The following is a 56,560-nucleotide window of genomic DNA, read 5'->3' as shown; positions in this document are numbered from 1 at the left end:
GCATCGTCGGCCCCTCCGGCTCCGGCAAGACCACCTTCCTGATGATCGCCGGCCTGCTGGAGCCGCCCTCCACCGGCGTCGTCCACTTCCGCGGCCGGCCCATCGCCGATCCGCAGACCAAGCTCAACAGCCTGCGCGACTTCCGCCGCACCCATGTGGGCTTCATCTTCCAGAAGGCGAACCTCATCCCCTTCCTGACCGCCGTTGAGAACGTGCAGATCGCGCTGGAGATCAATGATGTCAGGCCGAAGCTGGCGCGGGAGCGGGCACGGGAGCTGCTGGACCAGTTCGGCCTCGGCCAGCGCGAGGACAATTACCCCACCCAGCTCTCCGGCGGCGAGCAGCAGCGCGTCTCCATCGCCCGGGCTCTGGCCAACGATCCGGTGCTGCTGCTGGCGGACGAGCCCACGGCGGCGCTGGACGGCACGCGCGGCCGGCAGGTGATGGAGGTATTCCGGGCGCTGGCCGACGAGCGGCAGGTGGCGGTGGGCGTCGTCACCCACGATCCGCGCTGGTCGGACATCTTCGACCGCATCGTGGAGATGAGCGACGGCCGCATGGTGTCGGAGCGGGCCGGGGGCGTGGCGGGGCATCAGTAGGCACGTTGTCATCCCCCGGCTCGTCCGGGGGATCCACCGCGCGGCTGGGCCGGCTCGTGGTGTTCGCGCACCGAGCTGGCGGCCGGGTGGATGCCCCGGACGCGCCGGGGCATGACGGTGCGAGAAAGCGCGGGACGTGTCCGGGGCGCGAGGGCGGCGCGCTCCTCACACCAGCGGCGAGACCTGCTCGCGCGCCGTCTCGATCTTCCCGTCGGGCGCCAGATAGTCGATCAGCTTCAGGGTGCGTTCGCCGGTGCCGGCGAGCTTGGCGATGATGGAGCGCATGGCGCGGAATTCGCTCCCCGAGAGCGGGCCGAACAGGGTGTCGTTGGCCGGCGCCTGCACCCGCGTCAGCTCGGCGAGGCGCTGCTCGGCCTCGGGCGTGACGGAGAGCAGCACCCGGCGGCGGTCGCTGGGATTGACGGCCTTGCTGACGAGGCCCGCGGCGACGAGCTTGTTGATCTCGATGGTGACGAAGGCGCCCGACAGGTGCAGGTGCTCGGCGAGGGTGGCGACGCCCAGTTCCGGCACCTTGCCGGTCAGCCGGGCGATGGACATCAGGATCGTGTACTGCGTGCCCGACAGGCCGATGAGGCCGCCGAGGCGGTTGCGCACCTCCTGGATGGCGGCCGCGAAGGCGAGCATGTCGTGCACCAGCTCACGGAATTCGGTGTCCGAACCATCGATCAGCAAGGCGGCGCGTGACGCTGTCAAAGGCAGCGGCCTCCGGCCCCGCCCGTTCTTCGTCTGAGGCATGAACGCGTGCTCCCGCGCACCGTGGACCCTCCCCCTGCAGAGGGGCGGCACGCCGACATGTTTTTAGCCGGGCAGGGGGCTTGACGTCCATCACCCATTTGATAATAGCTTTATAACAAAGCTATCAAGTGCTGTGGACATTGCCCCATGTCTTCGCCGCCCCCCCTGTCTTCGCCCCGCTCTCCGAGCGTCACCGCCTTCGATCCGCGCGCCTTCCGCCAGACGCTGGGGGCATTCGCGACCGGCATCGCCGTGGTGGCGGCCGAGGCGGCCGACGGAACGCTCATCGGCATGACCATGAGCTCGTTCAATTCGGTCTCGCTGGACCCGCCGCTGGTGCTGTTTTCCGTTGCCCGCTCGGCGCTTTCGCTGCCGGCTCTGCGCACGGCGGCGGCCTACGGCATCTCCGTCCTCGCCCACGACCAGCAGGACCTGTCCGGCCGCTTCGCCCGTGCCCAGGGCGAGAAGTGGTCCGGCGTGGACCACCTGCGCGGCCATGGCGGCGCCCCGCTCCTTGCCGGTGCGGCAGCGCATCTGGAGTGCGTGCCCCACGCCATCCACGACGGCGGCGATCACGAAGTTTTCATCGCCCGCGTCGTCGCCCATCGCTCGGCTGCCGCCGAGCCGCTTATCTTCCATGCCGGACGCTACCGCACGCTTGCGGCCGTCGCCGGCTGAACCGAACTTGAGGACCCTGCCATGATCAAGACCGGTGCCGAGCATATCCAGAGCCTGAAGGACGGCCGCGAGATCTTCATCGACGGCCAAAACCTGTCCGATGCCACCACCCACCACGCCTTCCGCCGGTCCATCGCCTCGGTCGGCAAGATGTTCGACTTCCACAGCGCCCCGGAAAACCGGGAGCTGATGACCTTCGAGACCGACACCGGCACCCGCGCCAACCGCATCTGGCAGCTTCCCACCAGCTATGAGGAGCTGAAGACCCGCCGCCGGGGCCTCGAGGCCTGGACCGAGCTGCATGGCGGCTTCCTCGGCCGCGCGCCGGATCACGTCGCCTCCTGCATCTCCGGCATGTACATGGGCCTCGACCAGTTCGAGCTGTACGACCCGGCCCGCGCCCGCGCGCTGGCGGACTATTACCGCTACGCCCGCGACAACGACCTCTATCTCACCTACGTCATCATCAACCCGCAGGCCGACCGCTCCAAGAATGCGGCCGAGCAGGCCGACCCCTTCCTCTCCGCCGCCGTCGTGGACGAGGACACCTCGGGCATCACCGTGCGCGGCGCCAAGATGCTGGCCACCGGCGGCATCATGGCCAACGAGGTGTTCGTCACCTGCATCCAGCCCCTGCAGAAGGGCGAGGAGCCCTATGCGCTCTCCTTCTGCATCCCGATGAATGCGAAGGGCCTGAAGATCCTCTCCCGCAAGTCCTATGAGGCGGGCGCGCCCAGCGTGTTCGACAACCCGCTGTCGAGCCGCTTCGACGAGAACGACGCGGTGCTCTACTTCGACGACGTGAAGGTGCCGTGGGACCGCATCTTCATCGCCCGCGACATCGCGATGACGAACAAGCAGTTCCACGCGACGCCGGCCCACGTCTACCAGAACTACCAGGCGCAGATCCGCCTCTCGGTGAAGCTGAAGTTCCTGCTCGGCATCGCCCGCCGCATCACCGAGGTGAACGGCACCACCAATTTCCCGCAGGTGCGCGAGACGCTGGGCCAGCTCGCCGCCGAGGCCGGCATGGTGGATGCCTTCGTCGCCGCCATGGAGGCGAAGGGCAGCTATTACGGCCCCTATTTCGTGCCCGACCGGCACACCCTCTATGCCGCGCAGACGCTGGCCCAGCAGCTCTACGGCAAGTTCATCACCACCCTGCGGGAGCTCGCCGGCGGCGGCATGATCATGCTGCCCTCCTCGGTGCACGACTACGAGAATGCCGAGCTGGCCCGCCTCATCGGCAAGACCCAGCAGTCGCCCGCCGCCAGCGCCGAGGAGAAGGTGAAGTTCTACAAGCTCACCTGGGACGCGGTGGGCTCGGAATTCGCCTCGCGCCATGCGCAGTACGAGATGTTCTATGCCGGCGCCTCCTTCGTGGTGAAGGGCCATTCCTTCCGCACCTATGACTGGGCGGGGGCGGAAAAGCTGCTCGCCGACATGCTCTCCTCCTACGCCCTCTCCGACGAGGTGAAGCCCTTCGCCGCCGCCCGCGCGGCCGAGTGATACTTGGTTCACTGGAAGACACAGCCATGGCCATCAACAAGATCCACGACGAGTTCCATACCCTGGACCTGACCACCGGATGGGAAGTGCCCCCCGGCTATCCCTCCGGCATCCAGCAGAAGATCCTCGCTGGCGCCCTCGACGAGGAGAACCGCGCCGGCTCGCGCTCGCGTCTCCTGAAGTTCGAGCCCGGCGTGTTCACCACCAAGCCCTTCGTGCACGAATACTGGGAAGAGGTGTTCCTCGTCTCCGGCGACCTCACGGTCGGCAATGACGACAAGGGCGAGGGCGGCGAGAGCTTCGCGCCCTTCACCTATGCGGTGCGTCCCCCGGGGGCCGTGCATGGGCCGTTCAAGTCGGATAAGGGCTGCATCCTGTTCGAAATCCATTATTTCGATCCGGCCTGATTCTTCCTCTTTGCGGACGCGCGCCCATGCAGCCCACCCTTGCCGCCCTCGCCGATGATCTCGCCTCCGGCCGCACCACGGCGCGGGCGCTGGTGGAGGACTGCATCGCCCGGATCGATGATCCGGACGGAGAGGGCGGGCGGGCCTTCGTGCGGGTGAACCGGGAGGCGGCCCGCGCGGCCGCCGATGCCCAGGACCTGCTGCGCAAGGCGGGGGCCGCGCCCTCGCCCTTCGCCGGCATCCCCATCGGGGTGAAGGACCTGTTCGACGTGGCCGGCGAGGTCACGGCGGCGGGCTCCAAGGTGCTGCTCGATTCTCCCCCGGCGAAGGCGGACGCTCCGGCCGTGGCGCGCCTGCGCCGGGCCGGCTTCGTGGTCGTCGGCCGCAACACCATGACCGAGTTCGCCTATTCCGGCTTGGGCATGAACCCCCACACCGGCAACCCCGCCGCCCCCTTCGAGCGGGCAACGGCTCCGCGCGTCTCCGGCGGCTCCTCCTCCGGCGGCGCGGTGGCGGTGGCGGATGGCATGGCCCATGCGGCGCTCGGCACCGACACGGGCGGCTCCTGCCGCATCCCGGCGGCCTTCTGCGGCCTCGTCGGCTTCAAGCCCACCGCCCGCCGCGTGCCGCGCGAGGGGGCCTTCCCGCTCTCCAGCACGCTGGATTCCATCGGCCCCATCGCCCGCTCGGTGGCCTGCTGCGCGGCGCTCGACACCATCCTTTCGGGCGGTGACGCGCCGCTGCCGGCGCGTCCGGTCGCGGGCCTGCGCCTGCTCGTGCCTACCACGGTCGCCCTCGACGGTCTTGACGCGCCTGTCGCCGCCGCCTTCGAGGCGGCGCTGGAGCGCCTCGCCAGGGCCGGCGCGCACATCGTCTCCGCGCCTTTCCCCGAGTTCGGCGAGATCGCCACCCTCAACGCCAAGGGCGGCTTTGCCGCGGCGGAGAGCTATGCGGTCCACCGCCGCCTGCTGGCCGAGAAGGGCGAGGGCTACGACCCGCGCGTCTCCGTGCGCGTCCGTCGCGGCTCCGAGCAGTCGGCCGCGGATTATGTGGAGCTGGTGGCGGCCCGCGCCGGTCTCGTCGCCCGCGCTGCCGCGCGGCTCGCCGGCTTCGATGCGCTGGCCCTGCCCACCGTCGCCATCGCCCCGCCGCGCATCGCCGACCTTCTGACCGACGACGACGCCTATGGCCGCGCCAATCTCATGGCCCTGCGCAACCCGACTCTCATCAACATGATCGACGGCTGCGCCATCTCCCTCCCCCTCACCGGCGAAGGCGGGCTGCCCGCCGGCCTCATGCTGGCCGGCGCCCCGGGGACGGATGCCGCCCTCTTCGCCGTGGCCGCCGGCGTCGAGGCCGCGCTGAAGGACTGAACGTCCGTCCCGCGAGGGGGCGATCGCCTGATCGCGCCCGCTCGTGATGACCTATGTCAACGCAGCCGTCCTGGAGGTGCCGCTAGCTTTGCAGCGGTTCACCGGGTCTCCGTTCGGAGGCCGAGATCAGGGACGCGATCGCCCAATGTGGCGGCGCGGCGGGCGGGCGCCATGGGCTTGTTTCACTTCGATCGCAATCTCGAGCAGACGCTGGCCCCCATCACCCTGATCCGGGGTGGCAGCAGCCGGGGGTTCTATTTCGAAGGGCGCAACGTCCCCCTGCCGGGCCAGGGGCTTGAAGAATTCCTGCTGGCCGTGCGCGGCTCGCCCGACCCGATGGGCATGGATGGTCTCGGCGGCAACACCATCCTGCAGTCGAAGACCGCCATCGTGCAGCCCTCCACGCGGGAGGGCGCCGATGTGGACTACACCTTCGTGCAGATCTTTCCCGACCAGCCGGCGACCGTCACCTACAAGATGAACTGCGGCAACATCTCGGCCGGGGTGCCGGTGTTCGCCCTGATGAAGAACATGATCCCGGGCGTCCGGGACGGCCGCCTCACCGTGCGCGCCTATTCGACCAACACGCAGAAGATGATGTACATGACCCTCGACGTGGCCAACGGCGAGGCGCTGGTGGATGGCCAGACCGCCATCGGCGGCGTGCCGGGGACGGGCGCGGAAATTCTGGTGGACTTCCGCGACCAAGGCGGCGGCTTCACCGGCCGGACCTTTCCCACCGGCAATCTGGTGGACACCGTCGTGCTGAGCGACGGCAGCAAGATCGATGTCACCATCGTCGACATGGTGAATATCTGCGGCTTCTTCCGGGCCGAGGACTTCGGGCTGGGCTGCACGGGCCTGGAACTGCCCTCGCCCACCGGCGCGGTGCTGACGCCGCCCGGCATGCTCGCCCGCCTCACCGAGCTGCGGCTGAAGATCGCCCAGTTGATCGGCTGGAACCAGTACACGATCGACACCATCGGCAAGGCGACGCTGCCCTTCGCCGTCTCGGTCGCCGCGCCCGCGACCTACACGGACCTCGACGGGCATGAGGTGAAGGCCGAGACGGTGGATGTCGTCGCGCGCTTCTATCTCGAATCGATCATGCATTCGGCGGCGCCGGGGAGCGGGTCCACCTGCCTCGCGGCCGCCGCGGCCATCCCCGGCACCGTGCCCAACCAGGCCCTGCGCGACGGCGCGCTGAAGGCAGGGAAGGGCGGGAGCCTGACGCTCGGCCATCCCAGCGGCACCTTCGCATTGAAGACCAGCCCCATTCTGGGCGCCGACCGGACCGCCGCCACCTTCTCCGAACTCAGCTTTCCGCGCACCGCGCGGATCATCTGCGACGGCACGGTCTACATCAAGGTCAACCGCCCGTCGGAACAGACGGCCTGGACGGTCGCCGACGATCTCGACGCGGCCTCCTACTTCCTGAGAGGCGAGGACATTTCGGTGCAGCGGTGAGCGGGTTCGCCCTGGGCCCGGACCGGTTCAGGGCGTGCCGGCCTGCCCTCCCGGCTTCGGCAGCCGCACGGTGAGGCGGGCGCCGCCGCCGGGGCGGTCGGAGATGGTGACACGGCCGCCGTGCCCCTCGGCGATCTGCCGCACGATGGTGAGGCCCAGCCCGGCGCCGCCGCTGTCGCGGTTGCGCGAGGGCTCCAGCCGGTAGAAGGGCTCGAACACCGTTTCCCGCTCGCCCTCGGGAATGCCCGGCCCGCGATCCTCCACCACGAGGTCCACCGCGTCGCCGCGATCCTGAAGCGTGATGTCCGCGCCCGCGCCATAGGCGATGGCATTCCCGACGAGATTGGCGAGCACGCGGGCGAGCGCGCCGCGATTGCCGGCGACCACCCGCTCCGCGTCGGCGCCATGGAGCGTGACGGCCGCGCCCTGCGCCCGGCGCGTCTCGCACTCGGCCCGCGCCAGCGCGGCGAGGTCCACGGTCTCCCCGGAGGCGGGGGCGAAGGAGGCGCGGGCGAAGGCGAGGGCGTCGTCCACCAGCGCCTGCATGCCGTCGAGGTCGGCGCGGGCCTTCTCCACCTGGTCGCCGGGCGGCATCAGCTCCAGCCGCAGCCGCAGGCGCGTGAGATAGGTGCGCAGATCGTGGCTGATGGCCCCCAGCACCAGCGTGCGCATCCGCACCAGTTCCGAGATGCGGGCCTGCATGGCATTCACCGTGCGGATCACCAGCCGCACGTCCGGCGCGCCGCGCTCCTTCACATGCGAGGGCTGGAGCTGGGCGCCGAACCGCTCCACCGCCGCCGCGAGGTCGGAGAGGGGGCGGGTCTCCCGGCGCACCGCGAGCAGGGCGAGGAGGGCCACGAGGAAGCCGAGGATGCCGCCGATGAGCCCCACCGGCAGGCCGAGGAAGCGCACCGTTACGTCGCCTCCGGCCACGATCTCCAGATAGCCGCCGCCGACGAGTGCAAAGGCCACGGTGAGCTTCGCGCCGCGCAGGTCGCGCAGGCGCTCGACGAGGCCGTGGGGGTGATCGTCGCCGGCGAGCGACAGCGCGATGAAGCGGTCCGGCGGCAGTCCCGTGAGCAGCCGGAGCCGGCGCTCGGCAAAGCCGAGCAGGCGCGGCGTCTGGATGTTCGGCTTCTCGGCCCGAATGGCGACGAGGAAGCCGGGACCTGCGGCCGCGCGCACGGCGAGATCGCGCTCGGCGGGGGGTAGCTGATCCATGAGCTGCGCCAGCGCGGCGATGCGCTGCATCACCATCAGGACGGCCACGGGCGACGAGGATCGCTGGCGCTCCAGCACATAGGCGGCGAGCATCAGCACCTGCACCGCCAAAAGGCCGGCGACGACGATCAGCGCCAGCCGCGTGCCGAGCCCGAACCGGCGGTGACGGCGCATCGCCGGATCAGAGCTGGCGGACATCGACGGTGAACAGATAGCCGCCATTGCGGACGGTCTTGATGAGCAGGGCCGCCTCTTCCGAGACGGCGGAGAGCTTGCGCCTCAGCCGGCTGATGGAGACATCGATGGTGCGGTCGAACGGGTCGGCCGAGCGCCCGCGGGTCCAGTCCAGAAGCTGGTCGCGGGAGAGCACGCGCTTCGGCCGCTCCAGGAAGCAGGCGAGCAGCTCGAACTCCGCCGAGGTGAGGTCGAGGAGGGGGCCCTCGGCCTCGGCGACGCTGCGGGCGTCGAGATCGGCCACGAAGCCGGCGAAGGCGACGCGGCGGTTGCGCGCGGCGGGCTCCGCCAGCGTCCCGTCCGCCCGGCGTAGCACGGCCCGGATGCGGGCGAGCAGCTCGCGCGGGTTGAACGGCTTCGGCAGATAGTCGTCGGCGCCCATCTCCAGCCCGACGATGCGGTCCACGTCGTCGCCCTTGGCGGTGAGCATGAGGATGGGCACGCCGCCCCGCGCCCGGAGGCGGCGGCAGATGGACAGCCCGTCCTCGCCCGGCAGCATGAGGTCGAGGATGACCATGTCCGGCCGCGCGGTCGACAGGATACGGTCCATGGCGACGCCATCCTCGGCCGCCAGCACGCCATAGCCCTCGCGGCCGAGGAAGTCCGCGAGCAGGGCGCGGATCTCGCGGTCGTCCTCGACGATGAGCAGCGTGCGCGGGGCCAAAAGCGGGTCTCCAAGGGGTGGGGGCTCGGCTGGGACGGGGCAAGTTTCGCCGGAGGGGCGCCCGTCATCAATGCGCGGCCGTGTGGAGGATACAAAACGTTACAGCACCTCACCGGTAGGCAAACGCGATGCAACGGCCATCCGTGAAGCTCTCCCCATCGCAACCGGCCATGCCCCCCCCCGGGATGGCGCCTGAGTGAGACCGAGATGCCCAGCCTGATCCCCTTCTCCCGTTCCGCCGCCATCCTCACCGTCGCCGGGTTCACGATGCTCTCGGGCATCGGCGAGGCGGCCGCCTGGACGCGCACCGGCAGCACCACCACGCCGCGCGGCACCTACAACAGCTCGGCTGTCGGCGGCTGCGCGGGCGGCACCTGCAGCCGCGCCTCCACCGTCACCGGCCCCGCCGGCGGCACGGCTTCCCATACCGGCAGCGTCACCCGGACCTCGCCCGGCACCTATTCCTACCAGGGCTCCAGCACCGGCCCGGCCGGCAACAGCGTGAGCCGTTCCGGCACGGTGAGCCGCTACTGACCGGATTTCCAGCTCCGGGCCGTCAAGGCTCGGAAAGCCGGGTCGCGGCCTCCGCCCCAGGTCGCGGCCCGGCTGACCGTTCGGTGTCGGAACGGCGGGGCTGGGGGGCTCCACACGGGACCATCGTCATGTTCGGCCTTCTCGCCAGCGGCACCGCCGTGCCCCATCCGCTCGCCTTCGCGCTCATCGCGCTTGCGCTGATGCTCGTGGAGTTCCTGTTTCACAGGCTCAACCATCACGACAGCTACGATCCCAGGGAGACGGCCGCCTCCCTCGCCATCGCCGTCGGCAACAAGGTGATCGCTGCGCTCACCGCCGGGATCGTCGCGGTGCCGGTGTTCTTCGTCTACGGCCACAGGCTGTTCGACATTCCCATGGGCGGGGCCGTGGCCTGGATCGCGCTCTTCCTCGGGGTGGAGCTGAGCTACTATGTCCACCACTTCGCCATGCACAAGGTGCGCTGGCTGTGGGCGACCCATTCCGTCCATCACTCCGCCACTCGCCTGAACCTCTCGGCGGCGGTTCGCCTCGGCTGGGGCGGGCAACTCACCGGCGGGTTCGTGTTCTACCTGCCGCTGGTGCTGATCGGCTTCCCGCCGATGACGGTGTTCGGCATGCTGGGGGCGAGCCTCGTCTACCAGTTCTTCCTCCACCTCGCCGCCCCGCCCCATCTCGGCCCGCTGGAATGGGTGCTGAACACGCCCCGCCATCATCAGGTGCATCACGCCGCGAACCCCGCCGTCCTCGACCGCAATTTCGGCGGCGTACTGATCATCTTCGACCGGATGTTCGACACATTCACCGAGGCGCCGAAGGGGGAGCCGCTGGTGTTCGGCGTGGCCGGTGCTGAATCGAGCCTGAACCCCATCCGAATCGTCTCGAATACCTGGGTGGACATGTACCGGCAGTGGGGTGTCAGCCGGGGTGTCAGGGCCCGCCTGCACGTCCTTTTCGGGCCTCCGGGATGAGAGGGTACCGAGGTAGGTGGAGATTTGCGTGGAATGCATTTCTGGAATGCGGAAAATACGCGTGCTGCATCGCAGCAAGTCCGCTATGGTGCACCACAGCTAAAGCGCACCGAGATCTTGGCCGCGGGCCGCACGGAGCGCAGCGAGGCTGACATGAAGAACATCCTCCTCGCCGGCGTTGCCGGCCTCCTTTCCGCGACCTCTGTGATCGCGGCCGCCCCTGCCTTTGCCGGCGAGACCCTCCCCGCCGAGCGTCAGGCCATCGTGACCAATCTGGGTGGCAAGGCTTCCGCCGTCACCTATTACGTGCGTGCCGCCAAGGGTTATCAAGTGGTTACGACCCTTGACGCTGCCGGCGAGCCCGGTGCCACGCCGGCTGTGGTCCGCGTTTCCACCGTGCTCCAGCAGCCCGGCGACGAGCAGATCGTCTCCCTCCCCGGCCCGGTCGGCCGCGATGGCACCTCGCTGCGCATCGTGCGCGTCGGCGACGCCATCCAGGTGGAAAAGGTCGGCGCGCTCGCCTACTGACATTTTGCCGCACCGCAGCGAAAAGGCGCCCGTCGGGCGCCTTTTTTGTTGGTCTCGGGGAGGGGCTGATTACCTCTCCCTCAGCTTCACATCGCCATATCCGCCCCCCGTCGGAGTGACGATGATGACCGCCTCGCCTTCCTCCAGCACCTTCTGGTCGCAGCCCTGAAGGACCTCGGTGGAGCCGTCCAGTCGGCGCACAAACCCTTCTCCCAACTGGCCTTTTTCGCCCCCATCGACACCGAACGGGTGGATGCGGCGATGGGAGGAGAGCAGGGCGCAGTCCATCTTCTCAAGGAAGCGGATGCGCCGGTAAGTCCCTGATCCCGCATGCCAACGCCCCCGCCCGCCGGAGCCGGGGCGGATGTGAAAGTCTTCCAGCAGAACGGGAAAACGCGTCTCCAGCACCTCCGGATCGGTGAGGCGGGAATTGGTCATGTGCACATGCACGCCATCCGTCCCGTCAAAGCCGGGGCCGGCGGGGGAGCCGGAGCAGATGGTCTCGTAATACTGGTAGATATCGTTGCCGAAAGTGAGGTTGTTCATGGTGCCCTGGGAGGCGGACATGGCCTTCAGCGCGCCGAACAGGCAGTTGGTAACTGCCTGCGATGTCTCGACATTTCCCGCCACCACGGCGGCCGGATAGACCGGCGACAGCATGCAGCCCTCGGGCACCACGATGCGGATGGGCCGCAGGCACCCCGCATTCATGGGGATCTCGTCCTCCACCATGACGCGGAACACATAGAGCACGGCCGCGCGGGTGACGGGGGCGGGGGCGTTGAAATTGGTGGGCTGCTGGGGCGAGGTGCCGGTGAAATCCACCGTCGCTTCGCGCTTCTCCTTGTCCACCGAGATCTTGACTTTGATGACGGTGCCCTGGTCCATCTCGTAGTGGAAGGAGCAGTCATCAAGACGATCGAGAACGCGGCGGACGCTTTCAGCCGCATTGTCCTGCACATGCCCCATATAGGCCTGCACGACATCCAGCCCGAACGTGTCGATCATCTTCAGGAGTTCGCGCACGCCCTTCTCGTTGGCGGCGATTTGCGCCTTGAGATCTGCGATATTCTGTGCCGGATTGCGGGCCGGATAGCGCGCGGAGGTGAGCAGATGGCGCAGTTCGGCCTCGCGGAAGGTGCCTTCCGCGACCAGCTTGAAGTTGTCGATATAGACGCCTTCCTCCTCGATATGGGTGGCCAGCGGGCTCATGGAGCCGGGGGCGACGCCGCCCACGTCCGCATGGTGTCCGCGGGAGGCGACCCAGAACAGGATGGCCTTTCCGGCGTCGTCGAAAACCGGCGTTACCACTGTAATATCAGGCAGATGCGTCCCGCCGTTGTAGGGGGCGTTGAGGGCGAAGACGTCGCCCGGGCGGATGTTTCCGGCGTTCTCGCGGATGACCGTTTCCACCGAGCGGTCCATGGAGCCGAGGTGGACCGGCATGTGCGGGGCGTTGGCGACGAGATCGCCCTCGGCGGAGAAAACGGCGCAGGAAAAGTCTAGTCTTTCCTTGATGTTGACCGAGTAGGCGGTGTTCTGGAGGGTCACGCCCATTTGCTCGGCGATGGACATGAAGAGATTGTTGAAGACCTCCAGCATCACCGGGTCGGCATGGGTGCCAACGGCTTCTGAACGCAGGAGTTTTTCCGTCCGGGTGAGGATCAGGTGGTTCTTGGCCGAGACCTCCGCCCGCCAGCCCTTCTCCACCACCACCGTCTGGTTCGGCTCAATGACGATGGCCGGGCCCTGCAAGCCCATGCCGGGCCTGAAGTTTTCCCGCTTCACCACGGGCGCGTCATGCCATGCGCCGCGAGCGAAAAAGCGGGTCTGGGAGGTATTCGAAGGGGTGCCGACATCAAGCGGAAGGTCCGGCTCGGCGATGCCGGCGCCGCCGCCCGCCGAAATCACCTCAAGCGCTTCCACTACAACGGTTTTTTCCGGCGAGACGAAGCCGAACTGCGCCCGGTGCTTGGTCTCGAACTCGGCGGTCATCGACGCGATGTCGGCGAGCTGAACGGGGAGTGCAGTATCGGTTCCACCATATCTCAGGTGGGCTTTCGCCTCTGTCAGGATCGAGTCAGTCAGGATGCCCTGTGGGGTCAGTTCCGCCTGGGTGGCGGCGGCCAGTTCGGCCTTCAGCTCAACCAGTCCGGGAATGACGGTTGCGGTCATCTCCTCCCCCACCGCGCGGGTGCGCTGGGCGCGGACGGAGGCGAGGCCCATGCCATAGGCGGAGAGGAGGCCGGAGAAGGGATGCAGCAGCACCTTGGTCATGCCCAGCGCATCGGCGACGAGGCAGGCGTGCTGGCCGCCGGCGCCGCCGAAGCAGTTCAGGGCATAGCGGGTCACGTCATAGCCGCGCTCCACGGAGATCTTCTTGATGGCGTTGGCCATGTTCTCCACCGCGATGGTGACGAAGCCGTCCGCCACCTCCTCGGGGGTGCGGCCGCCGCCGATCTCCTCGGCCAGATCAGAGAACTTCCGGCGCACCACCTCGGCGTCCAGCGGCTGGTCCTGGGCGGGGCCGAAAATCCTGGGGAAGTAATCCGGGATCAGCTTGCCCAGCATCACGTTGGCGTCGGTGACGGCCAGCGGCCCGCCGCGGCGATAGCAGGCGGGGCCGGGATTGGCGCCGGCGGAATCCGGGCCGACGCGGAAGCGCGCGCCGTCAAAATGCAGGATGGAGCCGCCGCCCGCGGCCACCGTGTGGATGCGCATCATGGGCGCGCGAATACGCACGCCCGCGACCTCCGTGTCGAAGGCGGTCTCCAACTCCCCGTCATAGTGGCAGACATCGGTGGAGGTGCCGCCCATGTCGAAGCCGATGATGCGGTCGAAGCCCGCCAGCGCCCCGGTCTCCGCCGCGCCCACCACGCCGCCGGCAGGTCCCGAGAGCAGGGCGTCCTTGCCCTGGAACAGGTCGGCGGCGGTGAGGCCGCCCGAGGACATCATGAACATCAGGCGGATGGCTTCGCCCTCGGCTTCCTTGCCAGCCCCCTCGGCGCCGCCGGACAGCTCCTCCGCCACCTGCCGCACATAGCGGCGCAGAATGGGTGAGAGATAGGCGTCGGCCACCGTGGTGTCGCCGCGCCCCACCAGCTTGATGAGGGGGGAAACCTCGTGGGAGACGGACACCTGCGGGAAGCCGATCTCCCGCGCCAGCGTCGCCACCTGCTGCTCGTGCTCGGGGAAGCGGTAGCCGTGCATGAAGACGATGGCCACCGCCGCGATGCCGTCCGCCTTCGCCTGCTCCAGCGCGGCGCGCACGGTGGCGAGGTCTGGGGCGGCTTCCACGGTGCCGTCGGCGCGGACCCGCTCGTCCACCTCCAGCACACGCTCGAACAGCATGTCCGGCAGTACGATCTTCTTGGCGAAGATCTTCGGCCGCGCCTGATAGCCGATCCTCAGCGCATCCCTGAAACCGCGGGTGGTGACGAGCAGGGTGCGGTCGCCTTTGCGCTCCAGAAGGGCATTGGTGGCAACCGTGGTGCCCATCTTCACGGCAGAAACCAGCCCCGGCGGGATCGCCGCGCCGGCAGGGAGGCCGAGCAGTTCGCGGATGCCGTGCACGGCGGCGTCGCGGTAGGCCTCCGGATTTTCCGACAGCACCTTGTGGGCGACGAGGCTGCCATCCGGCTTGCGGCCGACGATATCGGTGAAGGTGCCGCCCCGGTCGATCCAGAATTCCCAAGGTGCGGGGGAGGGTGCGGAGGCGGGCGGAGAGGGGGCCGCCGCAGCTTCGGCTTCGGCGGCTGCGCTCGTCTTCACATCGTCGCTCGACATCGGCCCCGTTTCCCGTCTGGATGGTGGCTGGCGGGGTTGGCAGGCTTCCTGCTCCCCTGTTTCGGACGCAGCGAGGGCGCGCCCGCGAGGCACGATGCCCCGCTCACGAATAAGGAAGTCACGAGGGCGATAAAACGTCAACAATTTGTTGACGAAATATCGAAGGCGGGAGAACATCCCTTCAAGAGCGCCTGAATGCCGGTTCTTCTTGGCGGGCAGAACAATGGCGCCGGTCTCCAGAGGGGTTCCGATGACCAGCGAAGAATTCCGTCACCGAACGGGGGCCGCGCGGACCTGCGCCCAGGCCCCGGCGTACACCCCGGCGTACACCCCGGGGGCGCCCCGATGATCCGGAAGCTGCTCGATGGCCTTTATTTCGCGTCCGGCGTGGTGGCCGCCGGGTTTCTCATCATCATCTTCCTGTTGATGATGGGCCTGTCGGTGGGCCGGCAGTTCGGCATCAACATTCCCTCCGGCGACGACTTCGCCGCCTGGTCCATGGCCGCCATGGCCTTCCTCGGCCTCGCCCATACGTTCCGCTATGGCGAGATGATCCGTGTCGGCCTGCTGCTGGAGCAGCTCACCGGGCGGCGGCGGCAGGCGCTGGAATTGTTCGCGCTCGTCGTCGCCATCGCCTTCCTCGCCTATTTCACCTGGAACGCCGGGCGCCTCACCTATGATTCCTGGCGCTTCGACGACATGTCCCAGGGCGTCGTCGCGGTGCCGCTGTGGATCCCCCAGACAGGCTACGCCGCTGGCCTCGCCATTCTGCTGATCGCCATGGTGGACGAGTTCGTGAACGTCGCCCGCGGCAATCGCCCCCGCTACGAGAAGGAACCTGTCTCCTCGCCCGAGGAACTGGTGGAGCGCATTGCATCGGGAGGCGGCGTCTGAGCCATGCCGCACCTCGATCTCATCCAGCTTTCGCTGGTCCTGCTCGTCTTCCTCATCGCGATCCTCGCCTCCGGCGTGTGGATCGCCCTCGGCCTCGGGCTCGTCGGCCTGCTGGCCATGGTGCTGACCACGCCGGTGCCCATCGGCCAGGTGCTCGCCACCACGGTGTGGAGCGCCAGCGCCTCGTGGACCCTCGCGGCCTTGCCCCTCTTCATCTGGATGGGCGAGATCCTGTTCCGCACCCGATTGTCGGAAGAGATGTTCCGGGGTCTTGCCCCGTGGCTGCAATGGCTGCCGGGCCGGCTGCTGCATGTGAACGTGATCGGCTGCGGCATTTTCGCGGCGGTGTCGGGCTCCTCGGCCGCCACCTGCGCCACCATCGGCAAGATCGCCTTGCCGGAGCTGGACAAGCGCGGCTACGACAAGGGCATGAGCCTGGGCTCGCTGGCCGGCTCCGGCACGCTCGGCCTGCTCATCCCGCCGTCCATCCCCATGGTGGTCTATGCGGTGACGGCCAACGTCTCCGTGCTGCAGGTGTTCCTGGCGGGCTTCCTGCCGGGCCTGCTCGTGATGGGGCTCTATTCGGGCTACATCATGCTGTGGTCGCTGCTCAATCCCAGCCGCACGCCGCCGCGCGACCCGCATATGCCGTTCGTCGAGAAGCTCCGGCAGTCGGCGCGGCTCGTGCCCTGCCTGCTGCTCATCGCGGCGGTGTTCCTGTCGCTGGTGCTGGGCATCGCCACCGCCACCGAATGCGCCGCCTGGGGTGTCACCGGGGCGCTGGCGCTGGCGTGGTGGAGCGGTACGCTCACCTGGAAGACGCTGGTCGAAAGCGTCATGAGCGCCACGCGGCTCAGCTGCATGATCATGCTCATCATCGCCGGGGCCGCCTTCACCACCGCGGCCATGGCCTATACGGGCATTCCCGTGGCCCTGGCGGAGTGGGTGCAGGGACTCAACCTCACCCCCGGCAAGCTCGCCCTCGCGCTGACCGTGATGTACATCATCCTCGGCTGCCTCGTGGACGGCATCTCCATGATCGTGCTCACCGCGGTCATCGTGCTGCCCATGGTGAAGCAGGCGGGCTTCGACCTCGTGTGGTTCGGCGTCTACCTCGTCATCCACGTGGAGATGGCGCAGATCACCCCGCCGGTGGGCTTCAACCTGTTCGTGCTGCAGAACATGAGCGGGCGCGATACCTTCTCGGTGGCGAAAGCGGCATTTCCCTTCTTCATTCTCCTCAACATCGCGGTCATCATCATCACCACGTTTCCGGAGATCGCCCTGGTGCTGCCGCGCTGGGTGTTTCCGGGCGGCTGATGCCGCAGTTCGGGCGTTTCCGCGCGGGCTTTCGGCAGAGCCCGCGCGGCACATGAGCGTAACGCATCGGCGAAGGTTGCAGACCCGCGCCGCTGCGATGAGGGCAACACGTTCGAGACCTTCCCAGGAACCAGAGAGAGACCAGACATGGCGCCTTTCCGCACCCTTGCTCCCGCGCTCCTCGCCGCCGGCCTCGCCGCTCTGGCGAGCACGGCGCCCGCCGCCGCGCAGACCAAGTGGAACCTCGCCTCGGCCTATCCGGCCGACAATTTCCACACCGAGAACCTCGCCCAGTTCGCCAAGGACGTGGAGGCGGCCAGCGGCGGCAAGCTCGCCGTGACGCTCCAGCCCAACGCGGTGCTGTTCAAGGCGCCCGAGATCAAGCGCGCCGTCGCCACCGGGCAGGTGCAGGCGGGCGAGGTGCTCCTCTCCATCCACGAGAATGAGGACCCGATCTTCGGTATCGACGTGGTGCCCTTCCTCGCCACCTCCTACGACGCGTCGAAGAAGCTGTGGGACGCCTCCCGCCCCGCGGTGGAGAAGAAGCTCGCGGCGCAGGGCATCAAGGTGCTCTACGCGGTTCCGTGGCCGCCCCAGGGGCTGTTCTCCAAGAACGCGGTCGCCAAGGTGGACGACCTGAAGGGCGCCAAGTGGCGGGCCTACAATGCCGGCACCTCGCGCATCGGCGAGGCGGTGGGCGCCCAGTCGGTCACCGTGCAGCAGGCGGAACTGGCGCAGGCGCTCGCCACCGGCGTCGTCAACGCCCTCATCACCTCGTCCGCCACCGGCAACGACGTGAAGATCTGGGAGAGCATCCCCTATTTCTACGACATCCAGGCCTGGCTGCCGAAGAACGTCGTCTTCGTGAACCAGGCGGCGTTCGACGCCCTCGACAAGCCCACCCAGGAGGCCGTGCTGAAGGCCGCCGCCGCCGCCGAGACCCGTGGCTGGAAGCTTTCCGAGGAGAAGACCAAGGCCTATATGGACATCCTCGCCGCCAAGGGCATGAAGGTCGCCCCGCCCTCGCCCGAGCTGAAGGCCGGCTTCGAGAAGATCGGCGGAACCCTCACCGAGGCGTGGCTCGCCAAGGCCGGCCCGGCGGGCCAGGAGATCATCGCCACCTACAAGAAGTGAAGGTGCGGACCGGGGACGGGCCCTCCCGCCCCCGGTCCTCCAATCAGGACCGTCTCGTCAGGATCGATCCCGTGACCAAGGACACCCCCAAAAAGGCTGGCGAGAGCAAGGTCGCCGAGGGCGCCGCCCGTCGCAAGGCCGGCCCTTCCATCGTCTCCTCCGCCCATCTCGCGGACGGGGCGCTGCCGGCGCTGTCGGAGTTCGAGTTCGGGCTCAACATGCTCACCCACGCCTACGGCCGCTGGATGGTGCGCTGCATGGCGGCGGCCGGCGTGCCGGACCTCTCGGCCCTCGACGTTCTGATCCTGCACCACGTGGTCCATCGCGACCGGCCCAAGACCATCGCCGACCTCTGCCTCGTGCTCGACGTGGAGGATACCCACCTCGTCACCTATGCGGCCAAGAAGCTGCAGGGCCTCGGCCTCGTGGAAGGCGGCCGTCGCGGCAAGGAGAAGACGCTGGCCGCGAGCGACACCGGCCGCGCCGTCTGCGCGCGCTATCGCGAGGTGCGCGAGGCGCTGCTCGCTGATGCGGTGGCCGCGACCGGCATCGATCCGGCCCGGCTCTCCGAGATCGCCGCGCTGATGCGCACGCTGTCCGGCCATTACGATCAGGCCGCCCGCGCGGCCGCGTCGCTCTGAAGCCGGCTTAGAATCTCCTCCACCGGCCATGGTGCGCCGGGGGCGTTCGGCTATGATGGGCCGTCGCCCCCACCCGGACCGCAAAGGACGGACCGCGCCTCATGTGGCTTGACGATCTGCGTCCCTTCCGTCCCGCAGCGGCCGACCCGCTCCCCTGCGCGACCGAGGAGGCCTATCGCGCATTCGGGCTGGCGAGCGGCACGGTGGGCGATACGGTGCCGGCCAGCCTCCCGTTCGGCCGGCTGCGGCTGTTCTCGCGGCAGCATGCCCGCGATGGCGTGGCCCCCGCCCGGAACGTTCTGGTGGTGGCGCCCATCGCCGGCGGCTTCCCGTTCCTGATGCGCGACCTCGTTGCCGCGCTGTTGCCCACGGCCGGACGGGTCGGCATCACCGAATGGCCCAATGCGCGCTATCTCCCGCTCGGCGCCGGCCGCTTCGGCTTCGCCGAGAACTGCCTGGAGACGGCGCAGATGGCCCGCGCGCTGGCGGTAACGGGGCCGGTGCATATCGTCGGCGTCTGCCAGGGCGCGCTGCCCGCCTTCGCCGCCGCCTGCCTGCTGGCGGATGAAGGCCTGCCGGTGGCGAGCCTCGGCCTGATGGGCGGCCCCATGGACCCCGCGCGCAATCCTACCCGCCTGTGGAAGATGCTGCAGGAGCGCTCGCTGGAGGCGCTGGAGGCGCAGGTGATGGAGGAGGTGCCGCAGGGCCTGCCCGGCGCCGGGCGCCGCGTGTTCCCGGCGTGGCGGCAGATCGACACCTTCGCCCTCTACCTCTGGCGGCAGTCCATCACCGGCGGGGAACTGCCCATGCGCCTGCTGTTCGACGATGGTGACGACCCGCTGTGCTTTCCGCTCTCCCGGCTGTGCTGGACCATGATGGACGTGCCGGCCGAATTCTTCATGGAGAACGTCTCCACCATCTTCCGCGACAATGCGCTCGCCCATGGCACGCTGGAGATCGCTGGACACCGGGTGCGGGCCGAGGCGCTGCGCGGGGCGCTGCTGACTGTCGAGGGCACGGACGACGACATCTCCGCTCCCGGCCAGACCGAGGCCGCGCACGATCTGTGCCGCGCCGTGCCGGACGCCCTGCGCCGCCACGTCAGCGTCGCGGGCGCCGGCCATTTCGGCCTGTTCTACGGCCGCAGGATGCGCGCCACCGTGGTGCCGGCGCTGATCGAGGTGATGGAGGCGGGCGAACGGGCGCTGTGAGCGCCCCGCTGCCCGCAGCCCCTCAGTTCCGCAGGCCCTCAGTTCCTCAAGCCCGGCGCTTCCTGGCCGGTGCGGGCGACATATTCCGTATAGCCGCCATTGTACTGGTGGATGCCGTCCTGCGTCAGCTCCAGCACCCGGTTGGAGAGGGCGGCGAGGAAGTGCCGGTCATGGGAGACGAACAGCATCGTCCCCTCGTAATCGGCCAGCGCCGCCACCAGCATTTCCTTGGTGGCCATGTCGAGATGGTTGGTGGGCTCGTCCAGCACGAGGAAATTGGGCGGGTCGAACAGCATCTTGGCCATCACGAGCCGCGCCTTCTCGCCGCCGGAGAGCACGCGGCAGCGCTTTTCCGCGTCGTCTCCGGAGAAGCCGAAGCAGCCGGCCAGCGTCCGCAGGGCACCCTGTCCGGCCTGGGGGAACGCATCTTCCAGCGTCTCGAACACGGTGCGCTCTCCCTCCAGCAGGTCCATGGCGTGCTGGGCGAAATAGCCCATCTTCACGCTGGCGCCGACATTGACCGTGCCGTCGTCCGGCGTGGTGGAGCCCGCGATGAGCTTGAGCAAAGTGGACTTGCCGGCGCCGTTGACGCCCATGACGCACCAGCGCTCGCGGCGGCGGATGTGGAAGTCCAGCCCCTCGTAGATGACTTTGCTGCCGTAGCTTTTGTGGACGCCCTTGAGGCTCGCCACGTCCTCGCCGGAGCGGGGCGCGGGGGCGAACTCGAAGGCCACCGCCTCGCGGCGGCGGGGCGGCTCCACCCGGTCGATCTTCTCCAGCTTCTTCACCCGGCTCTGCACCTGCGCGGCGTGGGAGGCGCGGGCCTTGAAGCGCTCGATGAAGGCGATCTCCTTGGCCAGCATGGCCTGCTGGCGCTCGTATTGCGCCTGCTGCTGCTTCTCGTTCATCGCCCGCTGGCCGGCGTAGAATTCATAGTCGCCGGAATAGGTGTTGAGGCTGCCGGCGTCGATCTCGACGATCTTGTTCACGATGCGGTTCATGAAGGCGCGGTCGTGCGACGTCATCATCAGCGCGCCGTCGAAGCCCTTGAGGAAGCTTTCCAGCCAGATCAGGCTCTCGATGTCGAGATGGTTGGAGGGTTCGTCCAGCAGCATCACGTCCGGGCGCATGAGGAGAATGCGGGCAAGCGCCACGCGCATCTTCCAGCCGCCCGAGAGCTTGCCCACGTCGCCGTCCATCATCTCCTGGGAGAAGCCGAGGCCGGCGAGAACCTCCGCCGCGCGGCCCTCCAGTGCATAGCCGCCCAGCTCTTCGAAGCGGGCCTGCACCTCGCCGTAGCGCTCGACGAGGGCATCCATCTCGTCCATGCGGTCGGGATCGCCCAGCGCCGCCTCGATCTCCTTCAGCTCGGCCGCGACGGTGCTCACCGGGCCGGCGCCGTCCATCACCTCGGCGAGGGCGGAGCGGCCGGACATCTCGCCCACGTCCTGGCTGAAATAGCCGATGGTGATGCCGCGGTCGGCCGAGACCTGGCCCTCGTCCGGCGTCTCCTGCCCGGTCATCATGCGGAACAAGGTGGTCTTGCCGGCGCCGTTGGGGCCGACGAGGCCCACCTTCTCGCCCTTCAGCAGCGCCGCCGACGCCTCGATGAAGACGAGCTGCCGGCCGTTCTGCTTGCTGATGTTGTCGAGGCGGATCATGGGAAAAGGGCACCCGGGGCTCTGGGGATCGTTCGTCCCGGGGGCTTAATGCATCTTTGTGCGGTGCGAAAGGGGCGGGGCCCGCCTCAGGCGGCGCGATAGGCGCTGAGGTAGTGGGCCTCGAACATCCGTTTCACATGGTGCAGCGGGCCGAGCCGGGGCAAGGCGAAGTTGCGCCGCGTGTCGCGGAACACCAGCATGCCCGCGTCCAGCGTATCGACGATGCAGACGAGTTCGGGCCGGAAGGTCTCCCGCTCGGGCCGGCCGGCGAGGGCGGCGGCGATGTTGCGGGCGGCGGCGCGGGCCTGGAGATCGGCCTGGTGGGCCTGCTTGGGCATCCAGTCCGGGCCGGGGAAGGAGCCGGCGTCGCCCGCGACATAGACGTCGTCGAGGCCCTGCACCGCGCAGGTGGCATCGGCCGCGACGAAGCCGCCGTGCGAGAGCGGCAGGCAGCTCTCCGACAGCCATGCCGGTCCGGTGAGGCCGGGCATGAAGAGGATCAGATCGGCGGGAATCTCGCCGCCCTCCGTCACCACTTTGTCTGGCGCAAAGCGCAGCGGCTTGTGGCCGAGGTGGGTCTTGATGCCGCGCCGCTCCATCTCCTTCAGCAGCCCGCCGACGGCCTTCGGGCCAAGGCGCTGGCCGGGCTGGGTGGAGGCGTTGAAGAAGACCAGATCCACGGCCTCCCGCCGGCCCTGCCGGCGCAGCAGGGTGTCGAGGCCGAACAGGAACTCGAACATGGGCCCGCCGCGCACCGCCGAGGGTTCCTGCGGATTGGCGCCGAACCCCACGGCAATGGTGCCCCGTTCGAGGGTCGCGAGGCGCCGGCGCAGGGCCTCGGCCACGGCGATGCCTTCGCAGGGGATGAAGGCGTTCTCGATGCCCGGCAGCTTGCGGATATAGCGCCCGCCGGTGGCGATGAGCAGCACGTCGTTCTCGATGACGCCGCCGCTGGTGTGAACCCGTCGCCCGCCGTCCGTCACCTGCTCCACTGTCGCGGCGATGTGGCGGACGCCGTGGCGGGCGAAGAAGCCTGTGAGCGGGATCGTCAGGTCCTCCGCCCGCCGCAGCCCTGCCGGGACCCAGATGAGGCTCGGCAGATAGGTGAGCACGGGGTTGGGCGACACCACCGTGATGTCCGCCCCGACGCGTCGCCGTCGCAGCTCGCGTACGGCGGTCAGCGCCGCAAAGCCGGAGCCCAGAATGACGATGCGTGGCGCGGACATGGGGATCACTCCGCCGGTTCGAGGTGGGAGCGCGTGGTCTTCACCGGCGCGGCGGGGCCGAAGTCACCGTCCACGTCGGCACCGAGATCGGCGCGCCAGGGCCGCCACATCTCCAGCCCCACGAGGATCAGCACCAGCACCGCCGCGAGGCCGACGGCCATCACCGGATAGGAGAGGCCGGTGAGGTCCATGAAGGTGATCTTGCCCGGCCCGGAGGCGGCGAGGACCGGCTTCAGCACCGGCTCGGCATAGCCGAAGGCGGTGGCGCCGGCGATGCCGCCGAGGAGGGTGAAGAGGGCATCGCGATAGCCCACGCCGACCTGCGCGAGCACCGTGCCCGGGCAGGCGCCGGCCAGCGCGATGCCGGCGCCGAGCATCAGGCCGCCCACCACGTCGGCGGCGTAGAAGGTGGCCTTCGGGGCGAGCTTCACGAGGCCAAAGCCGTGCAGTGCCGCGATCACCAGCGCACCGGTGGCGACGGCGGTGAGGAACACCTTGAGCATGATGAAATTGCGGAACTGCATCTGTCCCACGATCATGCCGGGCTCGAACACGCGGGACTTTTCGAGGGCGACGCCGAACACCGTGCCCATGAGCAGGCCGATGACGATGGATTGGACGAGAGACATGGCTTTGGCCTTTCTTGTGGTCCGTTCGCGTCAGATGCGGCGCAGCAGGAGCAGCGCGGTGGCGATGCCGCCGGCGAACATGGCGGCGACGGCGACGGTGGAGGACACGGCAAGCTGCGCCATGCCGGACAGGCCATGGCCGGAGGTGCAGCCATCGGCGATGCGGGCACCGAACAGCATCACGAAGCCGGCGCCGAACGCCACCGCATAGCGCACGCCGGGGCTCGCCGTGCCGAGCGCCCGCGACCAGATGGGCGAGATCGGCTGGCGGCGGGCGCCGGAGATGCGCATGGAGAGAAAGGCGCCGATGGCGACGCCGATCACCAGCGCCACCTGCCACCAGTTCTTGCCGGTGGCGGCGATGTGCTTGGCCACATAGTCGATGCTGGTCACGGCCGGGTCGATCCACGATGCCGCGATGCCGCCGACGGTGACATAGGACGAGGAGGCGCCGAGCGCCGTCTCGATGAGCAGGAAGGCCGGCACCTGCAGAAGGCCGATGAGAATGCCGGCCACGTAGGGCGACCACGCCTTGGCCTTCAGCGAACAGGCGAAGCCTGAACCGGACCCGCCCCGGGCCTGTGCGATCTCGCTCATGGGGTTCCTCCTTGACGGTGCGTCGTGACGACGTCCAAATCCCTTGACATTCAAAAAAATGAAATTCTAATTCTTGAATGTCAAGAGGCGCGACGTGGGGTCAACAGGTCCCGAGCGTGCCCGGCATCCGCCGGCAGGACCGGCGGGCGCACCAATTGGAGGAAACCATGTCGCGGATCGTCATCCTCGGCGCCGGGCTCGGCGGCGTCATCATGGCCTACGAGATGAAGGAGAAGGTGGGGGCGAAGCACGAGGTGGTGGTGGTCAACAAGGGCTCCACCTACAGCTTCGTGCCGTCCAATCCGTGGGTCGCCGTCGGCTGGCGCAAGCCGGAGGAGATCACGGTGGACCTCACCAAGGTCTTCCAGTCGCGCGGCATCCGCCTCATGCCCATGGGTGCGAAAAGGCTCGATCCGAAGACCAATTCGATCGAACTGAACGACGGCGAGACGCTCGATTACGATTATCTCGTCATCGCCACCGGTCCCGACCTCGCCTTCGACGAGGTGGAGGGGCTCGGCCCCGCCGGCCATACGCAGTCGGTCTGTCTCACCGACCATGCCGCCGAGGCCCGCACGGCGTTCGATGCGCTGGTGCGGTCACCGGGGCCGATCGTGGTCGGGGCGGCGGCCGGCGCCTCCTGCTTCGGGCCGGCCTATGAATTCGCCTTCATCCTCGACGCCGCCTTGCGCAAGGCCAAGGTCCGCGACCGCGTGCCCATGACCTTCGTGACGCCCGAGCCCTATATCGGCCATCTCGGCCTCGACGGCGTGGGTGACACCAAGGGCCTTCTGGAGGGCGCGCTGCGCGAGAAGCACATCAAGTGGATCACCAATGCCCGCGTCGCCCGCGTGGAGGCCGGCCGCATGAGCGTGGAGGAGGTGAACGAGGATGCGAGCGTGAAGGCGACCCACGATCTGCCCTTCGCCTTCTCCATGATCCTGCCGGCCTTCCGCGGCGTGCCGGCGGTGTCCGGTCACGAGGGACTCAGCAATCCCCGCGGCTTCGTCATCGTGGACCGGCACCAGCAGAACCCGGCCTATCCCAACATCTTCGCCATCGGCGTCTGCGTCGCCATCCCGCCCATGGGCAAGACGCCGCTGCCGGTGGGCGTGCCCAAGACCGGCTTCATGATCGAATCCATGGTCACGGCCACCGCCGCCAACATCGCCGCGCTGCTCGCGGGGGAAAAGCCGCGGGCGGTGGCGACGTGGAACGCGGTGTGCCTTGCCGACTTCGGCGACGGCGGCATCGCCTTCATCGCCCAGCCGCAGATCCCGCCGCGCAACGTCAACTGGTCGTCGCAGGGCGCGTGGGTGCACACCGCCAAGGTCGGCTTCGAGCGCTACTTCCTGCACAAGGTGCGGCAGGGCGTGAGCGAGACTTTCTACGAGAACGCCGCCCTGAGCCTGCTCGGCATCAAGAAGCTCAAGGAAGTGCGGATGGAGGAGGCGGGGCCGGTGTGACCGGCCCCGCTCACGGGATCAGCATCCGCACGATGGCCTCGGCGGCGGCTTCGGCGTCCATGGCGGTGGTGTCCACGCGCAGCTCGGGAGCGGCGGGGGCTTCATACGGGCTGTCGATGCCGGTGAAGTTCTTGAGCTGGCCCGCGCGGGCCTTCTTGTAGAGGCCCTTCACGTCGCGCCGCTCGGCTTCCGCCAGCGGCGTGTCGATGAACACCTCGAAGAACTCGCCGGGCTGCATCATGCCGCGCACCATGTCGCGCTCGGCGCGGAAGGGGCTGATGAAGGCGGTGATGACGATGAGGCCGGCATCGGTCATCAGCTTCGCCACCTCGCCCACGCGGCGGATGTTCTCCACCCGGTCGGCGGCGGTGAAGCCGAGATCCTTGTTGAGCCCGTGGCGCACATTGTCGCCGTCGAGCAGGAAGGTGTGCCGGTTCATCCGGGCCAGCTTCTTCTCCACCAGATTGGCGATGGTGGACTTGCCCGCGCCGGACAGGCCGGTGAGCCAGACCACCGCCGGCTTCTGGTTCTTCAGCGCGGCATGGTGCTCTCGGCCAATGTCGGTGGCCTGCCAGTGGACGTTGTCCGACCGCCTGAGCGCGAAGTGGATCATGCCCGCGCCGACGGTGGCATTCGTCATCTTGTCGATGAGGATGAAGCCGCCGAGGTCCCGGTTCTCCGCATAGGGCTCGAACGGGATGCGCCGGTCGGTGGCGATGTTGCAGGAGCCGATGGCGTTCAGCTCCAGCGTCTTCGCCGCCAGATGGTCCATGTTGTTGACGTTCACCTGGTACTTGGGCTCGGTGATGGTGGCGGACACCGTCTGGGTGCCGAGCTTCAGCCAGTAGGGACGGCCCGGCAGCATGGGCTGCTCGTCCATCCACACGATGATTGCCTCGAACTGGTCGGCCGCCTGCACCGGGGCCTCCGCCGCCGCGATGACGTCGCCGCGCGAGCAGTCGATCTCGTCGGCAAGGCACAGGGTGACGGACTGGCCCGCCACCGCCTCGGCAAGATCGCCGTCCAGCGTCACGATGCGCGCCACCGTGCTGGTCTTGCCCGAGGGCAGGACGCGGATGGCATCGCCCGGCTTCACCGTGCCGGAGGAGATGAGGCCGGCAAAGCCGCGGAAGTCGAGGTTGGGCCGGTTGACCCACTGCACCGCCATGCGGAACGGCTTTTGCGCGTCATGGGCGGCGTCGATCTCCACGCTCTCCAGATGCGCCATCAGCGTCGGGCCGGAGTGCCACGGCGTGTTGGGGGAGAGGGTGGTGATGTTGTCGCCCTTGAAGCCGGAGATGGGCAAAGCGACGAAATCCGTGATGCCGATGGAGGCGGCGAAGGCCCGGTAGTCGGCGACGATCTGCTCGAACACCTCGCGGCTGTAGCCCACGAGGTCCATCTTGTTCACCGCCAGCACGATGTTGCGGATGCCGATGAGGTGGGCGAGATAGGAGTGGCGCCGGGTCTGGGTGAGCACGCCCTTGCGCGCGTCCACGAGGATCACCGCGAGGTCGGCGGTGGAGGCGCCCGTCACCATGTTGCGGGTGTACTGCTCGTGGCCGGGGGTGTCGGCGACGATGAATTTGCGCTTCTCCGTGGCGAAGAAGCGGTACGCCACATCGATGGTGATGCCCTGCTCGCGCTCGGCGGCGAGGCCGTCCACGAGGAGCGCGAAATCCAGCTCCTGCCCCTGCGTGCCGACCTTCTTCGAGTCGGCCTCCAGCGCGGCGAGCTGATCCTCGAAGATCATCTTGGAATCGTAGAGCAGCCGCCCGATGAGGGTGGACTTGCCGTCGTCCACGCTGCCGCAGGTGATGAAGCGCAGCATGGTCTTGTGCTCGTGGACGTCGAGATACTTGTCGATGTCCTCGGCGATGAGGGCGTCGGTCTTGTAGACGGGATCGAGGGGCGCGCTCATCAGAAATACCCCTCCTGCTTCTTCTTCTCCATGCCGGCGCCACCGGCATCCTTGTCGATGGCGCGGCCCTGACGCTCGGAGGTGGTGGTGAGCAGCATTTCCTGGATCACCTGCGGCAGGGTGTCCGCCGTGCTCTCCACCGCGCCGGTGAGCGGGTAGCAGCCGAGCGTGCGGAAGCGCACGGAGCGCATCTGCGGCTCCTCGCCGGGGCGCAGCGGGAAGCGGTCGTCATCCACCATCAGGATCAGGCCGTCGCGCTCCACGGTGGGGCGCGGGGCGGCGAAATAGAGCGGCACGATGCGGATGCCTTCGAGGTGGATGTATTGCCAGATATCCAGCTCGGTCCAGTTGGAGATGGGGAAGACGCGCATGCTCTCCCCCTTGTTCTTGCGGGCATTGTAGAGGTGCCAGAGTTCCGGCCGCTGGTTCTTCGGGTCCCAGCGGTGATTGGCCGAGCGGAAGGAGAAGACGCGCTCCTTGGCGCGGCTCTTCTCCTCGTCGCGGCGGGCGCCGCCGAAGGCCGCGTCGAAGCCCCACTTGTCCAGCGCCTGCTTGAGGCCCTCCGTCTTCCACATGTCGGTGTGCAGCGGGCCGTGGTCGAACGGGTTGATGCCCTTTTCCAGTGCTTCCGGATTCTGGTGGACGAGAAGGTCCATGCCGGCGTCGCGCGCGGCTTCGTCGCGCAACTCGTACATGGCGCGGAACTTCCAGGTGGTATCCACGTGGAGCAACGGGAAGGGCGGCGGGGAGGGAAAGAAGGCCTTCCTGGCGAGATGCAGCATCACCGCCGAATCCTTGCCCACCGAATAGAGCATCACCGGGCGCTCGGCCTCGGCGACGACCTCGCGCATGATGTGGATGCTCTCCGCCTCGAGGCGCTGGAGATGGGTCAGGCTCATCTTGTCTTCGCTCTTCGGTCCCAACGCGACGCAACGGACGGCGCAGGGACACCGCCCTATTCCGCATCTGTGAGATGTGGATATCTTATTTCTACTCCACATTCCGACAAAAGGCGAGCCGCCTGCGCGGGGGCAGGCAAGGCGCGTCATTGCGCGCGGCACCGGCCCGGCGGGCTTTGACCGAGATCGCGATCCTGTGGGGGAAGCTCTGAAGGGGGGAGCTGCGGACGGCGCAAGGGGGCGGCAATGCCGCCCGCAGCTCTTGTCCCCACCGGCGGTGTTTGCGGCCACGCCGGCGGAGGGAGGTAGCTTTGCCGTTGGGGAAGGCCACCGCATCGGTACGAGGTCCGATTTCGGTTAGCGGCTCCGGCAACGGGCTGCAATCACCCCTGCAGTCTAGCTCAGATTGATCTGACAACAAACCGTCTGGACGGTTTTTATCCGAAATATTTTCGCCCGGTATCTTGGTCCGTCAAAGCGGTGTCCAGGGATGGAATTGCGGTGTCCGGGGATGCCGGATGCCGCCCGTGCAGGTCAGGAGGTGGGCCGGCGGGAGCGCCGCGGCTCGTCGGCTTCCGCAGGGGCGGGGGGCTCGGCTGGCCAGTTTCGATCATCGAGCAGGTATTCGAACATCCGGTCGCGCTCGACGTCCCCCAGCGGGCAGGTGCCCAGCATGGCCGAGAGGGCGAGCCCGCGGGCGGAGAACAGGCGGGCCAACGAGCGTCCGGGATCCCTCGCCTGGCTGACGATGAGCGCGATGGTCTGCTCGTCGCGCTCGCGCACGGGACTCATGAAGGCCGGCTCCTGCGACGCCACGCCGAGGATGGCGAACGCGATGGAGTTCGAGCCCTTCACGATCTCCCGGAACACGGCGATCTGCGCAGCGAGCGCCGGCTCGGCGTAGGCCGCGCCGTGCTCCGCCACGAAGGCTTCGGCGAACTGCGTGTAGTAGTCCGCCTGATACTCCAGCAGGGCCGCGAGCACGGCGCGCTTGTTGGGGAACTGGTGCAGCAGCCCGCCCTTGCTGACGCCGCTCTCCTTGGCGATGGCATCGAGGGTGAGGCGGCCGGCGCCGTCGCGGGCGATGATGGCGAGGGCCGCCTCGATGACGGCGGCCTTCGTGCGTTCGGAACGCGTGGTGTTATCCATGCCTCGGGCGGCCCCGGCGCCGCGCGAAAAAGGCAGCGCCCGCACAGGACATACCGTCGATGCCGTCGGCGAGACAAGTCATTCCGACACCACCGGCCGCGCGCTGTGGCTCGCCCCGCGTTCCACGGCGCGGGGTGCCGTTGCGTCGTGTGCCCGAAGCCGTTCCGGCTCGCCGGAACGGCTTCAGGTTTTCGACGCGACCCATGTCCTTCACGCGACCCGGAATCCACTTCGCGTGAAAATGGTCTAGCGCCCGCCCATCACATACTCGCCGCGCTCGTGAACCGTGTTGGCGCGGCCCACCAGCAGCGTCTCCAGCGGGCCGATGCGCTTCTGGTCCTTGTCCTTGTAGGGCAGGGAATGCAGCACGTAGCGCATGGCATTGATGCGGGCGCGCTTCTTGTCGTCGGACTTGATGACCGTCCAGGGCGAATCCGCCGTGTCGGTGTGGAAGAACATGGCTTCCTTGGCGCGGGTGTAGTCGTCCCACTTGTCGAGGGAGGCGAGGTCCACGGGCGAGAGCTTCCACTGCTTCAGCGGATGCACCTTGCGCTCCTTGAAGCGGCGGCGCTGCTCCTCCTGGCTCACCGAGAACCAGAACTTGATGAGGTGGATGCCGCTGCGCACGAGGTTGCGCTCGAACTCCGGCGCCTGGCGCAGGAACTCGCGGTATTCGTCATCCGTGCAGAAGCCCATCACCCGCTCGACGCCGGCCCTGTTGTACCAGCTCCTGTCGAACATCACGATCTCGCCGGTGGTGGGCAGGTGCTCCACATAGCGCTGGAAATACCACTGGCCGCGCTCCACCTCGCTGGGTTTCTCCAGCGCCACCACCCGCGCGCCGCGGGGGTTGAGGTGCTCCATGAAGCGCTTGATGGCGCCGCCCTTGCCGGCCGCGTCGCGGCCCTCGAACAGGATGATGACCCGCTGGCGGGAATCCTTCACCCACGACTGGAGCTTGAGAAGCTCGGTCTGGAGGATGAACTTCTGCTGCTCGTAGTCCCGCCGCAGCATCTTGTACTTGAAGGGATAGCCGCCGGTGCGCCAGTCGTCGGACAGCTCGTCGCTGGTCACGCGCGGATGGCCCGTGGGCTTGGGCATGCCCAGCGACTTGCGCAGCCGCACGGCGTCGTCAGGCGAGGCGCCGGCGAGGATGGCGGCGATGCCGGCCTTCACGTCGTCCACGCCCGCCGCCGTGGTGGGCTGGGCCGCTTCAAGGGAGGCCGACAAGGCGGCGACGGCGGACAGTTCCGCCTCCTGCGCCGCCATCTGGCGTTCCTCGGCCAGCGAGCGCTCCATCTCGGCGGGAATGGCATCGGTGCCGGCCGCGGGCGGGAGGTCGTCGGTGCTCGCCATGCTGTGCTCCTTCGGCGCCGAGGCGCGCGCCATCCGCGGCTGAAAAACCGCGTGAAAACATGGGCCTTAGCCGGCTGAAGAGCGTTGATCGAGATCAAGGGGGAGGGGAGGTAGGGGGCGGCGTCCTCGCGTCCGGGATGCATGCTGCGCCGGCGGAATGTGAGCCGGGAGGGAAGCCCATGCGATCATATCCGCTGGTCATCGCCCGGCTCGTCCGGGCGATCCACCGCGCCGCTGGAGCAATGTCCGGAAGATCGACCCGGCCCCACCGTGGATCGCCCGGACGAGCCGGGCGATGACGGCTTTGCGGCAGCCTTGCGCTGGACTCCGGATCAGCGCTCCGGCTGCGTCGTCGCTTGTCCCGGGAACCGTGCGCCTCTCACTTCGGGGCGAACTGCCCGTAGAGGTGCTTCAGCACTTCGGTGGTGGCGGCCTCGGCGGTCTGGCCGGGATAGTTGGTGACTGCCTCCACCGACATGTCGCTCGCCGGCTCCACCAGGATCTTGGCGAAGTTCATGCTGTTTGAGCCGTTGTGGGTGAGCACCGGCGTCTTCGTCCAATCCAGCTTCACGACGCCCCAGCCGAAGGCGTAGTCGCCGGTGGAGGGGGTGCCGGGGGGCGGGTCCTTGAAGGGCGGGGTTGTGACGCGGGGCTTGTGGATGACGGCCAGCGTCTCCGGCGAGACGATGTGCGGGCCGCGCTTGCCCTGGCCCGCGTTCCAGTCGCCCCAGCGGGCGAAGTCCAGCACCGACATGTGGCCGATGCCGGCCGGGCCGACCACCGGCGGAATGTCCGCCGAGGGCCCCCAGGCCATGGGCGTGGCGTTGCCCTTGTCGTCGAGCATGTGGCCGATGGGCGCGTCATACTTGCCGAAGGTGGCCTGCGGGCCGAAACCGGCGCTCTTCAGGCTGAGCGGCGCATAGATGCGCTCCTCCACCAGGCGCTCCCACGGCTTGCCGGAAACCTCTTCCAGCATGGCGCCGGCGAAGATGTAGCCGAGGTTGGAATACTGGAACGGCGAGCCGGTCTTGGGCACCTCCGGGGCGTGCTTTTTCCAGCGCTCCAGCGCGTCGAGGCGCAGGGCGGTGGTGGTTTTCTCGAAGCCCACCGGATTGAAATAGATGCCGACGATCTCCTCGTTGTCGGAGGGGATGCCGCTGGTGTGGGAGAGAAGCTGCTCCAGCGTCACCGCCGCGAGCTTCGGGTCCATGTCCTTCACCTTGCCGCCCAGCACCTCGCCGAGCGTGCTCGTCCACTTGATCCTGCCTTCCTCCACCAGCGTTCCGGCGACGGTGGCGGTGAAGGCCTTGGTGTCGGAGCCGAGATGGAAGCGGTCTTCCACCGTCACCGGGACGTCGAGGCCGATGGCGCGCTTGCCCACGGCCCCCGCCGCGATGATCTCGCCCGAGCGGGTGACGGCGGCGGCCAGAGCCGGCAGGCCGTATTTGGCGCGCACGCCTTCGAGATAGAGGTCGAGGTTTTCAGCGGCCTGCACCGGCGCCGACAAAGTGAGGGCTGCCGCAAGGCCCAGTGCGAGGGCGTGGAAGACGCCTGGTTCCGAGCGCCTGAAATCCATGGACGATCCCCCTGTCGCCGCGCCGTTGATCCGGCCAAGCGTGGCCGTATGAACGCAGGCAAACCGGCCCGCTGGCAAGGGACATTCGGCGTACGTGCGGCGGCGCTGGCGTGCCCGGGCAACACGGATACGGCCGCTCATCCGGCTACACGCCGGCCCGCCGGGCGTGTAGAACCGAAGGCAAAGCTCAAGCGCGCGACCGCCCGCAGAGGCGAGTGGCTGTCGGTGTGCCCGCAGCCGGACGCGCGAGGAGGAAACGCATGTACGCCGCCCCGCCCGCCGTGGTCGCCCGCCCGTTCGTGGTGATGCCCGATGCCCTCAGGATCGAGGGCCGCCGCTCCGAGTGGAGCGAGGTCCAGTTCGGCGGCGTGCCGCTGACGACCTTTCTTGAAGGCCCCTCCTTCGATCGCGCGGGCAATCTGTGGGTCGTGGACATCCCGTGGGGGCGCCTCATCAAGGTGACGCCGCAGGGGAAGGTCAGCGTCGAGGCGGAGTATGACGGCGAGCCCAACGGCCTGAAGTTCCACAAGGACGGCCGCGGCTTCATCGCCGACCACCGGCACGGCATCATGGTGTTCGATCCCGCCACCGGCCGGGTGGAGCCCTATCTCGAACGGGCGATGCTCCAGCGCTTCAAGGGCGTGAACGACCTGATCTTCGCCAGCAACGGCGATCTCTATTTCACCGACCAGGGCCAGACCGGCCTGCACGACCCGTCCGGCTGCCTCTATCGCCTGCGGACAGACGGGCGGCTGGACTGTGTGCTGAAGGGCATCCCCAGCCCCAACGGCCTCGTGCTCAACAAGACCGAGACCGTGCTCTTCCTCGCGGTGACGCGGGCCAACGCCATCTGGCGCGTGCCGCTGATGCGCGACGGCACGGCGAGCAAGGTGGGCACCTTCATCCAGCTCTCGGGCGGCGGCGGGCCGGACGGCCTCGCCATCGACGAGGAGGACAACCTCGTCGTCTGCCACATGGGCCTCGGTTCGGTCTGGCTGTTCAGCGCGCTCGGCGAGCCCATGCTGCGCATTAGGTCGCCGGAGGGCCATCTCACCACCAATTGCGCCTTCGGTGGGCCGGACAACCGGACGCTCTTCATCACCGAATCGAAGACCGGCACCATCCTCACCGCCGATCTGCCGGTGCCGGGCCGGCGCATGTATTCCCACGCCTGAAATCAGGGACGGGGATTTTCGGCCTCATGGCCGGGCGTGGTGCGGCGGGGCCACACCACGCGGTCTGTTCCGCATCTCTCGGCCGTATGGGCAGAGGCTGCCGCTCAGGCCTTGTATTCGTAGAGCAGGCGGGCGCGGATGGTGCCTTCCAGCGCGCGGATCTCGGCGAGGATGGCCTGGCTGTCCACGGCGGAGGCGTCCGCATCGAGCACCACATAGCCGATGTCGGCATTGGTCTCGTAATACTGCGCGGCGATGTTGACCGCGTGGCGGGCCAGCACCTCGTTGAGGCGGCCGAGCATGCCCGGCAGGTTGCGCTGAACCTGGATGAAGCGGGTGCCGGTGGGACGCGCCGGCAGCTGCACCTGCGGGAAGTTCACCGCGCCCATGGTGGAGCCGGTGTCCGAGTAGTCGAGCAGCTTGCGGGCCACCTCGGCGCCGATGCGCTCCTGCGCCTCCTCGGTGGAGCCGCCGATGTGCGGCGTGAGGATGACGTTGGGCAGGCCCTGCAGCGGGGAGACGAACTTCTGGCCGTTGGCGCTGGGCTCCACGGGGAACACGTCCACCGCCGCGCCGCGCAGGCGGCCTTCCTTCAGCGCGTCGGCGAGGGTGTCGAGGTCCACCACCGTGCCGCGGCTGTTGTTGATGAGATAGGCGCCCTTCTTCATGGCGGCGATCTCGGCGCGGCCGATCAGCCCGTGGGTGGCGGGGGTCTCGGGCACGTGCAGGCTCACCACGTCGCTCTGGGAGAGCACCTCGGCCATGGTCGCCACCGGCTCGGTGTTGCCGTGGCGGAGCTTGTCGGTGTGATCGTAATAGATCACCCGCATGCCCATCGCCTCGGCGAGGTTGGAGAGCTGCGAGCCGATATTGCCGTAGCCGATGATGCCCAGCGTCTTGCCGCGCACCTCGTGGCTGTCGGTGGCCGACTTGTCCCACAGGCCCTCATGGGCGGCGGCGGAGCGGTTGGGGATGCGGCGCAGCAGCATCACGATCTCGCCGATCACCAGCTCCGCCACGCTGCGGGTGTTGGAGAAGGGCGCGTTGAACACCGGGATGCCGGCGATGCGGGTGGCGTCGATGTCCACCTGGTTGGTGCCGACGCTGAAGCAGCCGATGGCGATGAGCCGGTCCGCCGCCTCCAGCACGTCGGCGGTGATCTGGGTGCGCGAGCGGATGCCGAGCAGGTAGACGCCCTTCAGCGCCTCCTTCAGCGCCTCCCCGTCCAGCGCCTTGGGCAGGCGGGTGAGGTTGGTGTAGCCGGCGGCGAGCATCATCTCGACGGCGCTGTCGTTGACGCCTTCGAGCAGCAGCACCTTGATCTTGTCGCGGGACAGGGAAAGCTGGGGGGCGTTTTGGGTCACGGGGCGCGACGTCCTTCGGCGGTCAACAGGCGAACCCGCGCGGAAATGAGCTGCCGCAAATGAGGTTCGGCTTGAAATGGTGGTTGCCGGGTGGCGGATGCGGCCCGGCGGCGGCGCGAAATTAGCGATTTTGCCGCGCCAGTCCAGACATCGCGCGCCTTTGCCGCGGCTGGGACGTGACGCTGGGGGAGGGGTGGGGCGGCTCCGTGAGCCGGGATCGCCCCCTCAATCCTCGCGCGAGGAGGGGTGGAAGCGGTCGGTCAGCGCCAGAACGGCGTAGGCGGCGACGAAGATGATGTTGGCGACCACCAGCCACTTCACCTGCGCCTCGCTCACGTCCGTCTCCAGCCGCATCAGCGCCTTCAGGAGCGTGATGCCGGTGATGGCCATGAGCGAGGCGAACAGCTTCAGCTTCAGCCCCGAGAAGGAGATGCGCGTCATCCAGACCGGCGAGGAGGGCGTGTCGGCGCGGTCGATCTTCTCGACGAAATTCTCGTAGCCGGAGGAGATCACCACCACCAGCAGCCCGCCCACCAGGGCAAGGTCGATGAGGGTGAGGATGCCCATGATGACGTGCGTCTCGTTCATGCTCGGCAGGGCGATGGCGAAGCGCACGAGTTCCAGAAGGAAGGCGACGACGAGCAAGGCGAGCGCCACCGAGAGCCCCGCGAACAGCGGCACCATGGCCCAGCGGCTCAGCGTCACCAGCCGTACGATCGCCTTGCGCATCGCCTCGTCCCCTTCCGCTCAGAAGCTGCCGACCAGCGTGCCGAGCCCGATCACCACGGCCAGCGCGATGAGGGCGCCCACCACGGCGGCCATCACGATGTCGAGGTAGCCTTCCTTGTGGGTCACGCCGCACACGGAGAGCAGCGTCACCACTGCGCCGTTGTGGGGCAGGCTGTCCAGCGTGCCGGAGCCGATGACGGCGACGCGGTGCATGAGGGACGGGTCCATGCCGATCTCGTGGGCGATCTTCATGTAGGTCGGCCCCAGCGCGTCGAGGGCGATGGTGAGGCCGCCGGAGGCCGAGCCGGTGAGGGCGGCGAGGATGTTGGTGGCCACCGCTAGCGACACCAGCGGCCCGCCCTCGATGCCCAGCACGAAGTTGCGCACGTCGGTGAAGGCGGGCAGCGCCGCGACGATGGCGCCGAAGCCGACGAGGCTCGCCACCGACAGGATGGGCAGCACCGAGGCATTGGCGCCCGCCGTCATAGTGGCGCGCAGCTCCGGCACGCTGGTGAAGTTGATGATGATGCAGGTGACGATGGCCGCCGCCAGCGCCACGATCACCGACCACACGCCACCCACCGCCGAAAGCGTCACGCCGCCCCACTGGGGATCGGCGAGGAAGCTCACGTCCATGCGCGGCAGCACCACGAAGGACATGAGCAGGTTGACGACGATCACCACCACGATGGGCAGCGCCGCCAGCAGGATGGGCGGCGCGCGGGGGGATTCATCGCTGGAATGGATTTCGGAGGGATCGAACGGGCCGGCCGTGGAGGCGCGCTCGCGCACGATGGGGTCGTCCGCCGCGAGGTCCGCGCTTTCATCCGGGGCGGCGATGAGGGAGCCGAAGCCCTCGCCGGCCGCGCGGGCGGCATTCTCCCGCCGCTTCAGCCACCACATGCCGAAGCCGAGCATGATGAGCGAGGCGATGATGCCGAGCCCCGGCGCCGCGAACGGCGTGGTGCCGAAGAACGGCATGGGGATGGCGTTCTGGATGGAGGGCGTGCCGGGCATGGCCGACATGGTGAAGGTGGAGGTGCCGAGCGCGATGGCCGCCGGCATCAGGCGGCGCGGCACGCCGGCCGCGCGGAACAAGGCGACGCCCATGGGCGCGAGCACGAAGAAGGCGACGAACAGCGACACGCCGCCATAGGTGACGATGGCGCCGGCCAGCACCACCGCGAGGATGGCGCGGCTGGGGCCGAGCTTTTCCGTCATGTAGTTGGCGATGGAGGTGACCGAGCCGGAATCCTCCATCAGCTTGCCGAATACTGCCCCCAGCAGGAACAGCGGGAAGAATTGCGCGACGAAATCCGCCGCGTTGCGCATGAAGGTCTGCGTCCAGCTCGCGAGCAGCGGCTCGCCGGAGAAGGCGGCCGCGATCAGGCCCGCGATGGGCGCGAGGATGAGGATGGAGGAGCCGCGGAAGGCCAGGAAGATGAGGACGGCGAGGCCGACCAGAATGCCGATGAGACCCATGGATCAGAGCTCCGCCATCAGCTGGTCGAAATTGACGGTGGAGGCCTTGCCGATGTCGGCACCGTGCTCTGTCAGGAAAAGGTCTGCGGCCTTGCGCCCCTCGTCCCTCAGCCAGGTGAGGAAGTCCCACTCGGCATTGAGCTTCGAGGAGAAGCCCAGCTCGTTCATGATGGGGTTGCGCACCACATGCACCCGCATCCGCGCCCAGTTGCAGGCTTCCGAGTCGCCGGAAAGCTCGTGCACGTGGCGCTGGAGCAGAGCCATCATGTAGAGTTCCTTGACCGCCACCGAGTTGAACGACACCTCGTTGAGACGATTGAGGATTTCGCCCGGCGTCTTGGGCGTGCCCGGCCGCTCCAGCGGGTTGATGGGCACGAGGATGGTGTCGTCGGATTTCAGCTCGCTCACCAGCGGCGCCAGCGTCGGGTTGCCGGAATAGCCGCCGTCCCAATAGGCCTCGCCGTCGATCTCCACCGCCTGGAAGAGGGTGGGCAGGCAGGCGGAGGCCATCAGCACGTCGGGCGTGATCTCGGCGTTGCGGAACACGCGCGGGCGGCCGGTGCGGACGTTGGTGGCGGTGATGAACACCTTGATCGGGGAGGCGCGCAGCCGCTCGAAGTCGATCTGCTTTTCGAGGATCGGCGCCAGCGCGTTCCCGCCCAGGGGATTGTACTGGTAGGGCGAGAACATGCGCGTCATGAAATCCATCATCAGGAAGCCCGGCGCGGTGTCCATGGACCAGCGGCCGAGCATCTTGTCGAAGGGCGAGCGCTTGAACGGGCTGAAGCGCGCGGCCTCCGAGACGTGGGTCCAGTAGCTCTCAAGGGCGAGCTTGGCGCCCTCGCGGCCGCCGGCGGCGAAGCCGTCCGCCAGCACGGCGGCGTTCATGGCGCCCGCCGAGGTGCCGGAGACGCCCTCGATCTCGAGCCAGCGCTCGTCGAGGAGCCGGTCGAGCACCCCCCAGGTGAAGGCCCCGTGGGAGCCGCCGCCCTGCAGGGCGAGATCGACGAGTACCGGTTCCCGTTCCATCTGAGACCTCATTCACAAGCAGGCCGCATCTGGTGCGGGCCTGTCGCCGTTTGGCGTGGGCGGGCGATCCTCGGGTCGTCTGTGTTCTTGATCCTTGGCGGCGGCGGGTCAGGCCCGCCATCCGCGTGCCGGTCAGGCCGGCTGCGTCTTGACCGGCGCTGTCTTTCCCGCGCCCGCGACGCGCTCCGGCCCGGTGTCGGGTCCGAACCACGCCACGTAAAGCGCCGGCAGGAAGATGAGCGTCAGAAGCGTGCCCACCAGCAATCCGCCCATGATGGCGAAGGCCATGGGCCCCCAGAACACGGTGGGCGCGATGGGGATCATGCCGAGCACCGTGGACACTGCCGTGAGCATGATGGGCCGGAAACGCATGGAGGAGGCGGAGACCACCGCATCCCACACGCTCTTGCCCGCCGCGCGGTCCGCCTCGATCTGGCCGATGAGGATGACCGCGTTCTTGGTGATCATGCCGATGAGCGCCAGCACGCCGAGAATGGCGACGAAGCCCAGCGGCCGGCCGGAGGCGAGCAGCGCCGCCACCACGCCGATGAGGCCGAGCGGCGCTACCGACAGCACGATGACGAGCCGCTGGAAGCTCTTTAGCTCGAACATCAGCACGGTGAACATGAGCAGCAGCATCACCGGCACCACGGCGACGACAGAGGCGAGGGAGGACGCGCTCTCCTCCACCGTGCCGCCGGTGGTGATGGCGTAGCCGGCCGGCAGCGTGCGGCGCAGGGCCTCGATCCTCGGATCGAGCTTTTCCACCACGCTCTCGGGCAGCACGCCGCGCTTCACGTCCGACTGGACGGTGAGCGTCGGCACCCGGTCGCGCCGCCAGATGGCGGGATAGTCCTGTCCGTATTCGAAGGTGGCGATCTGCGAGAGGGGCACGGTGCGCCCGTTGGGCAGCGGCACCTGAAGGGTGGCGAGGGAGGCCAGCGACACGCGCTCCTCGTCGGTGGCGCGGGCCACCACGTTGACGAGATAGATGTCGTCGCGCACCTGCGTCACCGGCTGGCCGGAGAGCACGGTGTTGAGCACGCCGGCCAGCTGCGCGGTGGAGAGGCCCAGCAGCCGCGCCTCGTCCTGGTCCACGCGGATGGAGACCTGCCGGGCGGGCTCGATCCAGTTGTAGTTGACCGTCTCCACCTCGGGGTTCTCGGCCATCACCTTGGCGAGGTCGAAGGCGATGGCGCGCACCTTCTCGATCTCCGGGCCGGAGACGCGATACTGCACCGGCCAGCCCACGGGCGGCCCCAGCTCCAGCGGCGAGATGCGCGCCACGAGCTGCGGGAAGTCGGTGGCGAGCACCTTCTCCAGCTTCACGCGCAGCCGCTCGCGGGCGGCCACGTCCTTGGCCACGATCACGCTCTGGGCGAAGAAGTCGTTGGGCAGCTGCACGTCGAGGGGCAGATAGAAGCGGATGGCGCCACGGCCCACATAGGTGGACCAGCGGGCCACGTCCGGATCATTGGCCAGCACCTTGTCGAACGCCTCGGCGACGCTCTGCGAGGCGTAGATGGAGGCGTTCTGCGGCGAGGCGAGATCCACCAGCAGCTCGGGCCGGTCGGAGGAGGGGAAGAACTGGCGGGGGATCAGCGGCAGCGCCAGCACGGAGAGCACGAACAGGCCGGCGGTGACGGCGAGCGTCACCCAGCGCAGGCGCAGGCACAGGATGAGGAACGACCGGTACATCCCCATCACGCCTTTCGGCGAGGCGTCGGGATCGGGGATCTTGTCCTTCGCCGGCGCGCGCAGGATGAGCACCTGGAGGAGCGGCGCGAACAGCACGGCCACGATCCACGAGACGAGGAGCGCGATGCCCACCACCGCGAACAAGGTGAAGGTGTATTCGCCCGCCGAGGAGGCCGCGAAGCCCACCGGCACGAAGCCCGCCACCGTCACCAGCGTGCCCGCGAGCATGGCCGCCGCATAGGCCTTGAAGGCGTAGGAGGCGGCGGTGGGCGGGTCGTCGCCGGCCGCGAGGCGGGTCAGCGTCGCGTCGGTGGTGGTCATGGCGTCGTCCACCATCAGCGCCAGCGCGATGATGAGGGCGCCCAGCGAGATGCGCTGCATGTCGATATGCGCGAGCTGCATCAGCGCGAAGACGATGGCGAGGGTAAGCGGGATGGCGAGCGCCACGATGGCCCCCGCCCGCACCCCGAGCGCGATGAACGACACCACGAGGATGATGCCCACGGCCTGCCACAGGCTCTCCATGAATTCGGAGATGGCGCTCTTCACGGTCACCGCCTGATCGGCCACCAGCGTTGCGTCGATGCCTACGGGCATGTTCGCGAGGATGCGCGTCATGGCGCGGTCGATGTTGGCGCCCATGGCGAGGATGTCGCCGCCGTCGCGCATGGCGATGGCGAGGCCGATGGCATCCTTGCCGTTCACCCGGAACATGGGCTGGGGCGGATCGGCGAAGCCGCGGCGGATGGTGGCGATGTCGGCAAGGCGGATGAGGCGTCCGTTCACCGCCAGATTCACGTTGGCGATGTCGGCTTCCGAGGCGAAGGCGCCGGAAACGCGGATGGAGATGTTCTCCTTGCCGGTCTGGATCTCTCCCGAGGGGCGCACGATGTTCTGCGCCGCCAGCGCCGAGAGCACCGCCTGCCGGTCGATGCCGAGGCTTGCCAGCTCGGCCATGGAGAATTCAATGAAGATGCGCTCGTCCTGCGCGCCGAGGATCTCGATCTTCGACACGTCCGGCACGTGCAGCAGCTCGGAGCGCGCCTCCTCCACATAGTCGCGCAGCTCGCGATGGGAGAAGCCGTCCGCCGTGAAGCCGTAGATGATGCCGAAGGTGTCGCCGAACTCGTCGTTGAAGAACGGCCCCACGATGCCCTGGGGCAGGGTGTGGCGGATGTCGGCGATGCTTTTCCGCACGTGATACCAGATGTCCGGTACCTCGGAGGCGGTGGCCGAGCCCTTCAGGTGCACGAACACGGTGGTGACGCCGGGCTTGGTGTAGCTCTCCAGGAAGTTGAGCTGCGGCACCTCCTGGAGCTTGCGCTCCAGCCGCTCCGTCACCTGCCGGAAGGTCTCCTCCAAGGTGGCGCCGGGCCAGTTGGCCTGCACCACCATGGTCTTGATGACGAAGGTCGGGTCTTCCGCCCGGCCGAGGTTGCGGAACGCCATCACGCCGGCCACCACGGAGATGGCCATGAGATAGAGGATGACGGATCGGTGTTTCAGCGCCCAGGCTGAAAGGTTGAAGCCGCCGCTCACAGGCTGGCTCCCGCCGGGGTGGCGAGCAGGCGCACCTTCTGGCCCGGGTGCAGGGCCTGCACGCCCGCCGTCACCACGATCTCGGAGGGCTTCAGCCCCTCGCCGACGCTGACGGACGCCGGGCCGAAGCGCAGCACCTCGATGGTGCGCAGCGCCACCGTCTGGGACTTGGGGTCCACCACCCACACGGCGGGCTTGTCGTTGAGGCGGGTGAGGGCGCTGGCCGGGATTTCCACCACCGGCCCGCGGTCCACCATCACCCGGCCGACCACCGTGGTGCCGAGGCGCAGCGCCTCCGGCGGATTGTTGAGACCGACACGGACGCGGAAGGTGCGCGTCACCGGATCGGCCTGCGGGGCCACCTCGCGCACGCGGCCGGTGGCGGTGATGGCGGGATCGGTAGCGAGGGCCACCGTCACCTCGGGATCGCCGGGGATGCCGGACAGCAGCGCGGCGGGCACGTCGAACACCGCGTCGCGGCCGTCCTGGCGTGCCACCTCGATCACAGGCTGGCCGGCCTGCACCACCTCGCCCGGTTCGGCCCGGCGCTGGGTGACGACGCCGGCGCTGTCGGCCTTCAGCTCGGTGAAGCCGAGGCGGTCCTCGGCCATCTGCAGGCGCGCTTCCGCGTCGTCCACCTGCGCGCGGGCGTTCAGGAACGCCTGCTCGGCCTGCTCATACTGGGCGCGCGGGGTGAAGCCGCGGGCGAGGAGCTGGCGCTGGCGCTCATACTGGTTGCGGGTCTGGGTGAGGTTGGCATTGGCCGCGCCGAGCGCCGCCTGGGCCGAGCGCAGCGCATTCTGCTCGTCCTGCGGATCGAGGCGGGCGAGCACCTGGCCGGCGGTGACGCGATCGCCCACGTTCACCAGCCGGTCGATGATGCGGCCGGAAATGCGGAAGCCGTAGGTGGCCTCGTTCTGCGCTTCCACCACGCCGGTGAGGCTCACGGCGTCGCTCGCCGCGCGGTTGGTGGCGACGACCGTGCGCACCGGCCGCGGCTCCTGCGCCTGCGGCTTCTGGGCTTCACCGCAGGCAGAAAGGAAAAAGCAGGCGCCGAGCACGCCCATAAGCATGCGCTTACCTTTCACCACGCCAGCATCCTGCCCGCGATATCCCCGATGGTCACGCACGAGCAGCTCCTCTTCGCAGTGCAACCAGCGTGGCTATAAAGGAGACTTGGACGTTAGACCAGACACTTCGCCGGAAGGACCTTCCTATACGTGGCCGTTTCTGCCATTCCGGGTGGGAACGTGCGCGACATGCGCCAAAAGGAGAATATGAACATGGCAGAGGTCAAGGTCGCCGTCGTCACCGCGGGCGGTTCGGGCATGGGCGCGGCATGCGCGCGGCGCCTTGCTGCGGATGGCTATGCGGTTGCCATCCTGTCCTCGTCCGGCAAGGGCGAGGCGCTGGCGGCGGAACTGGGCGGCCTGGGTGTCACCGGCTCCAACCAGAAGGCCGAGGACATCGCGAAATTCGTGGATCAGGTGATGGCCCGCTACGGCCGCATCGACGTGCTGGTGAACAGCGCCGGCCACGGCCCGCGCGACACCATCACCGCCATCACCGACGAGCAGTGGCACCAGGGCCTCGACGTTTATCTCATGAATGTGATCCGCTCGGTGCGCCTCGTCACCCCGATCATGGTGGCGCAGAAGAGCGGGGCGATCGTCAACATCTCCACCGCCTGGGCGTTCGAGCCGGCCGCCATGTTCCCCACCTCCGCCGTGTTCCGCGCCGGGCTTGCCGCCTACACCAAGATCTTCGCCGACACCTATGCCGCCGACAACGTGCGCATGAACAACGTGCTGCCCGGCTGGATCGACAGCCTGCCGCAGACCGACGAGCGCCGCGCCGGCGTGCCCATGGGCCGCTATGGCACCAGCGCCGAGATCGCTGCCACGGTGGCCTTCCTCGCCTCCGAGGGCGCCGGCTACATCACCGGGCAGAATCTGAAGGTGGACGGCGGGCTGATGCGCTCGGTGTGAGGCCCGTCGCCCTCAGCCGGCGCCGGGCCCCGGCTTCGCCCGCGCATCCCGCGCCACGTGGATCATCATCAGCTCGCCCACATTCTCCGGCGTGAGCAGGCCCACAAGCCGGCCGCCGGCGACATCGAGCACGCCGACGGCGGGGACCTGGGCGCTGGTGATGAGCTTCAGCGCCGCATCGAGCTTGGAGCGCGCCTCGACGGTCGGGATGTCGTGCTGCATCACCTCGATGACGGGCGTTGACGGCCCCTGGTCCTTGAGCGCCCGGATCATGGCGTCGCGTGTGAGCACGCCACGCAGGTGGCCGGCGCCGTCCACCACCGGGAATTCCTTCTGGGTGGAGCGGATGAGCGCCTCCGCCGCGTCGTCCACGGTGGATTGCGGCCCCAGCGTCTCGAAATGCGTGATCATGGCGTCGGCCACGATATGCCCGCGCGAGGCTTCCCTCAGCTGCACCTGCCCGGCCTCGCCGGAGGCGGCGAGGAAGACGAACACGCCGATGATCATCAGCATCGGATTGGTGAAGATGCCCAGCAGCCCGAGGCCGATGGCGAGGCCCTGTCCGATGGAGGCGGCGAGCGCGGTGGCGCGGGCAAAGCCCATCTTCATGGCGAGCAGCGCGCGCAGCACCCGTCCGCCGTCCATGGGGAAGGCCGGGATGAGGTTGAACAGCACGAGGAAGATGTTGGCCCCCGCGAGCTTGACCAGCATGGAGGTCCGCGGGTCCTCGATCTTCGCCAGATCCTCCGCCTTGAGGTCGCCGCCGGCCAAGGTGAAGCTCAGCACCGCCAGCAGCACGACGGCGATCACCACATTCACCGCCGGCCCGGCGATGGCGACCACCAGCTCCTGCGAGGGCTTCTCCGGGATGCGCTCCAGATTGGCGATGCCGCCGAACGGCCAGAGCGTGATGTCCGGCGTCTTCACCCCGTAGCGGCGCGCGGCGACCACGTGCCCCAGCTCGTGCAGCAGCACGCAGAAGAACAGCATCGCCACGAACAGCACGCCCTCCCACGCCGCCTGCGACCCGCCGGACCGGTAGTAGGCCGCCCAGATCCACACCAGGAACAGGAGGAAGGTCACGTGGATGCGAATGGCGGTCTCGCCGAGGCGGCCGATGGTCAGGGACCAGGGCATTCGAAATCTCCCTGAGGGATGTGGATTGACACATAGCGCCTCGGGCCGGGCACGCAATGACATGCATCAGGACGTTTCCGGCTTGTTGGTAAGGAAAGCTTATTATATAGTCCCCTTATGAGATCGCCCCCGCCCGCCGCCACGCCCCAGCTCGGTTTCGTCCTCGTGGATGCCGCCCGGCTCTATCGCGCCCGCATCGACCGCGCGTTCGACGGCGCGGGCCTCGGCCTCACCCCCGGCGAGGCGCGGGCGCTGGCGCACATCAACGTCAATCCCGGCCTGCGTCAGTCTGCGCTGGCCGAGAAGATGAGCGTGGAGCCCATGACGCTGGTCGGATTCCTGGACCGCCTTGAGGCGCTGGGGCTGGTGGTGCGCGAGGCGGACCCGACCGACCGGCGGGCCAAGATCGTCGTGCTCACGGATGCGGCGCGGCCCTATCTGGACGGGATCGAGAAGGCGGCGGCGCGGGCGCGCGAGGAGGCGACGCGCGGCTTCTCGGATGAGGAGCGCGCGCAGCTGCGCGAGTTCCTCGACCGCATCCGCGGCAATCTCGCCCGCGACTGCGCGGGCCGCGAGGCCCGGCTCAAGGAGGCGCGGCGGTGAGGGCGCCATCTCCGGCGGGGGCCACCCCCGCACCGCTCATGACCGAGCGCGAGGTGTCGATCATCGGCGGCATGATGGTCATGCTCGGCCCGGTGAGCCTCTCCCTCTACACCCCGGCTTTGCCGACGCTGGTGGAGGTGTTCGGCACGTCGATTGCTACGGTGAAGCTCACCCTCACCGTCTTCTTCTTCGGCTTCGCCGTGTCCCAGCTCGTCTGCGGCCCCCTGTCGGACGCCTATGGCCGGCGGCCGGTGGCGCTCGGCTTCTTCGGCATCTATTTGTCCGGCGCCCTCGTCGCCATGCTGGCGCCGACCATCGGCTGGCTGGTGGCGGGGCGCATCCTGCAGGGCGTCGGCGCGGCGGCGGGCATCGCGCTGTCGCGCGCGCTGGTGCGCGACCAGTATACGGGGCAGGCCTCGGCGCGGGTGATGAACCTCATCGGCACCATCCTCGCCATCGGCCCCGCCGTCTCGCCCACCATCGGCGGCCTGCTGCTCGGCACATTCGGCTGGCATTCGGTGTTTGTCGCCATGACCGTGTTCGGGCTCAGCCTCATGCTGGTCCTGGTGCTGCGGGTGCCGGAGACCAACCGCACGCCGGACCGTCGCCTCGCCGCCCCCCGCGCCGTCGCGCGAAGCTACCGGCGCCTCCTGTCCAACCGCAGCTTCATGCGCGCGGCGCTGACGGCGGGCTGTGCCCTCGGCGGCATCTACACGCTGGCGGCAGCGGTGCCCTTCCTGCTCATCGATCGCGTGGGCCTCTCGCCCACCGGTTTCGGCCTCGCCATGATGATGCAGACCGGCGCCTTCATGCTGGGCACCCTCATCGTCCGCCCGCTGCTGAACCGCTACAAGGCGCAGCAACTGATCCTGCCCGGCCTGCTGCTGGTGCTCACCGGCGCGATCATCATGGCGGTCGGCACCCATGTGGTGGGGCTGTCCACGCTCAGCGTGATGCTGCCCATCTCCTTCTGGGCCTGCGGCTGCGCCCTGCTGCTGCCCGGCTGCACCACCAATGCGCTGGCCGGCTTCGGTTCCATCGCGGGTGCCGCCTCGGCGCTGACCGGCTTCGTGCAGATCGGCAGCGGCTTCGTCGGCACGTCCCTTTCGGCGCTGCTGCCCTCGCCGCTCATCGCCATGACCATGCTGGTCCCGGTCATGGCCGTGGCGGCGCTCGTCGTCCACCTCGCGCTCGCCCCGCGCCGGACCGATGAGCCCGCGCCGGTGGAGGTTGAACCTCAGGCTCCGGATCTCGAACTCGCCGCCGATCCCCTCGGCCTCGTGGGGGCCGCCGGCGACGAGATCGAGGCGGGAACTTACCGCCAGGCATCCTGAGCACGCCACGCCCGCGCCCCCGCTGGTTGACCAAGCGGGAGGCGGAGTGGTCAATTCACCCTCAGCTCGCGAATCCGGGCTATGGGGGGACATATGAAACTTCGAGGATTGGCCTTCGCGGCCCTGATGGCGCTCGGCGCGGCAGGCGCCGCCGGCAGCGCCCAGGCGCAGACCGTGAGTTACGCGCAAGCCGCCGGCCTCCTGGCGCAGCATTGCGGCGAGGACATCATGAAGCTCTGCCGCGGCCAGAACCTGGGCAACGGCGCCATCTACAACTGCCTCAGCCAGAATGTGGGACGCCTTTCCCCCGCCTGCGCCGCCAACCACGAGGGCATCCGCCAGATGACCGAGGCGCGGGCCGCCGCGCAGCGCGAGGTCCACAAGGTCTGCGACCGTGACCGCGCGCAATATTGCCCCGGCATGGTGCCCGGCGACGGCAACATCGTCTCGTGTCTGCTTGAAGCCTCCAAGGTGGTGAGCCAGGCCTGCACGAGTGCCCTCATCAACGCCGGCTACAATCAGCAGTGAAGGGGGAGGGACAGATGAAATTCCAGATGCGTTCCGCCCTGCTGCTGTCCGCCGCGCTGCTGGCGCCGGTGCTCCTCGCCGCGCCGGCCTCGGCCCAGGTCGCCACCTCCAACGCCCAGATCGTTCAGGGCCTTCAAGCCAGCGTCGCCGATGTGCCGAACGTCTCGGCCGAGGCCCTGCGTGGCCTCGCCGTCGCGCACATGAAGTATACCGGCCCGCCCGAGAGCCGCCCGCCGCTGGCCATCCAGCTCGACCAGCTGGCGCAGATCAACGTGGAGATCGAGTTCGATCTCAACTCGGCGATGATCAAGCCGTCGTCCTACCGCACGCTCGGCTCCATCGCCGATGCCATGCACAACCCGATCCTGCTCGGCTACAAGTTCCTCGTGGTGGGCAACACCGACACCACCGGCACCCGCGAGATCAACCTCAAGCTCAGCCAGGAGCGCGCCGACGCGGTGATGCAGGCGCTCGCCACCACCTTCCGCGTGGACCCGCGCCGGCTCCAGGCCGTGGGCCTCGGCGAGGAAAACCTGCAGGACGTGAAGAATCCGCATGCCGCCATCAACCGGCGCGTCCAGATCTTCAACCTGGGCAGCACGGGCGTCCTCACCCCCTGATCCTGCCAACCACTGAACGCGAGAACGCCGCCGCCGGGGATGCCCGGCGGCGGCGTTCCTGTTTCTGCGACCTCAGTTGAGGACCGGCTCTCAGGCCTTCTTGGCGCGGGCCGGCTTGGCGGCAGCCTTCGCGGGCGCCTTGGCCGGGGCCTTGGCGACCGGAGCGGGCGCCGTCTTCACCGCCGCGGCCTTGGCGCGGGCGGCCTTCGGGGCGGGGGTCTTGGGAGCCTCGGTCTTGGGAGCCTCAGTCTTGGGCGCGGGGGCGGCCTTCGGAGCCTTCGGCGCGGCGGCCTTGGGAGCGGCAGCCTTCGTCGCCTTCGGGGCTGCCGGCTTGGCGGCCTTGGCGGCCGGGGCCTTCGTCTCGACAGCCTTGGCCTCGGGCGCAGCCTTCGGAGCGGCAGCCTTCGGAGCAGCAGACTTCGCAGCTGCGGCCTTGGGCGCGGCCTTCGCCTTCGCCGCCTTGGCCGGGGTCTCCGCCACTGCCTTCGGCGCTGCTTCCTTCGCCGCCGCCGGCTTGGCCGCCTTCGGAGCCTTGGGAGCCGCGGCCTTCACCACGGTCGCCTTCGGCGCGGCAGCCTTCGGCGCGGCGGCTTTGGGCGCCACAGTCTTGGGGGCCGCCGCCTTGGAAGCTGCCTTGGAAGCTGCCTTGGGAGCGGCGGCCTTGGCAGGCGCGGCCTTCGCAGCAGCGCCCTTGGGAGCGGCCTTGGGAGCGGTAACCTTGGGAGCCGCCGCCTTGGCAGTCTTCGCAGCAGCGGGCTTGGGCTTGTCGGGGGACTGGGTCAGAGCGGAAGCCGCGAGGGACTTGATCTCCGCGTGGGTGAGGCTGCCCGGATCGCGAAGGGCCTTCGCGGCGAGGCTGCTCACTTCGTCACTGGTGACTTCCGGCTTCTTGGCCATGACTCTTCTCCGAAATTCTACGCGCCGGCGCGAATTCCGTGTCGAATCACGACGTTCGCCAGCATGTGATCCATCCCCCGGAAAATTTTCGGAATGGTTAACGCCAGTCTTATCAGGACGTTCCCGTTGGCGCGCGAGTGGCCGCCCGCGCATCTCGTGAAGGTGTCACACCCTCGTCCCACCATCGGACTAGGGTGCCGAATCAGCAGCGGGCGCGGGGGCGCGATGCTTACCGATTTCCGTTATAAATGAAGGGGTTCGCATGCCCGGCCGTCCGACCGTGCTCTTCCTGTGCCCCGACAACGGGGCGCTCAGCCTGATGGCGGAAGCCGTGGCGCTCCATCGTCATCCCGATCTGCGCCCGTTCAGCGCTGCCGCTGCCACGCCGGGCCAGGTCGATCCGGCCCTCGTCGCCGCGCTGGAGGCGGAGAGCATCCCCGCTGATGGCCTCTCCGCCAAGCCGGCCGGGGTGTTTCTGCTCTCCGGCGCGCCGCGCCTCGATGTGGTGGTGGCGCTGGGCGAGGCGAGCCGGCGGGCCATCCGTCGCCAGCCCTTCCTCGGCCTGTTGCGGCTGGAGACCTGGGGCCTCGCGGAAGTGGTCCGCAGCCTGCCCGCGCCTGCCCGCCGCACCGCCTATCGCCGCCTGCTGCCGGACATCGCCGCCGCCATCGCGCGGCTGGAGGAGCGCATCGCGCTCCGCCTCTCCGGGGTGGCCGCGTAGGGCTTTACGCTGCCTTCGCTCAAGCGCCGCGCGGGAGCTTTTCACGGCTTTCGCTCAAGCGCCGCGCGGGCTTTTGGCGTTGCCTCCGCTCAGGCAGCGCGGGCCTTTGGCGTCGCCTTCGCTCAGGCGCCGCGCGGGCTTGGAGCGCCCGCGCGCAACGCCGTCCTCAGTCGGCGATCCTGCCGCCGAGTTCGTCCTCGATGTGGATGCGGATGATCTCCTCGAAGGAGTCTTCCGCCTTGAAGCCGAGCGCGGTCGCGCGCGCGGCATCGAACTTGCGCGGCCAGCCGGAGACGATGGTCTCGATCACCGGATCCGGCACCTTCTTGATGCGCGCCACCGCCTTGTCGCCGGCCACCTCGCGCAGCGCCTCGATCTGCTCGCCCACCGTCACGGCGAGGCCGGGCATGGTGAGGTTGCGGCGGGTGCCGACGCTGGCGCCGTCGAGGGTCGCGGCGTGGATGAGGAAGCCCACCGCCGAGCGCGGCGAGGCGTGCCAGTGCATGACATCCTCCGACACGGGCAGGATCGCTTCCTGCCCCGCAAGCGGCTCGCGGATGATGCCGGAGAAGAAGCCAGAGGCGGCCTTGTTGGGCAGGCCCGGCCGCACGCAGATGGTGGGCAGGCGGATGCCGATGCCGTCGAAGAAGCCGCGCCGGGTATAGTCCGCCAGCAGCAGCTCGCCCATGGCCTTCTGCGTGCCGTAGGACGTGAGCGGCGTGTGGAAATATTCGTCCGGGATCGCCTCCGGGAACGGCGCGCCGAACACCGCGATGGACGAGGTGAAGACGAGGCGGGGCGTATAGCCTTCCATCACCCGCACCGCGTCGAACAGGTGGCGCGTGCCGTCGAGATTGATGCGGTAGCCCTTCTCGAAATCCGCTTCCGCCTCGCCGGAGACGATGGCTGCGAGGTGCAGGATCACGTCGGGTCGGTCCGCCACCAGCGCCGCCGCCTCGCCGGGCACGGAGATGTCGGAGACACGGGTGTCGATGGGAAACGGCGCCTCGGGGGGCTTGGGCGTCACCACGTCGTGGGCGGTGATGCGGGTGATGGGGGTGCCGCCGAGGCGGCCGTCGCGGGCGAGGCGCTCGATGAGCTTGCGGCCGACCATGCCGGCGCCGCCGATGACCAGAATGTGCATGTTGGAAAATCCCTTCGCGCTAGAGCACGCGCCGATCTGATTGCATCGCAATCAGATCGGATAACGCGTTCTCCTTCTTGGAGTCAGAGCGCCCAGCCGCCGTCGATGATGTGGATCTGCCCCGTGGTGAAGGCGCTCTCGTCGGAGGCGAGATAGAGCGCGAGCGCGGCGATCTCCTCCGGCGTGCCGAGGCGCCCCATGGGCTGGCGGCCGATGAAATCGGCGCGCACCTGATCGAGCGAGCGGCCGGTCTGGGCCGAGACGGCGGCGATGCGCTCGTCCAGCGAGGGTGACTGGATGGTGCCGGGGCAGATGGCGTTGGCGCGCACGCCCTTCAGGATGAAGTCGGCGGCCACCGCCTTGGTGAGGCCGATCACTGCCGCCTTGGTGGTGCCGTAGGCATAGCGGTTCGGCACACCACGGATGGAGGAGGCGGCCGAGGCGATGTTGACGATGGAGCCCGCGCCCGTCTCCAGCATGCCCGGCAGGAAGGCCGAGATGGTGCGGTGCATGGATTTCACATTGAGGTCGAAGGAGAAGTCCCAGTCCCTCTCGCTGGTCTCGAAGATGGTGCCCTGATGGACGTAGCCGGCGGCGTTCACCAGCACGTTGACCGGGCCGATCTCCTTTGCGAGCGCCGTCACGGCATCGGTGGAGAGAACGTCGAGCGAGCGCGTCTCAGCGCCCTCGAGGCCGGCGAGCTTACCCGCGTCGAGATCGGTGGCGATCACCCTCGCGCCCTCGCGCACGAAGGTTTCCGCGATGGCGCGGCCGATGCCCTGTCCCGCCGCCGTCACCAGCGCGGTCTTGCCCTGAAGTCGTCCACCCATGGTCTTTCCTCTTTCATTGTCGCGCGGGTTAAAGAGCCGCGCGAATGTCCTCCAGCCGCCGGAGCTGGCGGCCGTTTTCATCGAAATTGTCCGGCGCGAGCCACGCCTCGAAGGCCGCCCTGGCGCGCGGCCATTCGCTGTCGAGCAGGGAGAACCAGGCGGTGTCCCGGTTGCGGCCCTTGACGATCATGTGCTGGCGAAACAGCCCCTCGAAGGTGAAGCCGAGCCGCGCCGCCGCCTGCCGGGAGGGGGCGTTGAGCGCGTTGCACTTCCATTCGTAGCGGCGATAGCCGAGGTCCTCGAAGGCGTGGCGGGCCATGAGATACATGGCCTCCGTCGCCCCCCGCGTGCGCTGGAGCGCCGGGGTGTAGAGGATGTTGCCCACCTCGATCACCCGCTGCGCCGGCTCGATGCGCATGTAGGTGGCATGGCCCACCGCCCGGCCGCTGCCCGTTTCCTCGATGGCGAAGAGCAGCGGGTCCGCCTTCTTCGCGGCTTCGGCGTAATAGGCGGTGAAAGCGGCTTCGTCGGGGAAGGGGGCAGGGGAGAGATAGGCCCACAGGGCCTCCTTCTCCCGCCCATGGGAGAGCGCGAAGAGCGAGGCGGAATGCTTGGCCGCATCGAACGGCACGAGGCGGACGTGGCGGCCCTCCAGCGTCGTCGGTTCCGGCCGGCGGGCGGGGAGGGTGTCCACGGGCGCGCCGAGGGGGATGGCGGGATCTTCGGCCATCACGTGTCGCTCCCGGCGCGGAAGAAGCCGTTGATCTCGGCGAAGGGCACGGCGTCCGCGAACTTCTGGAAGGTGCCGGCGTCGCGGATCTCCTCCACCGAGGCGATGAAGGCGCCCCAGGCGACACGGCTCAGGGTGCTGCCCACGCTGATGCGGCGCGCGCCGAGCCCGGCGAGGTCGGCGACGGAAAGCCCCGTCGATCCCGGCATCAGCACGTTCACCGGCAGCGGCGCCACCGCCTCCACCACGGCGGAGATGTCGTCCCGTGTCCTGATGCCCGGCGCATAGAGGCAGTCCGCCCCCGCCGCCGCATAGGCCTTCAGGCGGGTGATGACCTCATTGAGGTCGGTCCGGCCCACCAGGAAGCACTCGGCGCGGGCGGTGAGGATCACATCCGCGCCTGACGCGTCGATGGCCTTGCGCGCCGCGCGCACCCGCGCCACCGCGTCGTCGAGATCGTAGAGCGGACGCGCCGCATCCCCCGTCGCATCCTCGATGGAGAGGCCGGACACGCCGGTTTCGATGCACAGGGTGACACTCTCGGCGACGCCGGCCGGATCATGCGCATAGCCCGCCTCGAAATCCGCATTCATGGGCAAAGACGTCGCCGCGAGGAGATCGGCGATGTGGGCCAACATCTCGTCCCGCCCCACGGCGCCGTCCGGCCGTCCGGTGGAGAAGGCGTAGCCCGCGCTGGTGGTGGCGAGCGCCTTGAAGCCGGCGGCCTCCAGATAGCGCGTGGTGCCCACGTCCCACGGGTTCGGCAGCACGAAGCAGCCGCTCTCGTGGAGCGAGCGGAAGGCGCGGCGCTTGTCTGCGGGTGAGGACGCGGCGGGCGAGGTCATGATGGCAATCCCGTTCGCCGCCGGGGTGTGGCAGCGGGGGGAGATTAGAGCCGCGGCGGGCGGACGGGAAAGCACCGTCCGCCCGTCCGCATCGCGATCAATGGTTGTCGCGCGGCACGCCCATGGTCTGGGCGATGTGCTGGTATTTCACAGCCGGCTTCAGCACCATGCCCTCGTCGAACTGGGCCACCATGGAGCGCTGGATTTCCTGCCAGGGGGTCTGGCTCTCCGGCGCCTTGTAGCCGCCGTGTCCCTGAAGGTCGGCGCGGCGCTGGGCCAGCTCTTCCGGCGAGAGCAGGATGTCGGCGGTGCAGGTGTTGAGGTCGATGCGCACCCGGTCGCCGGTCCTGAGCAGCGCGAGGCCGCCGCCCGCCGCCGCTTCGGGCGAGGCATTGAGGATGGAGGGCGAGCCCGAGGTGCCGGACTGACGGCCGTCGCCGATACAGGGGAGGGCATGGATGCCCTTCTTCAGGAGGGCGGCCGGCGGCTGCATGTTCACCACCTCCGCGCCGCCGGGATAGCCGAGCGGGCCGGTGCCGCGGATGAACAGCAAGGTGTATTCGTCGATCCCGAGCGAGGGATCGTCGATGCGGTGGTGGTAGTCCTCCGGCCCGTCGAACACCACGGCGCGACCCTCGAAGGCCTCCGGATCGTTGGGGTTGGAGAGGAAGCGGGCGCGGAACTCCTCGGAGATCACCGAGGTCTTCATCACCGCGTTGTCGAACAGGTTGCCGTGCAGCACGATGAAGCCGGCATCCTCCTTCAGGGGCGCGTCATAGGGCTTGATGACCTCGCGGTCCCAGGAGAGTTTGCCCTTGCAGTTCTCGCCCATGGTGCGCCCGTTCACGGTGAGCGCGCCCTCGTGGATCTTGCCCTGCTCGATCAGCTCCGCCACCACCGCCGGCACGCCGCCCGCGCGGTGGAATTCCTCGCCGAGATATTCGCCGGCCGGCTGGAGGTTCACCAGCAGCGGGATCTTGTGGCCCACGGCCTGCCAGTCGTCCACCGAGAGCGGCACGCCCACATGGCGGGCGATGGCGTTGAGGTGGATGGGGGCGTTGGTGGAGCCGCCGATGGCGGAATTCACGCGGATGGCGTTCTCGAACGCCTCGCGGGTGAGGATCTGCGAGGGCTTCAGATCCTCCCACACCATGTCCACGATGCGCTTGCCGGTGTCGTAGGCGATCTGCCCGCGCTCGCGATAGGGCGCGGGGATGGCGGCGCAGCCGGGCAGGGACATGCCGAGGGCTTCCGCCAGCGCATTCATGGTGGAGGCGGTGCCCATGGTGTTGCAGTGGCCCACCGAAGGGGCGGACGACGCCACCACGTCCATGAACTCGTCATAGCCGATCTCGCCGGCGGCGAAGCGCTCGCGGTTCTTCCACACCACGGTGCCCGAGCCCGTGCGCTCGCCCTTCCACCAGCCGTTCAGCATCGGCCCGCCCGAAAGCACGATGGCCGGGATGTTCACGGTGGCGGCGGCCATGATGCAGGCCGGGGTGGTCTTGTCGCAGCCGGTGGTCAGCACCACGCCGTCGAGCGGATAGCCGTAGAGGATTTCCACGAGGCCGAGATAGGCGAGGTTGCGGTCGAGCGCGGCGGTGGGCCGCTTGCCGGTCTCCTGGATGGGATGTACCGGAAACTCGAACGGCACGCCGCCCATGGCCTCGATGCCGGCGCGCACGCGGTGGGCGAGGTCCAGATGGTGGCGGTTGCAGGGGGAGAGGTCCGAGCCGGTCTGGGCGATGCCGATGATGGGCTTGCCGGACTGCAATTCCTCGCGGGTGAGGCCGAAATTCAGGTACCGCTCCAGATAGAGCGCGGTCATGCCGGGATTGTCCGGGTTGTCGAACCACAGCTGCGACCTGAGCTTCAGGCCGTGCTTCTCGGGCTGGTCGCCCTTGCGCTCGATCGTTCCGTTTTTCCCCTGGTCGGCAGGACCGGACATGGCTTTCTCCACTGCTCCGGCGTTCGGGTGCGCCGGATTTTAATCGATTTGATCGGCGGGATTTATGCGCCCGGCGGCGGCGGAAATCAATCCGGGTTTGGAGGCGTTCCGGTGTGCGATGCACCGTCGGGGCGCCTCCCATGCCGATGGCGCGCGCGCCTGGACTCTTGCCTCACCGCGCGAACCGTTTATCGGAAGAGCGCTATCGAGGAGAGGTCATGAGCGAGATGCCCGCCGCCGCCGACACGCGCCCCGCCACCGCGCCCTTCGCGCGGCTCGCCGGGGTCGAGGTGACGCGTGGCGCGCGCACGGTGTTCTCCAATCTCAACCTCACCCTCACCGAACGGCGCATCGGCCTCGTCGGCGACAACGGCTCCGGCAAGTCCACCCTGCTGCGCCTCCTCAACGGGCTGATCCTGCCGGATACCGGCACGGTGACGGTGGAGGGGCTCGACACCCGTCGCGACCGCCGCAAGCTGCCGGCGACGGTGGGCTTCGTGTTCCAGAACGTGGATCATCAGATCATCTTCCCCTCGGTGCGGGAGGAGATCGCCTTCGGCCCCATCCAGCAGGGCACCCCCAAGGCCGAGGCCAATGCCGCCGCCGACCGGCTGCTCGCCCGCCACGGCTGCGCCGGCTGGGGCGATCGGGCGGTGTCGGACCTGTCCGAGGGGCAGAAGCAGCTCGTCTGTATCCTCTCGGCGCTGGCCGCCGGACCTTCGGTGCTGCTGCTGGACGAGCCCTTCTCCAGCCTCGACCTCACCACCCGCCTCACCCTCGCATCCCGTCTCGGCGCGCTCGACGTGACCCTGGTGATGGCCAGCCATGACGTGGACCTGTTCGCGGGCTTCGAGCGCGTGATCTGGCTGAAGGGCGGGGAGGTGGCGGCGGACGGGGCGCCGGCCGATATCGTTCCGCTCTACGAGGCCGACGCGCGCGCCCGCGCCGAGCTGGCGATTGGGCGGCAGGCCGGAAGGGCGTTCCCGTGATCGCCGGCTATCTCTCCGGCCGCAGCCTGCTGCATCGCCTGCCCGCCGGGGTGAAGCTGATCGCGCTCGCGGTGCTCTCGGTGCTGATCGTGCCGCTGGACAGCCCGGTGCTGCTGGCCATGGTGCTCGCCGCCGTGCTCATCGTCTTTTCCAGCTTCGGCCGGCCGGGACTGCGGCGGCTCGCCCAATGGCGGAGCCTCCTGCCGCTGCTCGTCATCATCTTCGCGCTGCAGGTGTGGGCGGCCTCCGTCGAGGTGGCGCTGGCGAGCGTGCTGCGCATCGCCGTGATGGTGCTGCTGGCCGATCTCGTCACCCTCTCCACCCGCATGCAGGACATGATGGATGCGCTGGCCCTGCCCATGCGCCCGCTCAGGCGCTTCGGGCTCGATCCCGAGCGCCTCGCGCTGGCGGTGGCCCTGGTGCTGCGCTTCGTGCCGGTGCTGCTCGACACCTGGCGGGGCCGCGAGGAGGCCTGGCGGGCGCGCAGCCCGCGCCGGCCGGGGCTGCCGCTCATTGGCGCCTTCTTCTCCGGCGCGCTCGCCATGTCCGATCAGGTGGCGGAAGCCCTCGATGCCCGCGGCTTCGGCGCGCCGCGGCGCTCGCGCCCCGCGCGCAAGCCCAGAATTTGAAAGGGACAGATCCATGGACCACCAGATCTTCGAGACGCGCACGCTGGTGCGCATCGCCCTCATCGCCGCCCTCATCGCGGCTTTGGGCTTCGTGCCGCCCATCTATCTGCCCCTCGCGGCCGGCGTGCCCATCACCGCCCAGAGCCTCGGCGTGATGCTGGCCGGCCTGCTGCTCGGCGCCCGCGCCGGGGCGGCGG

At 68.7% G+C, this 56,560-nt stretch carries 51 protein-coding genes (2 of these 51 cut by a window edge); 25 read left to right on the top strand and 26 right to left on the bottom strand.

Features of this window, described 5'->3' with window-relative positions; translation table 11 throughout:
* Positions 1-599, top strand: partial view of an ABC transporter ATP-binding protein gene (locus tag A37E_RS0106480; protein ID WP_081837482.1) — the 3' portion only. Its footprint begins 163 nt before the window's first position; only the last 599 of its 762 coding nucleotides appear in the window; its start codon lies beyond the left edge, outside the window; it ends in the stop codon at positions 597-599.
* A gap of 165 nt (positions 600-764) precedes the next feature.
* Here the strand turns inward: A37E_RS0106480 and A37E_RS0106475 are convergent, their stop codons facing one another.
* Complete coding sequence (locus tag A37E_RS0106475; protein WP_245279280.1) at positions 765-1,313, bottom strand: MarR family winged helix-turn-helix transcriptional regulator; 549 nt, start codon at positions 1,311-1,313, stop codon at positions 765-767.
* Between the two features lie 189 nt (positions 1,314-1,502).
* Here A37E_RS0106475 and A37E_RS0106470 point away from each other — a divergent pair, with 189 nt between their 5' ends.
* The 5 genes from A37E_RS0106470 to A37E_RS0106450 all read left to right on the top strand — a co-directional run bounded on the left by A37E_RS0106470 (position 1,503) and on the right by A37E_RS0106450 (position 6,789).
* Positions 1,503-2,033, top strand: a complete 531-nt coding sequence (locus tag A37E_RS0106470) for a flavin reductase family protein (RefSeq protein WP_051678839.1) — start codon at positions 1,503-1,505, stop codon at positions 2,031-2,033.
* Between the two features lie 21 nt (positions 2,034-2,054).
* Positions 2,055-3,542, top strand: a complete 1,488-nt coding sequence (locus A37E_RS0106465; protein WP_029555866.1) for a 4-hydroxyphenylacetate 3-hydroxylase N-terminal domain-containing protein — start codon at positions 2,055-2,057, stop codon at positions 3,540-3,542.
* 26 nt (positions 3,543-3,568) lie between these two features.
* The gene (locus tag A37E_RS0106460; protein WP_029555865.1) at positions 3,569-3,949 is read left to right on the top strand and encodes a hypothetical protein; all 381 of its coding nucleotides are present in this window, start codon (positions 3,569-3,571) and stop codon (positions 3,947-3,949) included.
* A gap of 26 nt (positions 3,950-3,975) precedes the next feature.
* Complete coding sequence (locus tag A37E_RS0106455) at positions 3,976-5,322, top strand: amidase (RefSeq protein ID WP_029555864.1); 1,347 nt, start codon at positions 3,976-3,978, stop codon at positions 5,320-5,322.
* Between the two features lie 171 nt (positions 5,323-5,493).
* Positions 5,494-6,789: a PrpF domain-containing protein gene (locus tag A37E_RS0106450; protein ID WP_051678838.1), complete on the top strand. Its 1,296-nt coding sequence runs from the start codon at positions 5,494-5,496 to the stop codon at positions 6,787-6,789.
* A gap of 27 nt (positions 6,790-6,816) precedes the next feature.
* On the opposite strand, the gene A37E_RS0106445 is transcribed toward A37E_RS0106450, so the two are convergent.
* Both A37E_RS0106445 and A37E_RS0106440 read right to left on the bottom strand, forming a co-directional pair.
* On the bottom strand, positions 6,817-8,184 hold the full coding sequence (locus A37E_RS0106445) for an ATP-binding protein (RefSeq protein WP_029555862.1): 1,368 nt from the start codon (positions 8,182-8,184) through the stop codon (positions 6,817-6,819).
* Between the two features lie 7 nt (positions 8,185-8,191).
* On the bottom strand, positions 8,192-8,908 hold the full coding sequence (locus A37E_RS0106440) for a response regulator (protein WP_029555861.1): 717 nt from the start codon (positions 8,906-8,908) through the stop codon (positions 8,192-8,194).
* 207 nt (positions 8,909-9,115) lie between these two features.
* On the opposite strand from A37E_RS0106440, the gene A37E_RS0106435 reads away from it, so the two are divergent.
* The 3 genes from A37E_RS0106435 (at position 9,116) to A37E_RS0106425 (ending at position 10,938) form a co-directional block, all read left to right on the top strand.
* On the top strand, positions 9,116-9,442 hold the full coding sequence (locus A37E_RS0106435) for a hypothetical protein (RefSeq protein WP_029555860.1): 327 nt from the start codon (positions 9,116-9,118) through the stop codon (positions 9,440-9,442).
* 128 nt (positions 9,443-9,570) lie between these two features.
* Positions 9,571-10,410, top strand: coding sequence for a sterol desaturase family protein (locus A37E_RS0106430; RefSeq protein WP_051678836.1), 840 nt, complete (start codon positions 9,571-9,573; stop codon positions 10,408-10,410).
* 33 nt (positions 10,411-10,443) lie between these two features.
* Positions 10,444-10,938 carry a hypothetical protein gene (locus A37E_RS0106425; protein WP_156026257.1) on the top strand — a complete coding sequence of 165 codons (495 nt, stop codon included), beginning with the start codon at positions 10,444-10,446 and terminating at the stop codon, positions 10,936-10,938.
* Between the two features lie 69 nt (positions 10,939-11,007).
* On the opposite strand, the gene A37E_RS0106420 is transcribed toward A37E_RS0106425, so the two are convergent.
* Positions 11,008-14,724 (bottom strand): hydantoinase B/oxoprolinase family protein, encoded by a 3,717-nt coding sequence (locus tag A37E_RS0106420; protein ID WP_081837481.1) that lies wholly within the window; start codon positions 14,722-14,724, stop codon positions 11,008-11,010.
* 345 nt (positions 14,725-15,069) lie between these two features.
* Between A37E_RS0106420 and A37E_RS0106415 the strand changes: the two genes are divergently transcribed.
* The 5 genes from A37E_RS0106415 (at position 15,070) to A37E_RS0106390 (ending at position 19,924) form a co-directional block, all read left to right on the top strand.
* On the top strand, positions 15,070-15,618 hold the full coding sequence (locus tag A37E_RS0106415) for a TRAP transporter small permease (RefSeq protein WP_024280966.1): 549 nt from the start codon (positions 15,070-15,072) through the stop codon (positions 15,616-15,618).
* Between the two features lie 3 nt (positions 15,619-15,621).
* Positions 15,622-16,938 (top strand): TRAP transporter large permease subunit, encoded by a 1,317-nt coding sequence (locus tag A37E_RS0106410; RefSeq protein ID WP_029555856.1) that lies wholly within the window; start codon positions 15,622-15,624, stop codon positions 16,936-16,938.
* A 147-nt stretch (positions 16,939-17,085) separates the two neighbouring features.
* Positions 17,086-18,072 (top strand): TRAP transporter substrate-binding protein, encoded by a 987-nt coding sequence (locus A37E_RS0106400; RefSeq protein ID WP_029555855.1) that lies wholly within the window; start codon positions 17,086-17,088, stop codon positions 18,070-18,072.
* Between the two features lie 149 nt (positions 18,073-18,221).
* Positions 18,222-18,713, top strand: a complete 492-nt coding sequence (locus tag A37E_RS0106395; protein ID WP_156026438.1) for a winged helix DNA-binding protein — start codon at positions 18,222-18,224, stop codon at positions 18,711-18,713.
* A 101-nt stretch (positions 18,714-18,814) separates the two neighbouring features.
* A complete protein-coding gene (locus A37E_RS0106390) occupies positions 18,815-19,924 on the top strand; it encodes a hypothetical protein (RefSeq protein WP_029555853.1) in 1,110 nt (369 codons plus the stop codon).
* Between the two features lie 38 nt (positions 19,925-19,962).
* Here the strand turns inward: A37E_RS0106390 and A37E_RS0106385 are convergent, their stop codons facing one another.
* The 4 genes from A37E_RS0106385 to A37E_RS0106370 all read right to left on the bottom strand — a co-directional run bounded on the left by A37E_RS0106385 (position 19,963) and on the right by A37E_RS0106370 (position 24,037).
* Positions 19,963-21,585, bottom strand: coding sequence for an ABC-F family ATP-binding cassette domain-containing protein (locus A37E_RS0106385; RefSeq protein ID WP_029555852.1), 1,623 nt, complete (start codon positions 21,583-21,585; stop codon positions 19,963-19,965).
* Positions 21,586-21,671: 86 nt separating this feature from the next.
* Entirely contained in the window at positions 21,672-22,811 is a 1,140-nt protein-coding gene (locus A37E_RS0106380) for an FAD-dependent oxidoreductase (protein ID WP_029555851.1), read from the bottom strand.
* Between the two features lie 5 nt (positions 22,812-22,816).
* Positions 22,817-23,440 carry a YeeE/YedE thiosulfate transporter family protein gene (locus A37E_RS0106375; protein WP_029555850.1) on the bottom strand — a complete coding sequence of 208 codons (624 nt, stop codon included), beginning with the start codon at positions 23,438-23,440 and terminating at the stop codon, positions 22,817-22,819.
* Between the two features lie 30 nt (positions 23,441-23,470).
* On the bottom strand, positions 23,471-24,037 hold the full coding sequence (locus A37E_RS0106370) for a YeeE/YedE thiosulfate transporter family protein (protein ID WP_051678835.1): 567 nt from the start codon (positions 24,035-24,037) through the stop codon (positions 23,471-23,473).
* A 167-nt stretch (positions 24,038-24,204) separates the two neighbouring features.
* Between A37E_RS0106370 and A37E_RS0106365 the strand changes: the two genes are divergently transcribed.
* The gene (locus A37E_RS0106365; protein WP_029555848.1) at positions 24,205-25,503 is read left to right on the top strand and encodes an FAD/NAD(P)-binding oxidoreductase; all 1,299 of its coding nucleotides are present in this window, start codon (positions 24,205-24,207) and stop codon (positions 25,501-25,503) included.
* 10 nt (positions 25,504-25,513) lie between these two features.
* Here A37E_RS0106365 and cysN read toward each other — a convergent pair whose 3' ends face one another.
* The 5 genes from cysN to A37E_RS0106340 all read right to left on the bottom strand — a co-directional run bounded on the left by cysN (position 25,514) and on the right by A37E_RS0106340 (position 32,404).
* Positions 25,514-27,424: a sulfate adenylyltransferase subunit CysN gene (gene cysN, locus A37E_RS0106360; RefSeq protein ID WP_029555847.1), complete on the bottom strand. Its 1,911-nt coding sequence runs from the start codon at positions 27,422-27,424 to the stop codon at positions 25,514-25,516.
* Complete coding sequence (gene cysD, locus A37E_RS0106355) at positions 27,424-28,323, bottom strand: sulfate adenylyltransferase subunit CysD (RefSeq protein WP_029555846.1); 900 nt, start codon at positions 28,321-28,323, stop codon at positions 27,424-27,426. The genes cysN and cysD overlap by 1 nt, the downstream gene beginning before the upstream one ends.
* A gap of 534 nt (positions 28,324-28,857) precedes the next feature.
* Positions 28,858-29,472: a TetR/AcrR family transcriptional regulator gene (locus tag A37E_RS0106350; protein ID WP_029555845.1), complete on the bottom strand. Its 615-nt coding sequence runs from the start codon at positions 29,470-29,472 to the stop codon at positions 28,858-28,860.
* Positions 29,473-29,718: 246 nt separating this feature from the next.
* A complete protein-coding gene (gene ppk2, locus A37E_RS0106345; protein ID WP_051678834.1) occupies positions 29,719-30,828 on the bottom strand; it encodes a polyphosphate kinase 2 in 1,110 nt (369 codons plus the stop codon).
* A gap of 379 nt (positions 30,829-31,207) precedes the next feature.
* Entirely contained in the window at positions 31,208-32,404 is a 1,197-nt protein-coding gene (locus A37E_RS0106340; protein WP_051678833.1) for a serine hydrolase domain-containing protein, read from the bottom strand.
* A 260-nt stretch (positions 32,405-32,664) separates the two neighbouring features.
* Here A37E_RS0106340 and A37E_RS0106335 point away from each other — a divergent pair, with 260 nt between their 5' ends.
* Positions 32,665-33,579: an SMP-30/gluconolactonase/LRE family protein gene (locus tag A37E_RS0106335; protein ID WP_029555842.1), complete on the top strand. Its 915-nt coding sequence runs from the start codon at positions 32,665-32,667 to the stop codon at positions 33,577-33,579.
* 104 nt (positions 33,580-33,683) lie between these two features.
* Here A37E_RS0106335 and serA read toward each other — a convergent pair whose 3' ends face one another.
* The 6 genes from serA to A37E_RS0106305 form a co-directional block, all read right to left on the bottom strand.
* Positions 33,684-34,943 carry a phosphoglycerate dehydrogenase gene (serA, locus tag A37E_RS0106330; RefSeq protein ID WP_029555841.1) on the bottom strand — a complete coding sequence of 420 codons (1,260 nt, stop codon included), beginning with the start codon at positions 34,941-34,943 and terminating at the stop codon, positions 33,684-33,686.
* 225 nt (positions 34,944-35,168) lie between these two features.
* Positions 35,169-35,672 (bottom strand): YqhA family protein, encoded by a 504-nt coding sequence (locus A37E_RS0106325; RefSeq protein WP_029555840.1) that lies wholly within the window; start codon positions 35,670-35,672, stop codon positions 35,169-35,171.
* A gap of 18 nt (positions 35,673-35,690) precedes the next feature.
* The gene (locus tag A37E_RS0106320; protein WP_029555839.1) at positions 35,691-37,154 is read right to left on the bottom strand and encodes a GntP family permease; all 1,464 of its coding nucleotides are present in this window, start codon (positions 37,152-37,154) and stop codon (positions 35,691-35,693) included.
* A gap of 3 nt (positions 37,155-37,157) precedes the next feature.
* Positions 37,158-38,183: a patatin-like phospholipase family protein gene (locus tag A37E_RS0106315; protein WP_029555838.1), complete on the bottom strand. Its 1,026-nt coding sequence runs from the start codon at positions 38,181-38,183 to the stop codon at positions 37,158-37,160.
* 132 nt (positions 38,184-38,315) lie between these two features.
* Positions 38,316-41,420, bottom strand: coding sequence for an efflux RND transporter permease subunit (locus A37E_RS0106310; protein WP_038192708.1), 3,105 nt, complete (start codon positions 41,418-41,420; stop codon positions 38,316-38,318).
* Positions 41,417-42,511, bottom strand: a complete 1,095-nt coding sequence (locus A37E_RS0106305; RefSeq protein WP_245279279.1) for an efflux RND transporter periplasmic adaptor subunit — start codon at positions 42,509-42,511, stop codon at positions 41,417-41,419. The genes A37E_RS0106310 and A37E_RS0106305 overlap by 4 nt, the downstream gene beginning before the upstream one ends.
* A gap of 192 nt (positions 42,512-42,703) precedes the next feature.
* Here A37E_RS0106305 and A37E_RS0106300 point away from each other — a divergent pair, with 192 nt between their 5' ends.
* Positions 42,704-43,408: an SDR family oxidoreductase gene (locus A37E_RS0106300; RefSeq protein ID WP_029555835.1), complete on the top strand. Its 705-nt coding sequence runs from the start codon at positions 42,704-42,706 to the stop codon at positions 43,406-43,408.
* A gap of 12 nt (positions 43,409-43,420) precedes the next feature.
* On the opposite strand, the gene A37E_RS0106295 is transcribed toward A37E_RS0106300, so the two are convergent.
* Complete coding sequence (locus tag A37E_RS0106295; RefSeq protein WP_029555834.1) at positions 43,421-44,545, bottom strand: site-2 protease family protein; 1,125 nt, start codon at positions 44,543-44,545, stop codon at positions 43,421-43,423.
* A 117-nt stretch (positions 44,546-44,662) separates the two neighbouring features.
* On the opposite strand from A37E_RS0106295, the gene A37E_RS0106290 reads away from it, so the two are divergent.
* The 4 genes from A37E_RS0106290 (at position 44,663) to A37E_RS0106275 (ending at position 47,630) form a co-directional block, all read left to right on the top strand.
* Positions 44,663-45,148, top strand: coding sequence for a MarR family transcriptional regulator (locus A37E_RS0106290; protein ID WP_029555833.1), 486 nt, complete (start codon positions 44,663-44,665; stop codon positions 45,146-45,148).
* Positions 45,145-46,482, top strand: a complete 1,338-nt coding sequence (locus A37E_RS0106285; protein ID WP_029555832.1) for a multidrug effflux MFS transporter — start codon at positions 45,145-45,147, stop codon at positions 46,480-46,482. Before A37E_RS0106290 ends, A37E_RS0106285 begins: the two co-directional genes overlap by 4 nt.
* A gap of 93 nt (positions 46,483-46,575) precedes the next feature.
* On the top strand, positions 46,576-47,010 hold the full coding sequence (locus tag A37E_RS0106280) for a hypothetical protein (RefSeq protein WP_029555831.1): 435 nt from the start codon (positions 46,576-46,578) through the stop codon (positions 47,008-47,010).
* Between the two features lie 14 nt (positions 47,011-47,024).
* A complete protein-coding gene (locus A37E_RS0106275; RefSeq protein WP_038192704.1) occupies positions 47,025-47,630 on the top strand; it encodes an OmpA family protein in 606 nt (201 codons plus the stop codon).
* A gap of 90 nt (positions 47,631-47,720) precedes the next feature.
* Here A37E_RS0106275 and A37E_RS25185 read toward each other — a convergent pair whose 3' ends face one another.
* Complete coding sequence (locus A37E_RS25185; RefSeq protein WP_197022941.1) at positions 47,721-48,527, bottom strand: hypothetical protein; 807 nt, start codon at positions 48,525-48,527, stop codon at positions 47,721-47,723.
* 262 nt (positions 48,528-48,789) lie between these two features.
* Here A37E_RS25185 and A37E_RS25850 point away from each other — a divergent pair, with 262 nt between their 5' ends.
* Positions 48,790-49,248, top strand: coding sequence for a hypothetical protein (locus tag A37E_RS25850; RefSeq protein ID WP_051678830.1), 459 nt, complete (start codon positions 48,790-48,792; stop codon positions 49,246-49,248).
* 166 nt (positions 49,249-49,414) lie between these two features.
* Here the strand turns inward: A37E_RS25850 and denD are convergent, their stop codons facing one another.
* The 5 genes from denD to A37E_RS0106240 form a co-directional block, all read right to left on the bottom strand.
* A complete protein-coding gene (denD, locus tag A37E_RS0106260; protein WP_029555827.1) occupies positions 49,415-50,392 on the bottom strand; it encodes a D-erythronate dehydrogenase in 978 nt (325 codons plus the stop codon).
* A gap of 83 nt (positions 50,393-50,475) precedes the next feature.
* Positions 50,476-51,222, bottom strand: a complete 747-nt coding sequence (locus A37E_RS0106255) for an SDR family oxidoreductase (protein WP_029555826.1) — start codon at positions 51,220-51,222, stop codon at positions 50,476-50,478.
* 28 nt (positions 51,223-51,250) lie between these two features.
* On the bottom strand, positions 51,251-51,952 hold the full coding sequence (locus tag A37E_RS0106250) for a GNAT family protein (protein WP_029555825.1): 702 nt from the start codon (positions 51,950-51,952) through the stop codon (positions 51,251-51,253).
* Positions 51,952-52,797 (bottom strand): isocitrate lyase/phosphoenolpyruvate mutase family protein, encoded by an 846-nt coding sequence (locus A37E_RS0106245; protein ID WP_029555824.1) that lies wholly within the window; start codon positions 52,795-52,797, stop codon positions 51,952-51,954. The genes A37E_RS0106250 and A37E_RS0106245 overlap by 1 nt, the downstream gene beginning before the upstream one ends.
* 97 nt (positions 52,798-52,894) lie before the next feature.
* Complete coding sequence (locus tag A37E_RS0106240) at positions 52,895-54,745, bottom strand: IlvD/Edd family dehydratase (protein WP_245279278.1); 1,851 nt, start codon at positions 54,743-54,745, stop codon at positions 52,895-52,897.
* 218 nt (positions 54,746-54,963) lie between these two features.
* On the opposite strand from A37E_RS0106240, the gene A37E_RS0106235 reads away from it, so the two are divergent.
* The 3 genes in view from A37E_RS0106235 to A37E_RS0106225 are tightly spaced (at most 13 nt apart) and all read left to right on the top strand, a layout consistent with a single transcriptional unit that may run on beyond the window.
* Positions 54,964-55,734 carry an ABC transporter ATP-binding protein gene (locus A37E_RS0106235; RefSeq protein ID WP_197022940.1) on the top strand — a complete coding sequence of 257 codons (771 nt, stop codon included), beginning with the start codon at positions 54,964-54,966 and terminating at the stop codon, positions 55,732-55,734.
* Positions 55,731-56,363 carry an energy-coupling factor transporter transmembrane component T gene (locus A37E_RS0106230; RefSeq protein ID WP_029555821.1) on the top strand — a complete coding sequence of 211 codons (633 nt, stop codon included), beginning with the start codon at positions 55,731-55,733 and terminating at the stop codon, positions 56,361-56,363. The genes A37E_RS0106235 and A37E_RS0106230 overlap by 4 nt, the downstream gene beginning before the upstream one ends.
* Positions 56,364-56,376: 13 nt before the next feature.
* Positions 56,377-56,560: the 5' portion of a BioY family transporter gene (locus A37E_RS0106225; RefSeq protein ID WP_029555820.1), read on the top strand. The gene runs 392 nt beyond the window's last position; the window shows 184 of its 576 coding nt (coding positions 1-184); the start codon lies at positions 56,377-56,379; the stop codon falls past the right edge of the window.

The sequence above is a fragment of the Xanthobacter sp. 91 genome (assembly GCF_000702385.1).
Taxonomy (GTDB): Bacteria; Pseudomonadota; Alphaproteobacteria; order Rhizobiales; family Xanthobacteraceae; genus Xanthobacter; species Xanthobacter aminoxidans.
The sequence above is the reverse complement of the archived record's forward strand: the minus strand, read 5'-3'. Positions and strand labels throughout refer to the sequence as shown.

Bases quoted from the DNA above. Each gene is read 5' to 3' on its own strand.
- A37E_RS0106280 (WP_029555831.1), top strand. From the start codon at position 46,576: ATGAAACTTCGAGGATTGGCCTTCGCGGCCCTGATGGCGCTCGGCGCG.
- A37E_RS0106455 (WP_029555864.1), top strand. From the start codon at position 3,976: ATGCAGCCCACCCTTGCCGCCCTCGCCGATGATCTCGCCTCCGGCCGC.
- A37E_RS0106255 (WP_029555826.1), bottom strand. From the start codon at position 51,222: ATGGGTGGACGACTTCAGGGCAAGACCGCGCTGGTGACGGCGGCGGGA.
- A37E_RS0106425 (WP_156026257.1), top strand. From the start codon at position 10,444: ATGCATTTCTGGAATGCGGAAAATACGCGTGCTGCATCGCAGCAAGTC.
- A37E_RS0106290 (WP_029555833.1), top strand. From the start codon at position 44,663: ATGAGATCGCCCCCGCCCGCCGCCACGCCCCAGCTCGGTTTCGTCCTC.
- A37E_RS0106240 (WP_245279278.1), bottom strand. From the start codon at position 54,745: ATGTCCGGTCCTGCCGACCAGGGGAAAAACGGAACGATCGAGCGCAAG.
- A37E_RS0106470 (WP_051678839.1), top strand. From the start codon at position 1,503: ATGTCTTCGCCGCCCCCCCTGTCTTCGCCCCGCTCTCCGAGCGTCACC.
- A37E_RS0106445 (WP_029555862.1), bottom strand. From the start codon at position 8,184: ATGCGCCGTCACCGCCGGTTCGGGCTCGGCACGCGGCTGGCGCTGATC.
- A37E_RS0106365 (WP_029555848.1), top strand. From the start codon at position 24,205: ATGTCGCGGATCGTCATCCTCGGCGCCGGGCTCGGCGGCGTCATCATG.
- cysN (WP_029555847.1), bottom strand. From the start codon at position 27,424: ATGAGCGCGCCCCTCGATCCCGTCTACAAGACCGACGCCCTCATCGCC.
- A37E_RS0106400 (WP_029555855.1), top strand. From the start codon at position 17,086: ATGGCGCCTTTCCGCACCCTTGCTCCCGCGCTCCTCGCCGCCGGCCTC.
- A37E_RS0106275 (WP_038192704.1), top strand. From the start codon at position 47,025: ATGAAATTCCAGATGCGTTCCGCCCTGCTGCTGTCCGCCGCGCTGCTG.
- A37E_RS0106435 (WP_029555860.1), top strand. From the start codon at position 9,116: ATGCCCAGCCTGATCCCCTTCTCCCGTTCCGCCGCCATCCTCACCGTC.
- A37E_RS0106420 (WP_081837481.1), bottom strand. From the start codon at position 14,724: ATGTCGAGCGACGATGTGAAGACGAGCGCAGCCGCCGAAGCCGAAGCT.
- A37E_RS0106410 (WP_029555856.1), top strand. From the start codon at position 15,622: ATGCCGCACCTCGATCTCATCCAGCTTTCGCTGGTCCTGCTCGTCTTC.
- A37E_RS0106315 (WP_029555838.1), bottom strand. From the start codon at position 38,183: ATGGAACGGGAACCGGTACTCGTCGATCTCGCCCTGCAGGGCGGCGGC.
- A37E_RS25185 (WP_197022941.1), bottom strand. From the start codon at position 48,527: ATGGCCAAGAAGCCGGAAGTCACCAGTGACGAAGTGAGCAGCCTCGCC.
- A37E_RS0106380 (WP_029555851.1), bottom strand. From the start codon at position 22,811: ATGTCCGCGCCACGCATCGTCATTCTGGGCTCCGGCTTTGCGGCGCTG.
- A37E_RS0106390 (WP_029555853.1), top strand. From the start codon at position 18,815: ATGTGGCTTGACGATCTGCGTCCCTTCCGTCCCGCAGCGGCCGACCCG.
- A37E_RS0106465 (WP_029555866.1), top strand. From the start codon at position 2,055: ATGATCAAGACCGGTGCCGAGCATATCCAGAGCCTGAAGGACGGCCGC.
- A37E_RS0106350 (WP_029555845.1), bottom strand. From the start codon at position 29,472: ATGGATAACACCACGCGTTCCGAACGCACGAAGGCCGCCGTCATCGAG.
- A37E_RS0106335 (WP_029555842.1), top strand. From the start codon at position 32,665: ATGTACGCCGCCCCGCCCGCCGTGGTCGCCCGCCCGTTCGTGGTGATG.
- A37E_RS0106385 (WP_029555852.1), bottom strand. From the start codon at position 21,585: ATGATCCGCCTCGACAACATCAGCAAGCAGAACGGCCGGCAGCTCGTC.
- A37E_RS0106325 (WP_029555840.1), bottom strand. From the start codon at position 35,672: ATGCGCAAGGCGATCGTACGGCTGGTGACGCTGAGCCGCTGGGCCATG.
- A37E_RS0106370 (WP_051678835.1), bottom strand. From the start codon at position 24,037: ATGAGCGAGATCGCACAGGCCCGGGGCGGGTCCGGTTCAGGCTTCGCC.
- A37E_RS0106375 (WP_029555850.1), bottom strand. From the start codon at position 23,440: ATGTCTCTCGTCCAATCCATCGTCATCGGCCTGCTCATGGGCACGGTG.
- A37E_RS0106320 (WP_029555839.1), bottom strand. From the start codon at position 37,154: ATGGGTCTCATCGGCATTCTGGTCGGCCTCGCCGTCCTCATCTTCCTG.
- A37E_RS25850 (WP_051678830.1), top strand. From the start codon at position 48,790: ATGCCCGGCCGTCCGACCGTGCTCTTCCTGTGCCCCGACAACGGGGCG.
- A37E_RS0106245 (WP_029555824.1), bottom strand. From the start codon at position 52,797: ATGACCTCGCCCGCCGCGTCCTCACCCGCAGACAAGCGCCGCGCCTTC.
- A37E_RS0106340 (WP_051678833.1), bottom strand. From the start codon at position 32,404: ATGGATTTCAGGCGCTCGGAACCAGGCGTCTTCCACGCCCTCGCACTG.
- cysD (WP_029555846.1), bottom strand. From the start codon at position 28,323: ATGAGCCTGACCCATCTCCAGCGCCTCGAGGCGGAGAGCATCCACATC.
- A37E_RS0106430 (WP_051678836.1), top strand. From the start codon at position 9,571: ATGTTCGGCCTTCTCGCCAGCGGCACCGCCGTGCCCCATCCGCTCGCC.
- A37E_RS0106300 (WP_029555835.1), top strand. From the start codon at position 42,704: ATGGCAGAGGTCAAGGTCGCCGTCGTCACCGCGGGCGGTTCGGGCATG.
- A37E_RS0106450 (WP_051678838.1), top strand. From the start codon at position 5,494: ATGGGCTTGTTTCACTTCGATCGCAATCTCGAGCAGACGCTGGCCCCC.
- A37E_RS0106415 (WP_024280966.1), top strand. From the start codon at position 15,070: ATGATCCGGAAGCTGCTCGATGGCCTTTATTTCGCGTCCGGCGTGGTG.
- denD (WP_029555827.1), bottom strand. From the start codon at position 50,392: ATGCACATTCTGGTCATCGGCGGCGCCGGCATGGTCGGCCGCAAGCTC.
- A37E_RS0106235 (WP_197022940.1), top strand. From the start codon at position 54,964: ATGAGCGAGATGCCCGCCGCCGCCGACACGCGCCCCGCCACCGCGCCC.
- A37E_RS0106250 (WP_029555825.1), bottom strand. From the start codon at position 51,952: ATGGCCGAAGATCCCGCCATCCCCCTCGGCGCGCCCGTGGACACCCTC.
- A37E_RS0106295 (WP_029555834.1), bottom strand. From the start codon at position 44,545: ATGCCCTGGTCCCTGACCATCGGCCGCCTCGGCGAGACCGCCATTCGC.
- A37E_RS0106460 (WP_029555865.1), top strand. From the start codon at position 3,569: ATGGCCATCAACAAGATCCACGACGAGTTCCATACCCTGGACCTGACC.
- ppk2 (WP_051678834.1), bottom strand. From the start codon at position 30,828: ATGGCGAGCACCGACGACCTCCCGCCCGCGGCCGGCACCGATGCCATT.